This is a genomic window from Sphingopyxis sp. LC81 (genome assembly GCF_000756375.1).
Taxonomy (GTDB): domain Bacteria; phylum Pseudomonadota; class Alphaproteobacteria; order Sphingomonadales; family Sphingomonadaceae; genus Sphingopyxis.
The window spans coordinates 1-57,671 of the sequence record NZ_JNFD01000030.1 but is presented as its reverse complement, the minus strand read 5'-3'; the positions used below and the strand labels follow the sequence as shown (position 1 = coordinate 57,671).

Below are 57,671 nucleotides of genomic sequence, written 5' to 3'. Positions count from 1 at the left end.
CTATACCGCGCTGCTGGTGTTCGGCCATGGGCCGGAAGACGTGCAATCGCGCACGGGCGTGATGGGGCATATCCGCATGGCAATTGCGGCCGATCTGTTCGCGCGCGGTTTCGCCCCTTTCATCATCGTATCAGGGGGCAATGTGCACCCCAACCGCACGCCGTTCAACGAAGCGGTGGAGATGAAGCGCCTGCTGGTCACGCAATATGGCATTCCGGCCGACCGCATCCTGATGGAGCCGCATGCGCGCCATACCACCACCAACCTGCGCAACTGCGCGCGACTTCTGCTCGCCGCCGGCTTTCCAGAGGATCGGCCGGCGCTGATCGTCTCTGACCATCGCACGATCCAGTATATCGGCGGCGAGGAACTGGCGCTTCGCAACCTGAAGGAAATGGGGGTGCAGCCGGGTCGTCTGACACCAGGCCCCGATCGCTTCACGCTGCGCTTCGTACCCGACCCGGTCGCGTTCCATGTCGAACCGGCCGATCCGCTCGATCCCTGACTTCCTGTTCGGAGCAAAGTCCGTGCGTCATTTCCTATTCGCTTTCGCCGCGGCCGCGTGCGCCGCCGTTCCTGTCCCCGCCCTCGGCTGGGGCGAACGCGCCCACGCAGCCATCGACAGGGCGGCCATCGCAGCGCTGCCCGCCGACGGTCCTGTATTCCTTCACAAATATACCGACTATATCGCGGCGTCTTCGACCATGCCCGACAGCTGGCGCAACGCCTCCGAGCCCTTTTCAAAGATCGAGGAAGATCCCAATCATGGATGGTTCAAGGAGCAGTTCGCTTTTTTGAGCCCCATCCCGCGCTCGCGCTACGAGTTTATCCTAGCCGTGCATGACGAGTATCTGCGGATCAAGGACCGCGATCCGGAGCAGGCCAAGCGGACCAACGTGCGCTGGACCGGCACGCTGCCCTATGCGGCAATGGAAAGCTATGGGCGCCTTGTCGTTTGCATGCGGCAGATTCGCGCTGCGCAAACAGCGGGTGCTGACGCCAGTGTGCCGGAACAGAACTGCGCCTATCAGGTTGCGCGCCTTGGGCATTATATCGGCGACGGTTCGCAACCGCTCCACGCTTCGGTCAACAGCGATGGATGGCTGGGCGCCAATCCGAAAAACTATACGACCGACCGAAGCATCCATGGCCGTTTTGAGAGCCAGTTCGTCGATGCGATCGCGCTGGAGCCAGAGAATCTCGCCGACCGGATCAGCGCGCCGGGCCGGCAGCGAGGCGATTTGTTCGAAGCTGTCCTCTCCTTCCTCGACGAGGCGGGGAGCCATATGGAAGCCGTCTACATCCTCGAGAAGAGGGATGGCTTTACCAATCCGGAGGATCGGGACGCGCGGGCCCTGGTCTACAGCCGGGCGGCAGCAGGCGCTGAGATGCTGCGGGACATGATCTACCGCGCATGGACCGAGAGCGCCGAACCGTCCGCTCAGGTGGTTCCGTCCCCGCTTGATCCTGCAAATCCTCGCTACAATCGGGCAACTGGTTCTGCGCCAAGTCATTGAGCGCGGTCAGCCTGTGCGCGTCATAGGAGCAATTGATGCTCTAGTACTATTGGCCGGTGTCAGGGTCGGATGGGTCGGGATGGCCTGAAGCTTCGCGGCTTGAACGGCGCACCGCAAAACGAACGCCCGTCTGGCGCAGCGACGCATAACCGGCGATGGGGCGGCCAGTCAGGGTTTGATCTTGAAGAGTTCCGCGGGCCGGAAGGCACTCCCTTCCTCTCGTTCGCCGGTTCCTTCGATCCAACCCTTGTCGAGCATGCGGCGGCGAAAGGCCGGCTTGTTGAGCGTTGTGCCGAGGATCGCTTCATGGACGTCCTGCAATGCGCGCAGCGTGAAAAGCGGCGGGAGCAGTGCGAAGGCGACGGGCGCATAATCTAGCTTGCCGCGCAGGCGCTGGATGGCGTGACCGACGATGGCTGTGTGGTCGAACGCGAGATCGGGGAGTGCGTCGATCGGTGCCAGCGAGAGGTCGTCGCGGCGGTCGAGCGCGGCGGTGAGATTGGTGGCAGGGAGTAGCGCGAAATAGGCGATGGTGACGATACGCATGCGCGGGTCGCGGGCCGGGTCGCCGAAGCTGTAGAGTTGTTCGAGCCACGCATGCGAAAGGCCCGCTTTGTCTGCGAGGATGCGTTGCGCCGCCGCATCGAGGCTTTCGGCGACACCCACGAAGCCACCAGGAAGCGCCCAGTCGCCTTCATGTGGCGCCTGGCTGCGGCGCTGGAACAGGACCGCCAGACGGCCGCAGTGCACTGTCATCAGCACGAGATCGACCGTCACGGCGAGCGGCGGAAAGTCGGCGGGATCACATTTGCCGGGCATGGCGACAACTTATATCTTGACTAGATATATGTCAAATGAATATAAGTATCGCATTGCCAGCGAATCAGCAGGCGGATCGCGCCGGGGAGGCCGGGGCGAATAACGGATCGAGGGAGTCTCGAGCGATGAAACAGACAGATTTCGGCGTCTTCATCGGACGCTTCCAGCCGCTGCATATCGGGCATGAACATGTCATCCGGCAGGCGCTGACGCAGGTCGAGCGGCTGATCGTCCTCGTTGGTTCGGCAAATGTCGCGCGCGACCCGCGCAATCCCTTCACCTTCGACGAGCGCGCTGCGATGCTGCGCGCCGCCTTCCGCCACGAGATGGCCGAGGAGCGACTGATCGTCGAGCCTCTGGACGACCATCTCTATTCGGACACCGCCTGGGTGACCGAAGTGCAGCGGCGCGTAAACCGCATCGTCCTCGACGTCGGCAATGGGCACGGCTTTGGCAGCCACGGGCTTGCGGACTTCAAGGTCGCGCTGACGGGATACGGCAAGGATGCATCCTCCTATTATCTCCGCCTGTTTCCCGAGTGGGACAATATCCAGATCGACAGCCAGTACGGGACTTTCAGTTCGACTGACGTGCGGCGGCGATATTTTCAGCGCATCCCCGAAGTGCCGGCGTCGATCCTGACGGTGGACGTCGCGGCATGGCTCGATGCGTTCAAGCTCGGCGAAACGTTCCGCACCCTGCTCGAAGAAAGCGAATATCTCGCCGCCTATCCGACGCAATGGGGCAAGGGGCCGTTCGTTACCGCCGATGCGGTGGTCGTCCAGTCGGGGCACATCCTGCTCGTGGAGCGTGGACGGCTGCCCGGTATGGGGCTGCTCGCACTGCCCGGCGGTTTCGTCGATGCCGGCGAGCGGATCCGCGACGCCGCTATCCGCGAACTGCGCGAGGAAACGGGGATCAGCGACGGCAAGGGGCAGATCCCGCCCGCGATGCTCGGCAGCTTCATCGAAGATCACCGCACGCGGGTGTTCGATGCGCCGAACCGCTCCTTGCGCGGTCGCGTTATCACCCACGCCTTCCTGTTTCGTCTGCCCGAGCGACGGAAATTGTTCGCGGTCAAGGGCGGCGACGATGCCGCGCACGCGCGCTGGTATCGTCTCGGCGACCTCGGCCCCGAAATGTTCTTCGAGGACCATTGGTCGATCATCGAGGAAATGGCCGACCTGTAATCCCGGCGGGGGAGCCCCGCCGACAAACAAGAATGTGAGGAGTTCACATCATGAAAAACCCGATCCTGGCGACCGATAGCTACAAGCAGAGCCATTTCCTGCAATATCCGCCCGAGGCGCGCGTGATCAGCGCCTATGTCGAGGCGCGGCCGAACCCCTTTTCCGACGAGCTGGTGTTCCTTGGCCTCCAGCCCTTGCTGGTTGATTATTTCAGCCAGCCGATCGCGGGCGCCGATATCGACGAGGCCGAGGCGATTTGTCTTGCGCACGGCGTGCCGTTCAACCGCGCCGCGTGGGAAGCGATCGTAACCGATCATGGCGGCTATCTGCCGCTCGAGATCAAGGCGCTGCCCGAAGGCGCGATCGTGCCCGCCGGCGTGCCGCTGGTGCAGGTTCAGAATACCGACCCGCGCATGCCCTGGCTCACGACCTTCATCGAGACGGCGATGCTGCGCGCGATCTGGTATCCGACGACGGTCGCGACGCTGAGCTGGAAGTGCAAGCAGGTGATCCGTGCCGGGCTGGAGAAGACGTCCGACGACGTCGAGGGGCAATTGCCTTTCAAGCTCCACGACTTCGGCGCGCGCGGTGTGTCCTCGGCAGAGAGCGCGGGGCTTGGCGGGCTGGCCCATCTCGTCAATTTCCAGGGCACCGACACGATGGAGGCGCTCGTCGCGGCGCGGCGTTACTATGGCGCCGACATGGCGGGCTTTTCCATCCCCGCCGCCGAGCACAGCACGATGACGAGCTGGGGCCGCGACCGCGAGGAAGCCGCCTATCGCAACATGCTCGATCGGTTCGAGGGCGAGGGGCGGATCGTTGCGGTCGTTTCCGACAGCTACGACCTCGATGTGGCGGTCGCCGACATCTGGGGCGGCAGCCTGCGCGAGAAGGTGCTGGCGCGGCAAGGCACGCTCGTCGTGCGGCCCGACAGCGGCGACCCGATCGAGACGCCGCTGCGCACGGTCAAGACATTGTGGGAGAAGTTCGGCGGCCATGTGAACGGCAAAGGCTATCGCGTGCTCGACCCGCATGTCCGCGTGATCCAGGGCGACGGGATGACGCTCGACAGCATCGGCAGGCTCGTCGCGCGAATGATCGAGGAGGGGTTTGCGATCGACAATATCGCCTTCGGTATGGGCGGCGGCATGCTCCAGCATGTGAACCGCGACACGCTGCGCTTCGCAATGAAGGCGAATGCGATGCAGGACGATTGCGGCGAATGGCGCGACGTGTTCAAGATGCCGAGCACCGACCCCGGCAAGGCGAGCAAGGCCGGGCGGCAGGCAGTGGTGATGCGCGAAGGGCGCATGGTCGCGGCGAGGCTCGATGCCGTGGCGGCAGGCGAGGATCTGCTGGTGCCGGTGTGGCGCAACGGCGAACTGCTGGTGCGGCACGACTTCGATGCGGTGCGTGCGCGGTCGGAGGGCCGATAACGGCTGGTCGATCTTTTACTGGATGTCGGTTTTTGGCGCCTTGGTCCCGAAAGCCGACAGTCCGTAGTCGGCCATTCGCCCGGGATGGTGGCAGGGCTGATGCAATCGAGCCGGATTGCCCATTTGGGAAGCGGTTCAGAGCCGGGCTTGCCGCGCCGGCTCTGAACACATCTTATCTTCAGAAGCCTTGGCTTACGCCGATGTAGAGCACCCGCCCGCGCGGGTCGTGGACGATGGGGTCGAAGCCCAGGTTGAGCTGTGCGACCGGCGGCTTTTTATCGGCGAGGTTGATCGCGCCCAGCGTCAGCTTGGTCGGCGCGCCCAGCAGACCTTCGAGCGTCAGATTATATTGCAGATCGAAGGTCGTCTGTGCCTTGATCGAGCGGTCGGTGATCCCCGAGCGATCATTGGTGTAGCCGCTCACATAATGGCCGAATGCTTGGAGCTGGTGGTTCTCGAGCGTCCAGCCAAGGCCAAACTCGACGCGATTGCGCGGCAGTGAACGGCCGAGGTTGTTGAAGTTGACGCTGCCCGCACCGTTGATCACGGGCCCGCCGGGCGACAGGCGGACGCGATAATTGCGGATATGCGTCCAGGCGGCATTGGCCTCGAACGCGCCGATCCCCGTGTCGAAGCGATAACGACCCGACACGTCGATGCCTTCGGTCTTGACCGAGGAGGCGTTGATGAAGTCGAGCTTGACGAGCTGGAGGTTGCCGAGCACGTCGCGTTTCACCTTGAGCTGCGCGGGCGTACCGACAAGACCCGCCGCGGTGTCCGCCCGAGCCTGATCGATAATCGGTTGCGGGTTCTCCTTCACGATCAGGTTCGAATAGTCGAAGCCATAGAAATCGACGTTGAACTCGAGCCCCTGAAGCGGCCGGAGCGTCGCGCCGATATTGTAGCTGTCGGACTTTTCGGGCTTCAGATCGGGATTGCCGAAGGTCTGGGTATTGGCGAAGACAAAGATGCCGCCATCGCTCACCGAAGGCTGGCCCGCCTGCACCGCGACCAACTGGTAGATCGAAGGCGCACGGAACGCCTTGCCATAGGAGGCGCGGAGCGACAGCGCATCGAAGGGGCGGAAGAGCAGCGCCGCCTTGGGACTGAAGTTGCCGAAGCTGTCGATATATTTCTCGTAGCGTCCCGAAAGCTGGAGCTCGAGAATCTCGCCGAACGGCACCTTGACCTCACCGAAGACCGACACGGTTTCCTGATTGCCCGAAAAGTCGGGTGCCTGGCCGAGCGTGATCAGTTCCCCCGCATTGACATCGGCGCCCCAGTCGTGGCGGAAATGGTTGCGGCGATATTGTGCGCCGACGGCCGCCGCGACGGTGCCGCCCGCCCAGTCGAAAACGTCGCCAGTGGTCACGCCCTCGATCGTGACAAGCGAGGCCTTGCCATGCAGGTCGGTCAGGCCGATGAGGCTGTCGATCAGCGCCTGGCTGTTCGCGGTGCCCGTGCCCAGCTGCGCCGAACCGAACGGGTTATAATATTGGCAGGGGCCGACGCCGGGCGTACCAGTAGCAGGATTGCAGCCCGTGCCGCCAAGGCCATTGAGCGCATTCTGGAGCGCTGTCGCCCGCGTGTCGGGCTTGTCATATTGCACATTCTGCTGGCTGTAGCCGGCATCAATGTTCCAGTTCCAGCCGAAGGCAAATTTGCCCTCGAGCCCCGCTGCCACGCGGAACGTGTCATATTTGAAGGTCGAGATCGACGAGCCATAGTTGCTGCCAAGCAGGCGGCCACGGAAGCGGACGGCTTGGCCGAACGGATTGTCGGGATGCGTGGCCGGAACCAGCGGCGATACGGTCAGGATCGGGAAGGAGGGCGATGCGCGCACCTTGGAGTAGGTGTTGGTATAGGCGGCCTCGAGGTTGAGCTTTACCGCATCGGTCAGATCCACCTCATAGGATCCGTAGAATTGTGCACGCCGCTCGGTGGGCAGCAGATCGAAGGATTCCGAGAAGTCATAGCGGCAGAAAGTGTCGGCCGGCGAATTGCGATAGCTGTCCGGAAATGCCGCATTGGTGCAATTGGGGTCGGGTGCGAAGCGGCCGAGGCTCGGGACGAAATAGGAGCCAGGTTGACCAAAGCTTGAAACCGAATGCCAGGACGGGCGCCCGAAGGTGCTGGCACGCGAAAAGCTGCGCTCATTGGTGCCAAGGCGGCTGCTCGAAAAATAGGATGCTGCGAGTATGAGGTCGCCGCCCGCAAGCTCAAGACCGGCGATGCCCTGAAGCGTCAACTGATGGGCGCCATCCATGCTGAGGTAGCGTCCAGAGATTTCGGGACGCTCGACACGGCTGCGCGTGATGAAGTTGACGACGCCTGCCACCGCGTCCGAGCCATAGGTTGCCGCGGCACCGTCCTTGACGACTTCGACGCGCTGGAGCGCGATTAGCGGGACGAGCGAGTTGATGTCGACAAAGGTGCTGCCATCGGTCGCGGCCACTGCGCTGAGTGTTTGCCGGCGGCCATTGAGCAGCACCAGCGTCGAGCCCAGTCCAAGATTGCGCAGGTTGAACTGCGCGGTGCCCGACGTCAGCGGCTGATTGAGCTGATCGACCTGCGCTTCGGAACCCGCATTGGCGGGAAGCGCGCGTACCAGTTCGGCGGGGTTGGCAATGCCGCGCGTGGCGATCTGGCCCGCATCGACGATATCGACCGGCGAGGGGATCGAAGACTGGCGGATCAACGAGCCGGTGACGACAATCTCGCCGCCTTCGTCGGGTGCGGCCGCCTCGGGGGCAGCTGCTTCCGTCACGGCGGCATCCTGTGCAAGCACTGGGGCGGCATGCACCAGCGCCAGCGCGCATCCGCACAAGGCGGCACGGCGCAGATTATCAATTCTCATATTATTTCTCCCTGTTGAAATTGGTCGAGATCGGCGGGGAAGGCGGACGCCCTTCCGCGAAACTCAGGAGGTCGTCATGTTGTGGACGACGAGTGCGCGGTATGGCGTGAGCCCCCAGCACGCGAGCATCAGGCTCAGCGGGCAGACGGCGCCCGCGATGACCGCGAGCGCGGCGCCAAGATTATTCCCTCCAAAGAACAGATGATCGATCAGCGGCACGATCGCGGCGCCGAGCGACAGGCCGATGAGATTGTTGGCGAGAAGGAAGAGCGCGGCATTGGTCGCACGCATCTTGTTGGGCGTCGTCAACTGTATCGCCGCAGTCGACGCGCCGAAAAAGCCGCTTTGCAGGAAGGTCGCGGGCGCGAAGAACAGGAGCATCGCGGGCAGGCTGTCCATCAGCGGTGCTGCGACCGCGGGTAGAACCACTGCACCCGACACGATTGCGACGACGCGCAGGTTTGCGTCGTGTCGGCCGCGGGCTGCCAGCCTTTCGGCGAGCAGTCCGCCGGTGATCGAGCCCGCGCTGCCGAGAAGGAGGTAGATCAGCCCGACATAATGCCCCGCTTCACCCGGCGAGAGGCCAAAGGAACGGATGAGCAGCGTCGGGTACCAACTCATCATACTATAGCCGAGAATGCCGAGCAGCGACGAGGTGAAGTAGATCGGCGCGAAGGCGCGCCAGTTGGATGTCACATAGCGCAGCACCGTGGCGAGCGTCGGGCGATCGGGCCCGAGATCGGGCGCCAGCACCGCGCCGCGGCGGCGCGGCTCGGTGACCAGCATGACAAGCGGCGCGATCAGTAATCCAGGCAGCGCCACGATCAGAAAGGCGAGCTGCCAGGATTTGAGCGTACCGAGCAGCGGCAGCGTGGTCGCTCCACTGCGCGCGACCAGATCGATGACGCTTCCGCCGATCATGAACGCCGCCCCCCCGCCCAGCGTGATGCCAAGCGAATAGATCGCCATCGCCCGCGCGAGCCTGGCGGGAGGAAAGGCGTCGCTCAGAAAGGAATGCGCGGTCGGCGACAGGGCTGCCTCGCCAAGACCAACCCCCATGCGTGCGAGAAACAAGGTCGTATAGCTTCCGGCAAAGCCGCACAGCCCGGTGGCGACGCTCCAGAACGCCACGCCCAAGGCGATGATGCGCTTCCGAACCAGGCGATCGGCGAGCATCCCGATCGGCACCCCCAGCATGGCATAGAGCAGCGCAAAGGCTGCGCCCTGGAGCAGCCCGATCTGTAGATCGCTGATCCCCAGATCGCGGCGGATCGGATCGACCATCAGGCTCAGTATCTGGCGATCAACGAAGGACAGGACATAAGCGAGAAGGAACACCGCAAGCGCGAAATGCGCCTGTGCTCCCGTCAATGACGTGCCCGCGTCGTTACGCTGTTCGTGCATATGCCCCCCTGATTCCCGGGCATCGATGGTCCCGGGCCTCGCATTCCAGCGATCATTTAATGGGGCCGATGCGCCGCCCGGCATCATCCGGCCATTACCATTTGGGGGCCGCAGCTCAGTGTCGCGGCCATGTCACGCCCTGGCGTTGACGGTCATGATGTGGACGGCATTCAGGAAGTCCGCCTCTTTTCCTTTGGCTTCTCCAAAGCAGGCCGTTCGCAAGCGGCCAATGACGGAATGGGCGTTCACCTCACCGAGGTGAAGGCTTGCCCTTTGTGCGGCTCGTTAAGTGAAACCGCCGGCAGCGGTCGCAGCGGTATGTCCGGAGCTGCAATTCAGAGCGCCGAACGACAACAAGCGCCTCCTCCTCCGATCGATAAGAAAGCTTCTTTAAGCAAATGCTTAGTCTGGTGCGCATGTTGTCTCTTCGCCAAAGATTGCGGACGGCCGCTTTTCGCACAAAGGAGACTGAAAGCAGACCGTCCGCTTCCGGCCATACCAGCTAAAGATCAGTGGAATGTAGTGCTCTGGTGACATCGAGAAACGCGGAGATCATCCGCGATTGCAGTCGATCCTGGCGACACACGATGTGAGCATAGTTGAAGATTTCGGCATCGACGACCGGCAGGCTGCGGATGCGATCGTCGGCGATATATTCGGCGCTGGAGACGAAACCGAAGCCGACGCCGCTCGCTACCGCCTCGCGCACCGCTTCGCGGCTTCCGATCTCCATCACGATTTTCGGCCGCACATTCGCCTTCGCCATCGCCTCGTCGCTAGCGCGGCGGGTGTTCGAGCCATGCTCTCGCGCGACCATCGGCTGGCCGTCGAGTTCGGTGATGCTGATATGCTCGCGGTCCGGCGCGAAAAGCGGATGGTCGCGGCGCCCGAACGCGACGATCGGGCTTTCGCTATACTGCGAGAACCACAGCCGCTCGTCGTTCTCGACATAGGCGAGCACCGCGACGTCGGATTCGAACTCGAGAAGATTGCGCAGCACGATGTTGGAATTGCCGATCGACACCGAAATTTCGATTTCGGGATAGCGGGCGTGGAAGGCGACGAGCATCTCGGTGACGTGAAAAGGGCCGACCGCGCCGACGCGAAGGTGGCCGGTGCGCAATTCGCGGCTTTCAGTCAGGAAGTGCCGCGCATCAGCTTCGTCGGCGATCATGCGCCGCGTGATCTGCTGAAGCTCGCGCCCGGCGTCGGTCAGGCGCATCCGCCGCCCGGTGCGCACGAACAATTCGACCGCATATTCCTCCTCCAGCTGGCGGATTTGTGTGGTCAGCGTCGGCTGGCTGATGTTGAGCCGGTTCGCTGCGGCGGTGACACTCTCGGTTTCGGCGACCGCGTGAAAGGATCGGAGCTGCGTGTATCTCATAGATTTTTTATATAGATGAGACGAAAACTATCAATTGGATAATACGGTGCGCATCGGCTTCAAGGCTCCCCAACAATAGTAGAGGGGGGACGAAAGCGCCGATGTCGAATTCGTGGAAATATGGGAATCCCGTCGAGGTGACGTTTTGCGGGGACGCCGTGGCGGCGGTCGCCGACAAGGTCGCGGGCCGCGGCTATTGCCTAGTCACTTACAATGATCATCCCTATTTCGACGACATCGTTGCGGCGATTTCGGCGCGTGTCGGCACCCCTGCGGTCGTGGTGCGCGAGGTCGAACCGAACCCCAGCTTCAACGGGCTGCGCGGCCTGTGCCGTACCTTTGGTTCCGCCGCGACGCCGCCCGAAGTCATCGTCGCGTTCGGCGGCGGATCGGTGATCGATTCGGCCAAGGCGCTGGCCGTCTCGAACGGCGACTTCGCCAACGTCCAGGGCTTCCTCGAAGGCCGGAAGGGCGCCGAGGCGGTGAAGGCGATGCCGATCATCGCGGTGCCGACGACCTTCGGCACCGGCAGCGAGGTCACCTCGTGGGCGACGATCTGGGACACCGATGCGCGCAAGAAATATTCGCTGAACCGACCCGACCTCTATCCCGAACACGCGATCATCGACCCCTCGACCTCGCTGGGCGTGCCGCGCGGGCTGACACTGGCGACGGGCCTCGATACGCTGTCGCACGCGCTCGAAAGCATCTGGAACGTCAACGCCAACCCCGTCTCGGCGAACCACGCGATTTTCGCCGCGAGCGAGTTGATCGACGCACTGCCCAGATTGGTCGACGACCTCGGCAATCTCGAGCTGCGGACCCGCGTCGCGCGCGCCAGCCTGTTTGCCGGACTTGCCTTTTCGAACACCAAGACCGCGCTCGCGCATTCGCTGTCCTATTATCTGACGCTGCATCACGGCACCGTCCACGGGATCGCCTGTTCGTTCATGCTGCCCGCCGTGATGCGCAGCGTGATCGGGCAGAACGCGGCCTGCGACCAAGCACTGGCGCGAATCTTCGGCGACGATCTCGCTGCGGGTGCCGACCGGCTCGATGCCTTCCTGACCGGTCTCGGCGTGTCGACCGACGCAACCGATTACGGCGTCACGCGCGAGAATTGGCTCGCGGCGATCGACGATGCCCTCGACGGCGAGCGAGGGCGCAATTTTATCGGCACCCGCGATGCCTTTCTATCCAGCGCCGCCTGAGGAGGAATTTTGTGAACATGCCCACCAACCCCGCCGACCTTGTCGTCAACGGCCGCGCATACCAGCGCCCCGACCGGCCCGTCGTCGTCATCTGCCTCGACGGTTCCGAACCCGGCTATATCGAGGCCGCGATCGCGGCGGGGGTCGCGCCGAACCTCGACCGGATACTGAAGACCGGGACGAACCGGACCGCGCTGTCGGTGGTCCCGACCTTCACCAACCCGAACAATCTGTCGATCGTCACCGGTCGCCCGCCGTCGGTGCACGGCATTTCGGGCAATTTCTTCTACGACCGCGAGGCGGGCGTCGAGGTGATGATGAACGACGCCAAATTCCTGCGCGTGCCGACTATCTTCGCAACGGCCCAACAGGCTGGGTTGAAGATCGCGGTGGTGACGGCGAAGGACAAGCTGCGCACGCTGCTCGGCAAGGGGCTGGACTTCGCCAGCGGCACCGCGATCGCCTTCTCGTCGGAAAAGGCCGACCAGGCGACCAAGGCCGAGAATGGCATCGAGGACGTGCTCGATTTCGTCGGCCTGCCGCTCCCGAACGTTTACTCCGCCGACCTTTCGGAGTTCATCTTTGCGGCCGGCGTCAAGCTGCTGGACAGCTTCCGCCCCGACCTCATGTATCTTTCGACGACCGACTATGTGCAGCACAAGGCGGCACCAGGGGCCAAGGCGGCGAATGATTTCTACGCGATGTTCGACCGCTATGTCGGGCAGCTCGACGCCGCCGGCTGCACGATCGTCATCACCGCCGACCATGGCATGAACGACAAGCACGACAGCGAGCAGCAGCCGGACGTCATCTATCTGCAGGACGTGCTCGATGCCGAGCTCGGCGCAGGCACCGCGCGCGTGATCCTGCCGATCACCGATCCCTATGTCGCGCACCACGGCGCGCTCGGGTCGTTCGCGACGGTCTATGTCGACGCCGACAAGGTGCAGCCGGTGATCGACGCTGCCAGCGCGATCGAGGGCGTGACGGTCGCGATTGCGGCCGCGGAGGCGGGCGAGCGCTTCGAACTGCCGATCGACCGCATCGGCGACGTCGTCGTCATCTGCGATCGCCACAAGGTGCTCGGCACCACCGCCGCGCGACACGATTTTTCGGGGCTCACCGAACCGCTGCGCAGCCACGGCGGACTGACCGAACAGACCGTGCCGTTGATCTCGAACCGCCCGACCGAGGTGAGCTCCGATCGCGTCCTGCGCAATTTCGACGCGTTCGACATGGCGCTGAACCTGGTGCGCTGAGATGAACATCCACACCCGCCCCAGCCAGCCCGTTCGCCTCGAATCGATGCGCATTGCCGGCAAGCTCGTCCAGACCGACGACGTGATCGAGGTCCGCAATCCTTATGACAATACGCTGACCGGCACCGTCCCGGCGGCGCGGCCCGAGCATGTCCGCGAAGCGTTCCGCACCGCCAAGGCGTTCAAGCCGAAGCTGAGCCGGTACGAGCGCCAGCAGATATTGCAGCGCACCGCCGAACTGCTGCGCGATCGCAAGGAGAAGTTCGCGCGGCTGATCGTCGCCGAGACCGGGCTGTGCTGGAAGGACGGCCTGTACGAGGCCAGCCGCGCCTATGACGTCTGGTCGTTCGCGGCGCAGCTCACGATCAAGGACGATGGCGAAATCTATGCCTGCGACATCTCGCCGATGGGCAAGGAGCGCAAGATCTTCACGACACGGGTGCCGCTGCTCGGCGTGGTGTCCGCGATCACGCCGTTCAACCACCCGCTCAACATGGTCAGCCACAAGCTGGCGCCGGCGATCGCGACGAATAATCGCGTGGTGCTGAAACCGACCGAACTGACCCCGCTCACCGCGCTCGCGCTCGCCGACGTGCTGTATGAGGCCGGGCTGCCGCCCGAAATGCTGTCGGTGATCACCGGCAATCCGTCGACGATGGGCGACGCGATGATCACCGACCCCGATGCAGACCTCGTGACCTTCACCGGTTCGGTGCGCGTCGGAAAGCACATCGCCAACACCGCGGGCTACAAGCGCAAGGTGCTCGAACTCGGCGGCAACGATCCGCTGATCGTGATGGAAGACGCCGACCTCGACAAGGCGGCCGAGCTGGCGGTGGCCGGGGCGACGAAGAATTCGGGCCAGCGCTGCACCGCGGTAAAGCGGATTCTGGTGGTCGACAGCGTCGCCGACGATTTTTCCAGACTGGTCGCCGCGAAGGCGAAGCTGCTGAAGAGCGGCGACCCGATGGACCCGTCGACCGACGTCGGCACGGTGATCAACGAACGGTCGGCGATCCTGTTTGAAAACCGCGTCAACGATGCGGTAGAACGCGGTGCGGAAATCCTGCACGGCGCGCCGCGGCGCGGGGCGCTGTTCGCGCCGACCGTCGTCGACCATGTGCCCGCCGATTGCGAACTGGTGTTCGAGGAAACCTTCGGTCCGGTGATCCCGATCGTCCGCTGCCCCGACGATATTTCGGAGGTGATCCGGATATCGAACTCGACCGCCTACGGCCTGTCGTCGGGCGTCTGCACCAACCGCCTCGATTATGTCACGCGCTTCGTCGCCGAGCTCGAGGTCGGGACGGTGAACGTCTGGGAAGTCCCTGGCTACCGGATCGAAATGTCGCCCTTTGGCGGGATCAAGGATTCGGGTCTCGGCGACAAGGAGGGCGTCGTCGAGGCGATGAAAGGCTTTACCAACGTCAGGACATGGTCGCTTCCCTGGAATATTTAATAATTTGTCATAAAAATTGCACAAGAATCACTAAATAGAGAGCACATAAAGTGCCTATTCACGGGACAGATGCAAATGAACGTGGTTCAAAAAGGTGTTACGGAAATCTGTAACTTAACAGATAGTAGTATGTTATTTCGCAAGGCGCAGCATCGTATGCTTTTTGCGGCGATGTTCTGCTATCTGTTCTTTTACACAGGTCGTCAGACTTTCGGTTTTGCTATTCCGGGCATCCAGGCCGAATTCGGCGTGTCGAAAGAAACGCTGGGCTGGGTCAGCGCGGCGCTTCTGTGGTGCTACGCGATCGGACAGGCGATCAACGGCAACCTCGGCGACAAGTTCGGCGGCCGCCGCGTGATGAGCGCGGGTGCGATCCTCTCGTGCATGGCCAACTGGGCCGCGAGCTTCGCGACCGGCGTGCTCAGCCTCGGCGCGCTGTGGGGGCTCAACGGCTATTTCCAGGCGATGGGCTGGGCACCCGGCAGCCGGCTGTTGTCGAACTGGTTCGGCAAGCACGAGCGGGGCAAGGTGTTCGGATTCTATGTGTTCGCCGCCGGTATGGCGTCGGTGCTGTCCTTCGTCACCTCGATCATCGTCGTCCATGTGTTGCAGCTCGACTGGCGCTGGATCTTTCGCCTTCCCGTGCTGCTGATGCTGGTCGGGGGGATCGCATTCTACCTCGTCGCGCGCGAGCGCCCCGAAGACCTGGGGTTCCAGTCGCCGCACGACGATGTCGCCGATGAGGACGCCGCTCCCGATGTCGCCGACGACGAGAGTTCGTGGGCGCGTTACAAGGCGGTGCTTTCCAACTGGCGCCTGCTGCTCGGCGGCCTTGCCATCGGCTTCCAGAATTCGGCGCGTTACGGCTTGCTCGTGTGGGTGCCGGTGCATTTCCTCGGCGGTGCGGGGGAGGCGGCTCCATCAAACAGCTTCATCGATCCCCAGTGGATCAGCGTCGCGCTGCCCGTCGGGATGGCGATCGGCGCCGCGACCAACGGCTGGGTGTCGGACAATGTCTTCGGATCGAAGCGCTACCTGGCGATCGTCCTCTACATGGTGCTCGCCACCGTGACCTCGCTGTTCATGTACACGATCCCCGCCAGCGAGGTGTATCTCGGCCTCGCCACGCTCTTCCTGTGCGGCTTCTTCGTCTACGGCCCCCAGTCCTCTTTCTGGGCGCTGTGCCCCGATCTGGTCGGACACAAAAGGGCGGGGACGGCGATCGGGATCATGAACTTCTTTGCCTATCTTTTTGCGGGGCTCGGCGAACCGCTGATCGGCGGCTTCATGGATACCCACCACGACACGTCGCTGGTGTTCCTGATCGTCGCGGGGGCGAGTGCCGCCAGCGCAACGGTGGCGTTGTTCATCCGGCGATGAACCGCCCCTGCGGGGGCCACCTGGCAAAGTTCCACGTGCCAAGATTTTGCGGCCGCGCCGACCGGTGGCCGCCTGCCTACCCAGACTGCGATTTTTGCTTAATGCGGAGGGAAACATGAAAGCTCGTCATTCGATTCTATGCGGCACCGCGATGGTGTTCGCGCTCGCCACAGCAGCCGGTGCCCGCGCGCAGGATGCGGCTCCGTCCGCCGACGCGGCACCCGCCGAAGCGGACGCGCCGACGAAGGAAATCGTCGTGACCGGCACCAATATCCGGCGCGCCGAAACTGCACTGCCGGTCACGGTCATCGACCAGTCGGAAATCGATCTGCGCGGCGGATCGACCGGCGCCGATCTTTACGAGACGCTGCCGTCCGCGACTCCCCCCGAAATCAACGAAGGCACAATCGCGTCGCAAGGCGCGCGCGGCGACGTATCGTCCCCCGATTTACGCGGCATCGGTGCGGGAAGCACCCTGTTGCTCATCAACGGTCGCCGCATGGCACCGCATCCGATTTCAGGCACCGATCAGGGCGTGCCGTCGCTTTCGGCCAATGCCAACGTCATTCCGACCGCCCTGATCTCGCGCGTCGAAGTGCTGCGCGACGGCGCATCGGCAATCTACGGCGCCGACGCCGCGGCGGGGGTGATCAACAACATCATCTCGCCGACCAAGGACCGCGGGCGCATCTCGATGGAAAGCGCGATCACGCAGCATGGCGGCGCCGAAGAATTCCGCGTCACCGCGGCGAAGACCTTTCAGTTCGGCCAGACGTCGATCGGCATTTCGGCCGACTATTTCCGGCGCAACGACCTGCTCTTCGGCGACCGCAAATGGGGCTCGCAATCCGACCTCAGGCGCACGCGCAAGCTGCCCGCGCCGTGGAACGGCCTGCCGATCGTCAATCCGGCGACGGGTGCGAACTTCTCGCTCGACAACGACCTCGATAACGGCAGCACGATCACCCATTATGGCCAGTTCCGCCGCGGGTTCATCCAGTCGGACTTCCTGACCTTCAACGGCGGGCGCCCCGACGGCAACCGCGGGATTTCGACCTCGACCTCGCCGACCGGCGGCGTCGCGACGGTCGCGACCGACGGCACCTTCTTCCTTTATCCCGGCGCGGATGGCGCGGTGAATTTCAAGCAGACCGCGCCGTCGCGCAATCTCGGCAATCCCGAAGACGAATATTACGACAACCGCCTGCCGCACCGGACGCTCGTGCCCGGCCTGAAACGCCTCAATCTCGCGATGTTCGTCGAGCATGAGTTCAACGACAGCTTCACCCTTTTTGGCGACGTCCTCTTCTCGGGCTCGCACGCGAACAGCCAGCGCGAAGCGGCGAACATGCAGAACGTCAACGAACCGGGCCTCTATGTCCCGGCGTCGAACCCCTTTAACCCGTTCGGTTCGCGCTTCTATCATCCGCAGGGCCTGCCCAACGCCGACGGCACCGCGCGCATCGCCGGCACACCCGCCGACGTCACGATCGTGTCGGGGCTGATCCCGCCGGGCACCAAGGATCGCTATATCGAGGTTGATTCGACCTTCTATCGCGCGATGGCGGGTGCGCGCGGCAAGTTCGGCGACAGTTGGGCCTGGGAAAGCGGCCTGCTCGTCTCGGGCGCCTACAGCCATGAAACCGAGTCGAACATCTACCGCGAATCTTTGCTGCGCCGGGCGCTCGCGCGCACCGACGGCACCGCTTACAATCCGTTCCCCGTCACGTTCAAGGTGGTGAACAACCGGGTGGTCGTGGACCAGCCCTACGTCAATCCCGCCTCGGTCACCGAACCGATGTACGACACCGACAACCGCTACGGCAAAACGCGGATCATCGTGTGGGACGCGAAGATCGGCGGCGAGCTGTGGAAACTTCCCTTCGGCGGCGGGCCCATCCAGGTTGCCGCGGGCGCCGAGGCGCGCTGGGAGAGCTATCATGCGTGGAAGGCGCCCTTCGCGGGCCTCAATCCACCGGGATCGGGGAATGATTTTCCGTACCTGCGGGAGAATGACAACGACTTCATCGCGATGAGCCCCAACTCGGACATCGACGCCAAGCAAAATGTGCAGGCGGCCTATGCCGAAGTCGCGTTGCCGCTCGTCACCGAGGACAATCGCTTCTTCCTGTTCGACCGGCTCGAACTCGGCGCCGCGGTGCGTCACGAGCGTTTTTCGATTCACGGATCGAGCACGACGCCCAAATACAGCATTCTGTGGGGCCCGGCCCCGTGGCTGAAGTTGCGCGCATCCTACAATGAATCGTTCCGCGCGCCGAACCTTGCGCAGACCAACACCACGCCGCTGCTGCGCGTGAACTATACCGCCGATCCTTATCGCCGCGACGTCACCAACTCGGCGGCGGACGACAGCGCGCCGCGCCGGACGTTCCGTCAGGGCAACGACCGGCTCAATCCCGAAAGGGCCCGGAACTTCGGCGCGGGCATCGCGATGGAGGTGCCCGGCGTCCGCGGGCTTTCCTTCACGGTCGATTATTGGCGGCTGAACCAGCGCGACGCGATCACCGCGCTCGGCAACACCGAGGTGCTCGCGACCGACGAGCTGCTGCTCGACCTCGCGACCCAAGCGGGGCTCGCTTCCGGCAAATCCGCCGACCAGATCGACCTCGGTTCGGGGACGGCCGGCTATGCGGGCAACAGCCGCGTCACCCGCCGCGCCCCGACGGCGGCCGATATTGCTACCTTCAACGCGTACAACGCCGCCCAGCCGACCAACGCCACCAAACGCGCCGTCGTCGGGGAAATCACCAGCCTCGTGAACGACTATATCAACCTCGGTTCGCGCAAGCTCGCGGGTCTCGACCTCGCGCTGCAGTATCGCGTACCCGACTTTGGCCTCGGTCAATTCACATTGAAGGCCGAGGCGACGCATTATCTGAAGCGCAAGGAGGAACTTTCCGACGATGGTATCGTGACCGACGAACTCGGCAAGAACAAGCGCGCGAAATGGAAAGGCATTGCGTCGGTGAACTGGAAGAGCGACGGCTGGTCGCTGGGCTGGTTCACCAGCTATTACGGCCCCTACGCCGACACGTCGGCGTCGACCACCGAGGCGATCTATGAAGCGCTGGGCCGGCCCAAGAGCATCATGACCTTCGACGATAATGGCATCAAACGCTTCTATCTGCGCGTGAAGCCTGCGATCCTGCACAACGCCCGCGTCACTTATGCCTTCGGTCCCGGCAACGACACGCGCGTAACGTTCGGCGTCAACAATGTTTTCGACGCCGACCCGCCGGTCGCGGACGAGGATGAAGGCTATTTCGTGGGCACCGTCAATCCGCGCGGCCGCCAGTTCAAGCTGAAGCTCGAGCACCGCTTCTAGGGTCCCGCGCGGCGCTCGCCCGATCCATCATTCATTTGTGGAGCCAGTCATGAAACTTTGGCGGACAATCCAGTTTTCGGTCGCACTCGTGCTGGCAGCAAGCCTGCCGGTGGGTCAGGCCGGGGCCCAGACTGGGGCGGCGACACCGGACGCCGCCGACGTGTCCGGCCGTCACCCGGTGCTGATGATCTCGATCGACGGGCTGAGGCCCGACGCGGTGCTCGACGCCGACAAACATGGACTGAAGATTCCGGTGCTCCGCAGCTTCCTGACCGGCGGCAGCTATGCACAGGCGGTGATCAACGTGAACCCTACCGTGACCAACCCGAACCATACGACGTTGGTCACGGGCGTGCTGCCCGCCGAGCACGGCATCTATAACAATCGGCCCTTCGCGCCGACCGCGAAGCTGCCGAAAAGCTACAGCAGTTATGCGCAGATCAAGGCGTCTACGCTGTGGGGCGCGGCGAAAGGAGCGGGCCTCAAAACCGGCAGCATCTTCTGGCCGGTGACCAAAAAAGCCACCGACATCGATTTCAACCTCGTCGAGGGCAATGACGAGGACGATGCGAAGATCGCCGACGATGCGATCGCGCTGATCGAGCAGAAAAATCCCGAATTGCTGACGGTCCATTTCGTCAATTTCGACCATCAGCAGCATGAGTTCGGTCCGTTCAGCGCCGAGGGCAACGCGGCGCTCGAACGGATCGACACCGCGATCGGCCGCGTCGTTACCGCATATCGGAGGACGCATCCCGGCGGCGTCGTCGCGGTCGTGTCCGATCACGGCTTCGACACAGTATCGCATCAGGTCAATCTGAACGCGGCATTCGTCGACGCGGGGTTTATCAAGCTCAGCGGCAAGGGCGACGAGCAGGAAGTCGCCTCGTGGAAGGCGTTCGTCTGGTATGTCGGCGGGTCGGCGATGATCGTGCTTCAGGACCGCAAGGACGAGAAGACGAAAGCGCGCGTCGGCGAATATCTGCAAAAGCTGGCGGCCGACCCGGCGAACGGGATCGAGCGCATCTATGCTCGCGACGAATATGCCAACCGCGGGCTTCCCCCGGCGGCCGAATATGTCGTGGCGTTCAAGCCGGGATACCGGATGGCCAACGCGATGACAGGGCCGATTGTGAAGCCGTCCAAAGGCGGCGCGCATGGCGCCTTTTCGACACGGACGGTGCGTCCCGACATGCATTCGTCCTTCTTCATCACGGGACCGGGGATCGCCGCGGGCCATAACCTGGGCGTGATCGACATGCGGCAGATCGCGCCGACGCTTGCCGCGGAACTCAAGGTTTCGCTTCCCGCCGCCCGCGCACCCGTGCTTCCGATCCGCGGCCAATGACGGAGGAAAAGCGCGTGTCCGACGTGTATCCGGTTCCGGCGGCGTGGACAGAGCGGGCGCTCGGCGAAGCCGCCTACGCCGCAATGTACGAAACCTCGCTCGCAGAGCCGGAGGCGTTCTGGCTGGAGCAGGCGAAGCGGCTCGACTGGATGAAGGCGCCGGGCAAGGCGGGCGACTGGTCGTTCGATGAAGGCGATTTCCGTATTGAGTGGTTCGCCGACGGCACGCTCAACGTCGCGGCGAATTGCATCGACCGGCATCTGTTGAAACGCGGGGATGATGTCGCGATCATCTGGGAACCCGACGATCCCGCCGAAGACCCGCGCCGTATCACCTGGCGCGAGTTGCACCGCGAGGTCTGCCGCTTCGCCAACGTCCTGAAAGCGCAGGATGTCCACAAGGGCGACCGCGTCACCATCTATATGCCGATGATCCCCGAAGCGGCGTTTGCGATGCTCGCCTGCGCGCGGATCGGAGCGATCCATTCGGTGGTGTTCGGCGGCTTCTCGCCCGAGGCGCTGGCGGGCCGCATCACCGATTGCGACAGCCGCGTTGTGATCACCGCCGACGAAGGACGCCGCGGCGGCAAGCGCATCGCGCTCAAGGCCAATGTCGACGAGGCGGCCTGGCGCGCACCGGCGCTGGAGAAAGTGGTCGTCGTGCGGGCAACCGGCGGCGCGGTTGCGATGACCGAAGGCCGCGACATTTGGTATCACGATGCCGCGATGGGTGTCTCCGCCGACTGCCCGCCCGAGGAAATGAACGCTGAGGATCCGCTGTTCATCCTCTATACCTCCGGTTCAACCGGCAAGCCCAAAGGTGTTTTGCACAGCAGCGCGGGCTATCTGCTCTGGGCAAGCCTGACGCACGAACTCTGCTTCGACTATTGCCCCGGCGATGTGTGGTGGTGCGCCGCCGACATCGGCTGGGTCACCGGCCACAGCTACATCCTCTATGGCCCGCTCGCCAATGGCGCGACGACCTTGATGTACGAAGGGCTGCCCAACTGGCCTGACGCGAGCCGCATCTGGCAGGTGGTCGACCGGCACCAGGTCCACACCCTCTTCACCGCCCCCACCGCGCTACGCGCGTTGATGAAGGACGGCGACGCCTTCGTGGCAAGGACGAGCCGCAAATCGCTCAAACTGCTCGGCACGGTCGGCGAGCCGATCAATCCCGAGGCGTGGCGCTGGTATCATGCGGTGGTGGGCGAAGGCCGCTGCCCGATCGTCGACACATGGTGGCAGACCGAGACCGGCGGCGCGATGATCGCGCCGCTGCCGGGAGCGACCGCGCTCAAGCCGGGCAGCGCGACGAAGCCGCTGCCGGGCGTCGATCCGCAACTCGTCGATGGCGAGGGGCATATCCTGCCCGGCGCCGCCGAGGGCAATCTCGTCATCGTGCGGAGCTGGCCGGGGCAGATGCGAACCGTCTGGGGCGATCACGAGCGCTTCATTCAGACCTATTTTACGGCTTACCCCGGCACATATTTCACCGGCGACGGGTGCCGCCGCGACGAGGATGGCTACTACTGGATCACCGGCCGGGTCGACGATGTGATCAACGTCAGCGGGCACCGCATGGGCACCGCTGAGGTCGAGAGCGCGCTGGTGCTCCATCCGAAAGTCGCCGAGGCCGCGGTGGTCGGCATGCCGCACGATGTGAAAGGGCAGGGCATTTACGCCTATGTCACGCTCAATGCCGGTTGCGCCGCCGACGACGCGCTACGCGGCGAGCTCGTGAAATGGGTGCGGAGCGAGATCGGTCCGATCGCGACGCCCGATGCGGTGCAGTTCGCGCCGGGCCTGCCGAAAACCCGCTCGGGCAAGATCATGCGCCGCATCCTACGCAAGATCGCCGAGGGCGACACCGCAGCGCTCGGCGACACGTCGACGCTAGCGGATCCGGCGGTCGTAGACGATTTGGTGGCCAATCGGGCCGGGTAGGCCCAAGCGGACCGGCATAATGGGCCGTGGGACCAGACTCGGCTCCCAACGGCATTTGGGAAGGGATATGTTCGTTTCATTCGGATTCCCGACAAAAGCGGACAGTCCGAAATCGGCCAAAAGCAGATCGTCGTTCGTCGGCTTGTTGGCGCAGAGACGCTACGCTAGAGTAACCGGAAGGCGCCAAGGCGACGCTGCTGTGTCCGCAGGAGCGCTAGGCGGCACTATGGCTTGTATTTCTTCGCTAGCCTACGCGAAGTCGATTCCCTCGTTGCAGTGTCTGGGCGACCTACGATATTCTGCTCTGCGATAAGAGTTTAGGCTCTTTTCATCGCTGCCCTGGAGTACGGGGGAGTGCCGTCGGCAAACGTCGCGCAAAGCTAGGGTGCTTTGGCGTAGGCTTTCGTATGTCTTGGAAGAAATGGCTCCCCGGGTAGGATTCGAACCTACGACCGATCGATTAACAGTCGATTGCTCTACCGCTGAGCTACCGAGGAACACGCCGCCGAAGCGGACAAGGCGGCCCCTTTGCCGCCAACCGACAACTTTATCAAGGGGCTTTTATGGCCTTTTGTGACTCTCAGACGATAAATTGTTCCATCGCGATGCGTTCGTCGAGGCCCTGGTCAGGATCGAACAGCAAAGTCAGTGGCCGGCTGCGGTCGGTGGTGACCAAAACGGTCTTCACATCGCGGATCTCGCGCTGGTCGGCGACCGCGCTCACCGGGCGCTTCGCGGCCTCGCGGACGTTGAAGCGGATGCTCGTCGATTCGGGAACAAGCGCGCCGCGCCAGCGGCGGGGGCGGAAGGGGCTGATTGGCGTCAGCGCCAGCATCTCGGATTCGAGCGGCAGGATAGGGCCGTTGGCGCTGAGGTTGTACGCGGTCGATCCCGCCGGGGTCGACACGAGCACGCCGTCGCACGCCAGTTCCTCGAGCATCGTCTTTTCGTTGATCATCACCTCGAGCTTCGCCGCCTGGCGCGTTTCGCGCAGCAGCGAAATCTCGTTGATCGCAGGCAATATGTGGCGCTCGCCGCTGATCGTCGTGATGTCGCCCGACAAAGGATGGATCAGGAAGGGACGCGCGGCGGCGAGCCGGTCGACCAGCCCCTCGATCCTAAACTCGTTCATCAGGAACCCGATGGTGCCGCGATTCATGCCGAAGACGGGCAGGCTGCGGCGCTGGTCGAGCAACTGGTGCAGCATGTGGAGCAGGAAGCCGTCGCCGCCGAGCGCGATCAGCAGGTCGGCCTCCCCCAATTCCACGAAGTCATAGAGCGGGCGGAGTTCGGCTTCCGCCTCCATGGCCGCGGGCGCGTTCGATGCGACGAGCGCAATCTTGCGATGCATATTGGTCCGGTTCCCCTAGCGGGCGGCCCCTCAGCCGCCCGTTGCACTCATATGACGCGCGACCGCCGGTTGGGACTTTCCATCGATATGAAAGTCATGCGCGCGGGGTTTGCCAGCCAATGCCGCATCAATCAACCCATCGACGTCGCCGCCGTCGCGCAGCGCGGCGCGCAGGTCGACATGATCGTCCTGGCCAAGGCACATATAGACGCGCCCCTCGACGGTCAGGCGGATGCGGTTGCACGTCGCGCAGAAATTGTCGCTGAGCGGGGTGATCAGCCCGAGCGTCACGGGGCTGTTCTCGACCGCGAAATAGCGCGCCGGGCCGCCGGTGCGCTTGTCGACCGGATAAATGGCGCGGGTTTCGCGAAGCGGCGCGATGAAATGGTGGAGCGGGATATAATGATCGCTGCGGTCGTCCGCGACTTCGCCGAGCGGCATCGTTTCGATCAGCGTCAGGTCGCAGCCGGTCGCGGCGCAATAATCGAGCATCGGGAGAAGTTGGTCTTCGTTGAGCCCGGCGAGCGCGACCATGTTGATCTTGATCGCCAGTCCGGCGGCGCGCGCGGCATCGATGCCGCGCAGTGCGACATCAAGGTCGCCGACGCGGGTGATGTGACGAAAGGCCCCGGGGTCGAGCGTGTCGAGGCTGACGTTGATGCGGCGCACCCCCGCCGCGGCGAGCATCGGCGCATGCTCGGCCAGCCGCATCGCGTTGGTGGTGAGCGTCAGTTCGTCGAGGCCGCGGCCGATCATCGCCCCCAATCGCGTCGCGAGCGTATCGATCCCGCGCCGGACCAGCGGTTCGCCGCCGGTCAGGCGGATGCGGCGGATCCCGCGCGCAACGAAGCGCTCGGCAATTTTGCCCATTTCCTCGATGCTGAGCACCGCCGATTTGGGCAGGAAGGTCATGTCCTCGGCCATGCAATAGCGGCAGCGCAGGTCGCAGCGATCGGTGACCGAAAGGCGTAAATAGCTGATCCGACGGCCATGTCCGTCGATGAGCGGCGCCGCGGGTAGGGCGCTATGGGAAAATGTGGCAGCCACGCGCCTATATTGATGCAAAAGGCAGGAACTTGGCAAGCAAAGCCTGCTAGAGGAATGCGATGAATCGCCTGTCCGAATCTCTTTCCGCCTGCGCCCGCAAACTCGAAGCCCTGCACGCGCGCCATGATGCCGACGCCGGCGTCATCCTGGTCCAGGTCGACCAGATGGCGCGCATCAACAACAGCGCGGGGACGGCAACGGGCGATTCGGTGCTCGAAGAGATCGGGCGGCGGCTCGAAAATTTCGCGAGCGACGAATTCGGGCAAGGATCGTGCGTCGACCGGCTCGACGGTCCGCGTTTCCTGATCGTTCCGTCGACACCGATGTCGCTCGGTGCGCTTCGCGCGCAGGAGCGCGCGCTCCACGTCGCGCTGGCCGAACCGATCGTCGGCGATCCGAACGGCCGCCTGTCGATCCGCATCGCCGCGGCGCTGATCACGCGCGATGAGTCGGTCGCCGAGCAATTGCGTGCTGCGGGCGACCAGCTGGCGCGGCCGGCGTCGGCGCGCGACGGGGTGATGGTCCATGCCGCGCTGTCGCAGAACGAGGTCGTGATCCATTACCAGCCGCAATATGACGTCGCGACCGGCGAGATGACCGGCGTCGAGGCGCTGCTGCGCTGGCAGCATCCCGAGCTTGGCCTGCTCGGCGCGGGGCCGCTGGTTACCGCGGCGCGCGCCGCACGGCTTGAATGCGAGCTCACCGAACATGCGCACCGCGTCGCGCTCGCCGAAATGGCGAGCTGGCCCAAAGCGCTGGCGAAGCTGCGCGTATCGCTCAACATCACCGCCGCCGACCTGGGCGATCCCGAATTTGCCGGCCGCTTCGCCGCGATGGCGAAGGCGGCAAAGGTCGACCCCGACCGGTTGACGCTCGAGCTGACCGAGCAGGCGATGCTCAGCGACCCGGCGAGCGCCGCCGACCAGCTGGCGCAGATTCGCGCGCTCGGCGTCGCGGTCGCGATCGACGATTTCGGCACCGGCTATTCCAGCCTGTCGCTGCTCGCGCGGCTGCCGATCGATTATCTCAAGATCGATAGCGGCTTTACCCGCACGATCGACGGCAGCGACCGCGACCGCATCGTCGTGCGCGCGATCGTCGACCTCGCGCGCGCGCTGGGGCTGCTCGTGGTCGCCGAGGGGATCGAGAATGAGCGCCAGCTTGCCCGATTGACCGAGCTGGGGGTTGCGACCTGGCAGGGGTTTTTGAAGTCGGGGCCGGTGCCGGCGGATCAGTTGCTGGGATTGCTTACCGCTCAGAAATAGCTGTGCCCCGGACTTGATCCGGGGTCCATCACCTGGGCGTGGTTCTTGCCGCAGCGGCGGGAGATGGGCCCCGGCTTTCGCCGGGGTACGACATTTTCCTAGGCGACCTGCTTCGCCAGTTTCCCCAAACCCTTCGATAGCTGCAGCGCGCCGTTCAATCGTGCGCCGGTGCTCATCCAGTCGCCGCTGATCGACAGTCTGTTGTCGGGGCGAATGCGCGCACGGCCCTTCAGCCGTTCGACATAGGCGATCAGCCCCGGGACGTTGGCAAACGCGTCGCCATGGAAGCTGACGAGCGCGCCCTTGGTGCCGACGTCGAGCTTGGCGATGCCCGCGAGCTTGGCGTTCGCCTTGATCTCCATCAACTGGACGAGGTTCGCGGTTTCGGGCGGCAATGGGCCGAAGCGGTCGATCATCTCGGCCGCAAAGGCGTCGAGCGCCGGGCGATCCTGTGCATCGTTGAGGCGGCGATAGAGCGCCATGCGCAGCGGCAGGTCGGGAACATAATCCTCGGGGATCAGGATCGGCGCGTCGACGGTGATGACCGGAGACAGCGCCTCGCGCGGCGGCAGCTTTCCGGCGCCCTCGGCCTTGGCGACCAGAATCGCCTCTTCGAGCATCGACTGGTACAGTTCGAAGCCGACTTCGCGGATATGCCCCGACTGCTCGTCGCCGACGAGGTTGCCCGCGCCGCGAATGTCGAGGTCGTGGCTCGCGAGCTGGAAGCCCGCGCCGAGCGTATCGAGATCGCCGAGCAGCTTGAGCCGCTTTTCGGCGGTGTCGGTGATCGCGCCGCCTTCGAGCGTCGTGAGATAGGCGTAAGCGCGCGTCTTCGAGCGCCCGACGCGGCCGCGGAGCTGGTAAAGCTGCGCGAGGCCGAAGCGGTCGGCGCGGTGGACGATCAGCGTATTCGCGCTCGGGATATCGAGCCCGCTTTCGACGATCGTCGTCGAGACGAGTACGTCATATTTGCGGTCGTAAAAGGCGCTCATCCGCTCCTCGACCTCGCCCGGCGCCATCTGGCCGTGCGCGACGACATATTTGATCTCGGGCACCCGCGTCCGCAGGAACGCCTCGATATCGGGCAGATCCTTGATCCGCGGGGTGACGAAGAAGCTTTGCCCGCCGCGGTCATGTTCGCGGAGCAGCGCTTCGCGGATCACCACAGGATCCCATGGCGCCACATAGGTGCGGACCGCGAGGCGGTCGACCGGCGGCGTCTGGATGACGCTGAGTTCGCGCAGCCCCGACATCGCCATTTGCAGCGTGCGCGGAATCGGCGTCGCGGTGAGGGTGAGGACATGGACGTCGGTCTTGAGCTGCTTCAGCCGCTCCTTGTGGACGACGCCGAAGCGCTGTTCCTCGTCGACGATGACGAGGCCGAGATTCTTGAATTCGACCGATTTCGCGATCACCGCATGCGTGCCGACGACGATGTCGATGTGTCCGCTCGACAGGCCATCGCGCGTCTTTTGTGCTTCACCCGCCGGGACGAGGCGCGACAGGCGGCCGATGTTGACCGGGAAGCCTTTGAAACGCTCGGCGAAGTTCGTGTAATGCTGGCGCGCGAGCAGGGTGGTGGGCACGACCACCGCGACCTGTACCCCCGCCATCGCGGCGACAAAGGCGGCGCGCAGCGCGACCTCTGTCTTGCCGAAGCCGACGTCGCCGCAGACGAGCCGATCCATCGGGCGCCCCGATGCCATATCGGCGAGGACATCGCCGATCGCGCGGTCCTGATCGTCGGTTTCCTGATAGGGGAAGCGGTCGGCGAAGGCCGGATAGGCGGCATCCTGCGCGAGCAATTCGCCCGAACGCAGTGCGCGCTGCGCCGCGGTCGCGAGCAGTTCGCCCGCGATCTCGCGGATGCGCTCCTTCATCCGCGCCTTGCGGCGCTGCCATGCTTCGCCGCCCAATTTGTCGAGGCCGACGCCCTCGCTCTCGCCGCCGTAGCGCGAGAGGACGTCGAGATTTTCGACCGGGACGTAAAGCTTGTCGCCGCCCGAATAAGTGAGCGCGACGCAATCGTGCGGGCTGCTCCCGACGGGGATCTGGGTCAGCCCCTCATAGCGCCCGATGCCGTGGTCGAGGTGGACGACGAGGTCGCCGACGCTGAGTGTCGCGAGTTCGGCGAGGAAGGCGTCGGCGCTCTTGCGGCGCTTCTGACGGCGGACGAGGCGTTCGCCGAGGATATCCTGTTCGGTGAGCAGGCTGATCGCGTCGCTCGCAAAGCCATGATCGAGCGGAAGGACGACCATCGCGGTCGCGCCGCCGCTTTCGGACGACGCGGTGCCGAGGGCATCTTGCCAGCTTTCGGCCGGGGCGAGCGAGGTGACGCCATGGTCGCGCAGCAGCCCCGACAGGCGCTCGCGCGCGCCGCCCGAATAGCTGGCGATGATCGTGCGGCGGCCCTTGCGGCGTTCGTCGGACAGATGGTCGGCGACCTTGTCATAGACGTTGAGATCGGCCGTGCGTTCGGGGGTGAAATCGCGCGCGGCGAAGGTTTCGAGGTCGACGACCGTCGCGGCGGGCGGGACGTCGAACGGTGTGACGATATGGATCGGTCGATCCGCCGAGGCTCCGGCCCATTCCTCTTCGGTCAGATAGAGCGTCTCGGGTGCGAGCGGGCGATAGCTGCCGGGCGACTCGCGTTCGGCGGCGACGCGGTTCGCATGATAATCGGCGATCGCGGCGAAGCGTGTCTCGGCGGTTGCCTCGGTGCGGTGGCCGCGCAGCACCGGGGTCGCGGGATCGATATGGTCGAACAAGGTCGCCAGCCGTTCCTCGAACAGCGGCAGCCAATGGTCCATGCCTGCTTGGCGACGCCCGTCGCTCACAGCCTGATAGAGCGGATCGCCGGTCGACTGTCCGCCGAACAGGTCGCGATAGGCCGACCGGAAGCGCTTGATCGTCGCTTCGTCGAGCAAAGTTTCGGACGCCGGGAGAAGCTGCAATGCCTTCGCGGGGCCAAGGCTGCGCTGGTCGGCGGGGTCGAAACGGCGGATGCTTTCGATCTCGTCGCCGAAGAAATCGACGCGCAGGCCCGTTTCCTCGCCCGCGGGGAAGAGATCGAGGATACCGCCGCGCACCGCGAACTCGCCCTGGTCGGCGACGGTATCGACGCGGCTGAAGCCATTCGACACCAGCAATTCGGCGAGCGCATCGCGGTCGATCCGCTGCCCCGCTGCGAGCGTCGTCGCGAGCTGGCGGATGCGGAACGGCGTCAGCGTGCGCTGGGTGATCGCGGCGACGGTGGTGAGGATCAGCTCGCCGCGTTTCGGCGGGAGTTGCAGCGCGGAGAGGGTCGCGAGCCGATCGGCGCTGACGCGCATCGACGGCCCCGCGCGGTCGTAGGGCAGGCAGTCCCACGCCGGGAAGCGGTGGACGATGAGGTCGGGCGCGAAGAAGGGCGCGGCGTCGGCGATCGCCTGCATCGCGCTATCGTCGGTCGCGACATAGACGAGACGCTTGTCGCTCGCCCGCGCGAGGTCGGCGAGCAACAGCGGCAGGAAGCCGTCGGCGGCGCGCGCCAGCGTCAGCGGCGCCGACGCCGATCCGATCGCGGCAAAAATGTCGGCGGCGGGCATCGTCATGGCAGCGGGATATAGTCCAGGCGGCGCATCGCGGCGATCATCTCCGGCCGGTCGAGATGCGCGGGCGGCTGACCGGTGCCGAGCGCCCACGCCATGATGTCGACGTCGTCTTCCTCGACAACGGCTTCGTACCAGGCGAGTTCCTCGTCTCCCCAATCGGCGGAATAGCGGTCGAAGAAGCCGCCGATCATATAATCGGCCTCGCGCGTGCCGCGGTGCCAGGCGCGGAATTTCAGGCGTTTGAGGCGGTCTTGCATGGCGGGCCTTGTCTTCTTCTCTCGAACTTCTTCAACGGCCATCCCGAAATCCGTTCGCATCGAGCGAAGTCGAGATGCCCGTCGGTCCGGCGCAAACGCGGGGTGTCTCGACTTCGCTCGACACGAACGGAATGTGGGGGCTAGACACGCCCTAGCCATGCGACCCGAGATACTCAATCCGCTCTTTGCCGCGCTCACCGACCTGAAAGGCGTCGGGCCGCAGCTTGCCAAGCCGCTGACGCGGCTGGGGCTGGAGCGCGTCGTCGATATACTGTTTCATTTGCCGACGGGGCTGATCTCGCGCTTTCCGGTCGACCGGCTCGATCAGGCGCAGGTCGGACAGGCGATCATCGTCGAGCTGACCGCGCAGGATTATCGCCCCGGCCGATCCCCGCGAGCGCCCTTCGGCGTCGAGGCGTTCGACAGCGCCGGCGACCATGTCCGGCTCGTCTATTTCGGGCGCGCGTCGGGGCTGGCGCGAAAACTTTTTCCCTTGGGCGAGACGCGGCGCGTGTCGGGTCGGCTCGATATGTACGGCGACATGCGCCAGATCGTGCACCCCGACCATGTCGCCGAGCCGGGCGACGAGGACGGCATCGCGGTGCACGAACCCGTCTATCCGCTGACCGAAGGCCTCACCAACGCGCGGTTGTCGCAGCTTGGCGCGGTGGCACTCGAACGGCGGCCCGAGCTCGCCGAATGGATCGACGCGCCCTTGCTGGCCAGCCGCGGCTGGCCCGCGTGGAGCGAGGCGATGGAGCGTGCCCATGCCAGCCCGCGCGACGAAGCCGCGCGCGACCGGCTCGCCTACGACGAGATTTTCGCGAGCCAGGTCGCGCTGATGCTGATCCGTCAGGGGCTTCGGACACGCAAGGGCAGGGCGATCCGTGGCGATGGCCGGCTGACCGACGCGCTGAAGCTGCCATTCGGGCTGACCGGCGCGCAGGAACGCGTCGGGCGCGAGATTGCGGGCGATATGACAGAGGACACGCCGATGCTGCGCATGCTGCAGGGCGACGTCGGGTCGGGCAAGACGCTCGTCGCCTTGCGCGCGATGCTCGCGGCGGTCGAGGCGGGGACGCAGGCGGCGCTGCTCGCCCCGACCGAGATTCTGGCGCGCCAGCATTTTGCGACGTTGCAGCGCATGCTCGGCGGCCTGCCGGTGAACCTTGCGATCCTCACCGGGCGCGACAAGGGCAAGGCGCGCGAATCGACGTTGATGGGCCTCGCCGACGGCAGCATCGATATCCTCGTCGGCACCCACGCGATCTTCCAGCAGGCGGTGACGTACAAGGATCTCGCGCTCGTCGTCGTCGACGAGCAGCATCGCTTCGGCGTCGCGCAGCGGTTGATGCTCACGCAAAAGGCGGCGCGCCCGCCGCACCTGCTCGTGATGACCGCGACGCCGATCCCGCGCACGCTGCAGCTTGCCAATCATGGCGAGATGGACGTGTCGCAGATCGACGAGATGCCGCCGGGGCGCACCCCGGTCGATACGCGCGTCATTTCGCTCGACCGGCTCGACGACGTCGTCGACAGCCTCGACCGCCATCTCGCGAGCGGCGCGCAGGCCTATTGGGTATGTCCGCTCGTCGCCGAGAGCGAAGGGAGCGAGTTGGCTGCGGCTGAGGACCGTGCGGCATTGCTCCGCGCGCGGCTGGGGGATGCGCGCGTCGGGCTGGTCCACGGGCGGATGAAAGGCCCCGAAAAAGACGACGTCATGGCGCGTTTCCAGGCGGGTGAAATCGGTGTCCTCGTAGCGACCACGGTGATCGAGGTCGGGGTCGATGTGCCTGCCGCCAGCCTGATGATCATCGAACATGCCGAGAATTTTGGGCTTGCGCAGCTCCATCAACTCCGCGGCCGTGTCGGGCGCGGGGCGGCGAAATCGGTGTGCCTCTTGCTGCGCTCACAAAATCTGTCTGAAACCGCGCGTGAGCGGCTCGCGTTGATGCGCGATACGAACGACGGTTTCGTGATTGCCGAAAAGGATCTCGAGCTGCGCGGCGGTGGCGAACTGCTCGGGCTCAAGCAGTCGGGAGATGCCGACTACCGGCTCGCTACCCCCGAACAGCTGGTGCGGCTGCTGCCGGTCGCGCATGACGATGCGCGGCTGTTCGTCGAGCGGGATGGCGGGATGGACGGCGTCCGTGCCGATGCGGTGCGGCACTGCCTCTATCTGTTCGAGCGGGATGCCGCGGTGCCGCTATTGAGGAGTGGATGATAGTCCCCCTCCCGCAAGCGGGAGGGGAGAAGAAGCCGATCTCTGCTAAGTGTTTAGTTGACATCCCCGCGTGCGCCCATGGCGCGGATCATCGGCAGATAATCTTCGACCGAAATCGATTTTTCGAACTGCAAACCCGTCTTGCCGGCGAGCGACCAGACGACCTTCGCCGAGGTGCGGCCGATGATGGGCATGCGGAGCACGACAAGGTCGCCGATCTCCAGCCCGCGTTCGAAGCGCATCAGCATACCGTCGGCGCTGATGTTGACGCAGGTGCACATTTCCTGCCGTCCGTCGGGCATGACGAAGGGCAGGCGGCAATAGACGTCGCTACGCGGAGCGATCCGCTGGTCGAGGCCGACATAATGGGCCTTGCTCGTGTCGATCTTGCGCATATTCGTGGACCTTGTTGATTTGGCCATGACGATCCATCCGATTGCTGAAGAAGTCGTAAACGTTCCCTGCGCGCTAGCGCGTCACAAGGCCATGTTTTTTTGACCCGAAGCTAAGCGGAACGGGGTCCGCGCCAGGCTGGATCAGGTGTTGCGGGTCGCGAATGACGACGCCGTCGACCTTCACCGCGCCCTCGTCGAGCTTGCGGCGCGCCTCCTTGTTCGAGCCCGCGAAGCCGAGTTCGCGCAGCGCATCGACGACGCTGATCCCCTCGGCGGGCGCGACGGCCTGCGGAAGATCGCCACCGATTTGTCCCTTTTCAAAGGTTTGCGTCGCGGTCTTGGCGGCCGCCTTTGCGGCGTCCGCGCCGCGGCACATCGCGGTCGCTTCGTTCGCAAGGATCTTCTTCGCCTCGTTGATCTCCGCGCCTTCGAGCGCTTCGAGCCGTGCGATCTCCTCGAGCGGCAGATCGGTGAAGAGCTTCAGGAACTTGCCGACGTCGCGGTCGTCGGTGTTGCGCCAGAACTGCCAATAGTCAAAATGGGACAGTTGTTCGGGATTAAGCCACACCGCGCCGGCGGCGGTTTTGCCCATTTTGGTTCCCGCAGCGGTGGTCAGCAGCGGAGTCGTGAGGCCGTAAAGGTCGGCGCCGTCCATCCGGCGGCCGAGTTCCATCCCGTTGACGATATTACCCCACTGGTCGGACCCGCCCATTTGCAACCGCATGTCCATCGTCTTCGACAGATGGCGGAAATCATAGCCCTGCAGGATCATGTAGTTGAATTCGAGGAAGGTCATCGGCTGTTCGCGTTCGAGCCGCAGCTTGACCGAATCGAAGGTCATCATGCGGTTGATCGTGAAATGCGTGCCGACTTCCTGCAGCAGCTCGATATAACCGAGCTGGCCGAGCCAGTCCTGGTTGTCGACCATCACCGCGTCGGTCGGGCCGTCGCCGAAGGTCAGATATTGCTGGAAGATGCTGAAGATCGACGCGATGTTCGCGGCGATCGTTTCGTCCGACAGCATCTTGCGGCTTTCGTCGCGGCCGGTCGGGTCGCCGATGCGCGTCGTCCCGCCGCCCATCAGCACGACGGGCTTGTGCCCCGTCTGTTGCAGGCGGCGCAGCATCATAATCTGAACGAGGCTGCCGACGTGCAGCGACGGTGCGGTTGCGTCGAAGCCGATATATCCGGGGACGACCTGTTTGGCGGCGAGCGCATCGAGCCCTTCCGCGTCGGTCGTCTGATGGATATAGCCTCGCTCGTCGAGGAGGCGCAGCAGGTCGGATTTATAGTTCGTCATAACGCGCGGGCGCTTAGCATGGGGTTTGATATTTGGATAGCATGCGCAGGGAATTGATCTGTCACCCCGGCACGCCGGGCAAGGCCGTGCGCGCCGTCGCGGTCGAAGTGTCGCTGTCGTTCGACGACGGTTTCGCGTTGCGCTTCATCGTCGATGGCGCGACCGCGGCGCTGGTGCTGCCCGATGGTCAGGGCGAGCTCGTGATCGCCGACAGTGCGACCGATGGCCTTTGGGAAAGCACCTGCTTCGAGGCGTTCCTGACCGAGGACGGCGAGCCCGATTACACCGAGTTCAATTACTCGCCCGATGGCCGCTGGGCCTGTTACCAGTTCGACGATTATCGATCGCTCTTGCGCGCGGACGACCTCGCCCCATGGGAAATGGCGGCAGAGAAGGGCGATCAAAGCTATGCGCTGCGCGTCGAGCCCGGGATTTTTCCCGACAATGGCGCAAAATTGGCACTGTCCGCGGTAATCGAAGAGCTCGACGGCACCAAAAGCTATTGGGCGCTCGCGCACCCGCCGGGCAAACCCGACTTCCATCATCCCGATTGCTTTGCGCTCACGCTTGGGGCACCCGACGCGGCATGACTGTTCACTTCGGCATCGACCGCCTGCTCGCCGACCCGGCGCTTCGCAAACCGCTCGAAGGAAAGCGCGTCGCGCTGCTCGCGCACCCCGCCTCGGTCACCGCCGACCTGACGCACAGCCTCGATGCGCTCGTCGCTTCGGGGCTCGACATCACCGCGGTGTTCGGACCGCAGCATGGCGTGCGCGGTGACCTTCAGGACAATATGATGGAGTCGCCCGACTTCACCGATCCGACCTACGGCATGCCAGTGTTCAGCCTCTATGGCGAGGTGCGCCGCCCCTCGGGCCAGTCGATGCACACTTTCGACGTGATCCTGGTCGACCTGCAGGACCTCGGCTGCCGCATCTACACCTATGTCACGACCTTGCTCTACATCCTCGAAGCCGCGGCGCAGCATGGCAAGGCGGTGTGGGTGCTCGACCGGCCGAACCCCGCGGGGCGCCCGGTCGAGGGCACGCGGCTTCTGCCCGGCTGGGAAAGTTTCGTCGGCGCCGGGCCGATGGTGATGCGTCATGGCCTCTCGATGGGCGAGATCGGGCACTGGTTCATCCGCCACTTCGGGCTCGACGTCGACTATCGCGTCATCGCGATGGACGGCTGGGACCCGAAGGGCCCCGGCTTCGGCTGGCCCACGGACCGCGTGTGGATCAATCCCAGCCCCAACGCCGCCAACGTGAATATGGCGCGCGCTTATGCCGGAACGGTGATGGTCGAGGGCGCGACCTTGAGCGAGGGCAGGGGGACGACACGCCCGCTCGAACTGTTCGGCGCGCCCGATATCGACGCCAAGGCGGTGATCGCCGAAATGCAGCGGCTGGCGCCGCAATGGCTCGGCGGATGCAAGCTCCGCGACATCTGGTTCCAGCCGACCTTTCACAAGCATGTCGGCCAGCTCAACAGCGGCGTGCATATCCATGCCGACGGGCCGTGGTACGACGATAATGCGTTCCAGCCATGGCGCGTGCAGGCGCTCGGCTTCAAGGCGATCCGCAGCCTCTATCCGGACTATCCGATCTGGCGCGGCAAGGATTTCAAATATGAATATACCGACGATGTGCTCGCGATCGACGTGATCAACGGCGGCCCCGGCCTGCGCCAGTGGGTCGACGATGCGGGCGCGGTGGCGGGCGATCTCGATGCGCTGGCGCTGCCCGATGAGGCTGCGTGGCGCGACGAAATCGCCGATCTGCTAATCTACTGACGAAGGGGATGATAATGCACCGACGGCAATTCCTCGGCACCGCGGCAATTGGCGGGCTGGCAGCGGCTTTGCCCGCGCCGGTGTTCGCCGCCGATACCGCCGGCCTTCCCAATCTCGCCGCGAAGGCTGTCCCGATTGGCAAGGCCGAACGCATGGCGCGGATCGCCAAGGCGAAGGAACTGATGCGCGCGAACGATATCGGGGCGCTGCTGATCGAGCCCGGGTCGAGCCTCATCTATTTCACCGGCGTCGAATGGTGGCGCAGCGAACGGCTGACCGCCGCGGTGCTGACGCGCGAGGGCGAGTTCGCGGTCGTCACGCCCTTCTTCGAGGAACCGTCGGTGCGCGAGAGTCTGGGCGTCGACGCCGAGGTGCTGACCTGGAACGAGGATGAGAATCCGCTCGCAGCGGTCGCCGCCTGGCTCGGCAAGCGCGGGCTGGCGAAGGGCCGGATCGGGGTCGAGGAGACGGTCCGCTATTTCGCGGTCGACGGCCTCGAAAAAGCGATGCCGGAGGCAACGGTCGTCAACGGCGCTCCTGTGGTGCGCGGGTGCCGGATGCACAAGTCGCCCGCCGAAATCGCGCTGATGCAGATCGCTGCCGACATCACGCTCGCCGCCTATCGCCACACCGCGCCGCGGGTCGAGGCGGGAATGCCCCCCGCCGACATCGGGGCGATTATGAAGGCCGCGACCATCGCGCTCGGCGGCAAGAGCGAGTTCGAGCTGATCCTGCTCGGCGAGGCGAGTGCCTATCCGCACGGCAGCGGTAAGCCGCAGGCGGTCAAGAGCGGCGAGGTCGTGCTCATGGACTGCGGCGCGACGGTGCATGGCTATCAATCCGATATTTCGCGCAGCTTTGTTTATGGCAAGGCGACGGCGCGCCAGCGGCAAGTGTGGGACCAGATGCGCAAGGGACAGGATGTCGCTTTCGCCGCGGCAAAGCTCGGCACCCCCGCGGGCAAGGTCGATGACGCGGTGCGCGCCTATTATGAGAGCCTCGGTTGGGGGCCCGGCTACAAGCTGCCCGGCACCTCGCACCGTACCGGCCATGGCATCGGGCTCGACGGGCACGAGCCGGTCAACCTCGTGCGCGGTGAAACGACGAAGCTTGCGCCCGGCATGTGTTTCTCGAACGAACCCGGTATCTATATCCCCGGCGAGTTCGGTATCCGGCTCGAGGACTGCTTCCATATGACCGACAGCGGGCCGAAGTGGTTCAGCGAACCGCCGCCGTCGATCGACAAGCCGTTCGGTTAATCCGGTGTCTTCGGCCGCTGGACGAGGCTGACAAGCACGAACGAGATGATCATCAGCAGATACCAGCTGCCGAGCTTCTCCACGCCGACCATGTGCCAGCCGTCGTTCTGGCTCGGATAGGTCCAGGCGCGCGCGAAGGTGCCGATATTTTCGGCGAACCAGATGAACAAAGCGACGAGGCCCCAGCCGACGAGCAACGGCATGCGGCGGTGGACGTGCAGCGGGCGGAACCACACCTGACAGCGCCAGAAGAGCAGCGCGGTCGCGGCGAAGAGGAACCAGCGGATGTCGTATAGCCAGTGGTGCGCGAAAAAATTGACGTAGATCGCCGCCGCCAGCGCGTAGCTCGTCCACGCGGGCGGGTAGCCCGAATAGCGGAAGTCGAAGATGCGCCAGACACGCGCGATATAGCTGCCGACGGCGGCGTACATGAAGCCCGAGAAGAGCGGCACCGCGCCGATGTGGAGCAGGCTCGCCTCGGGATATTGCCATGACCCCGCGGCGGTCTTGAACAGCTCCATCACGGTGCCGACGATATGGAACATCAGGATGACGAGCGCTTCTTTCGGGGTCTCGAGCCGGAGGGCGAGCATGCCGAGCTGGATCATCACCGCGCCGATCGTGATCGCGTCATAGCGGTGGAGCGGCGCGTCGTCGGGCCAGAAGAGATGGGTGCCGAGCAAGAGCGCGAGCATCAGCGCGCCGAACAGGCACGCCCATCCCTGTTTGAAGCCGAAGACGAGGAATTCGAGAAACCAGCCGCGCGGCCCGGGTGTTACCGCCATCGCCTCCAGCCGCGCTCGGACGGCATGGAAGCGGCTGTGGCCGCGCTGCGTGTCAGACATGCACGGCGACCCACGCGATCAGCAGCGCGGCGGGCAGCAGCAGCGCCTGCGCCAGGACTGTGCCCGCGAGGCGGCTCAGCGAGATCAGCGTGATCGCGCGGCGGAAATCGGCCTCGTCGACTTTGCCCTCGACCGCATCGTCGGTCATCACCGACAATTGCGGGTCGATGAAGGCGAACAGGAGGATCGTCGCGAAGCCGTTGATCAGCGCCGAGAGCTGCGACGCGGTGACGCGAAATTCGGGGGCGAGATAGCCGGCATAGAGCGACGCGACGACGCCCACCGCGAGCAAGGATTGCGCGAGGCAGTTCGCGATGAGCACGCCCCAGCCGATGCCCTTGGGCATCTTCCAGCTCCGGAGGTGCGACAGGCTGGGGAAGGTCAGCGATCGGCCCAATGTGCGCAGGCCGCTTGGGCTCGCGGCCTTCAGTGCGAGCTTCGTCGTCGAGCGGTTGTCCTGATACCAGCCGATCGCAGCCGCGAACATGCGCTGCCCCGTGGGCACGAGCAGGATGCCGATCAGTGTCGCGACGCTCGCCGCGGCGAGCACGAACTGCATGTCGATGAAGAGCTGGGCGCCGCTGCCGTCGTGGATGCGCGTCTCGATGCGCTTGGCGAGGAAGGGGCCGAGGAAGCTGTTCGAGGTGCGCGAAAAGAGCACGAGGATGTTGAACAGCGCGAACGACATCGCGATGCGCCGTGTGCGGACGCCGGCAATGCGCGCGGCATAGGCAAGCGCGCCGATGAGGTTGATGAAGCCGGTGAGGAGCAGGATGGTGACGAGGGGGAGGTCGATCATCTTCGGGGATTAGCCGGAGGGGCTGGTGATTTCGAGCGATTTCACTCGGAGTCGTCGATCGGCATTTCGGCCGGGACGAACTGGCCCGTGCCCGGGTCGCGCTCGAAGGCATTGCCGACCGGTTCGTCGATCAGGTGCAGCCAGCTATCGTCGCGGTTCAGCACCGCGCCGAGCGCAACATAGCTGAAAGGCGGACTGCTGCTCTCAATGTCGGACAACTCGGGCGGGTCACTCTCGATCCGCCAGCCGCTGTCGGGAAACTTATCACCCTCGCGCGGCGGTTCGGGTTCTTCGCGATACAGAAACTCGACCTTTCGCCGGCCGTCAAGGATCGCATTGTCGACGAAACAGCGGTCCCAATAGTCGCGGCTGCGGGGGGAGGGCGGCGGCGGTGTGACGCGATCATCGTCCCATATGATATCGATGATGTGGTCGCGACAGAAATTTATGCGGTCGCCGGCCTTGAGCTGCGGCATGTCGCTTGGTTCATTGTCGAGCGTCCCGGCCATATTCGCGCCATCGGCGTCGGTCACGATGACCCACATGCGCTCGGTTTCCCATTCACCGGCCGGAATCGACCGGAACAACAGCTTGACGAGGTCGCCAGGCGCGACCGCGAGCAGCTCATTCTCCGACGGAAGTTCGAAAGTATAGGGTGATCCCGCGGCAATCGGCCGCGGATCCTTGATTTGGTAACGGCCGAACCAGCGCTGATATTGCCGGCGAAGCGTCATGCGCCGCGTCAATGCTTTCGCGTCAGCTCGCGCATCGCATCGTCCAGCCCGGCGAGGCTGAGCGGATACATGCGGTCGCTCATCAGCTGTTTGATCAGCTTCACCGACTGGGTGTAGCCCCAATGCGCCTCGGGCACGGGGTTGAGCCACACCGCGGCGGGATAGACATGGGTGATCCGCTGGAGCCAGACCGCGCCCGATTCCTCGTTGAAATGCTCGACGCTGCCGCCCGGATGGGTGATTTCATAGGCCGACATCGACGCGTCGCCGACGAAGATCACTTTATAATCATGGCCATATTTGTGGAGGATATCCCACATCTGGTGCCGTTCGGACCAGCGGCGCTTATTGTCCTTCCACACGCCTTCGTAGGGGCAGTTGTGGAAATAGAAGAATTCGAGATTCTTGAATTCGGTCGTCGCCGCGCTGAAGAGTTCCTCGCAGAGCTTGATGAACGGGTCCATCGATCCGCCGACGTCGAGGAACAGCAGCAATTTCACCGCGTTGCGCCGTTCGGGGCGCATCTTGATGTCGAGCCAGCCCTGCCGCGCGGTGCCGTCGATCGTCCCCGGAATGTCGAGCTCGTCGGCCGCGCCCTCGCGCGCGAATTTGCGCAGCCGGCGAAGCGCGATCTTGATGTTGCGGGTGCCGAGTTCCTTGGTGTTGTCGAGATTCTGGAACTCGCGCTTTTCCCAGACCTTGAGCGCGCGCTTATGCTTGCTCTCGCCGCCAATCCGCACGCCCTCGGGATTATAGCCCGAATTGCCGAAGGGCGAGGTGCCGCCGGTGCCGATCCACTTGCTGCCGCCCTCGTGGCGCTTCTGCTGTTCCTCGAGCCGCTCTTTCAGCGTCTCCATGATCTTATCCCAGTCGCCGAGCGACTCGATAGCCGCCATTTCCTCGGGCGTCAGGAATTTCTCGGCGACCGCCTTCAACCAGTCGGCGGGCACGTCGACCGGGTTCTGGCCATAGTCGGAGATGATCCCCTTGAAGACCTTGTTGAACACCTGGTCGAAACGGTCGAGCAGACCCTCGTCCTTCACATAGATCGCGCGGCTGAGGTAATAGAATTGCTCGGGGCTGCGGTCGATCACCTCGCGGTCGAGCGCCTCCAGCAGCATCAGATGCTCTTTCAGGCTGGCGGGAATGCCCGCGGCGCGAAGCTCGTCGAGAAAGCCGAAAAACATGGCGCAGGCGTATCGCGTTCGGGCGCGGCGCGCAACTTACTTTACGTTCGCGTAAAGCGCCGCGGGTTGACCCCGCGTTAACCATTGTCGGGCATAGCATCGCGATCAATTTGATGTGGGTGGCGCAATGAAATTCGATCCGATCAATCCGGCGGCGCAGATACTCGACCAGTCGGTCGCGAGCGACTGCGGCGAGCTCGCCGTTGGGTGCAGCGACGCCGCGGGGCGGATCAAGCTGGCGACCGACCAGATGGACCGGCAGATCGGCGAGCTCGGGCGGCTCGAAGAATATGTCGTCAGCCTCGAGGCCGATCAGCGCCAGATCGCCGATTCCACTGACGAGGCGAAATTGCTCTCGGCGCGGGCGTGCGAACAGCTCGACACCGGCGCCGAGCGTGTCAATGCCGCGGTCAGTGAATTCCGCTCGGTGATCGACCTCGTCGCGCGGCTCGGCACGCATGTCACCAATTTCGCCGCGGTGATGGAGCAGGTGCAGCAGGTCAGCCAGTCGATCGAACAGATCGCCAAGACCACGAACATGCTCGCTTTGAACGCCGCGATCGAGGCCGAGCGCGCCGGCGATGCCGGCCGCACCTTCGCGGTCGTTGCCGCCGAGGTGAAGAAGCTGGCGCAGAACACGCGCGGCGCGACCGACGAGATCCGCCGCAGCATCGGCAGCCTCGCCGCCGAGGCGAGCGGGCTCGTGACCGAAATCCAGTCGGGGGTCGAACAGTCGAGCCGCGCCGAAGCGCAGTTCGAAACGATCACCGACGCGTTGCACGATGCGACGCACCTCGTCGCGCTGCTCGACGACCAGAGCGACCGCATCGCGCAATCGAGCGCGATGGTGCATGCGAATGGGGCAAAGGTGCGCGAGGCGCTCGACGGTGTCGTCACCTCGGTGCGCGACAATAGTTCCACTTTGGTTGGTACGCGCGATTCGATCCTGTCGATGGAGCATGTGTCGAACCGCATGTTCAACGCGGTGATCTCGGCGGGGGTCAGCCCGCAGGATTCGGCGATCGTCGCCCTGGCGGCGAAAGTGCGTGATGAATTCGTCGGGCTGGCTGAACGCGCGGTCGCGCACGGCGAGCTGTCGATGGAGCAGCTCTTCGACACCGATTATGTCCGCGTCCCGAATTCGAACCCCGAACGTTTTCGCACGACGCTCAGCGACTGGGCCGACGCGCACTGGCGTCCGCTGTTCGACCGCATCGTCGCGCAGCATCCCGAGATCAAGATGTCGTCGGCGGGCGACATGAACGGCTTTCTGCCGACGCATATCACCGAATGTTCGCGCGCGCCGACCGGCGACCTCGAGCATGACACCGCGCATTGCCGCAACGGCCGCATCCTGTACGACGCGACCGACGCTGCGGCGAAGCGCAGCACCGCGCCCCTTTTCATGACGGTCTATCGGCAGGAAGGCGACGGCATCAATTATGTGACCGTGCGCAACGTCTATATGCCCGCGATCATCAACGGCCGCCGCTGGGGCGACGTTGAGGTGGCGTATCAGCTCTGAGCCGGGAGCGGATCGAGCACCCGCGCGATCAGATCGGTATCAGTATATTCGGTGATTTCCGCCACTTTTCCTGCAACGAAGCGGAACGTCCAGCTGTAGCGATTGGCATAGGCGTCGCCGCGCTTGGTCACGCTATGATTGCGTCCCTCAACGACCACCAAATCGCCCTCGGCAATGAAGCGCTCGGCGGTGACGATATTGGATCCGTCGAAATTGGCAGCGAGCGGAGTCAGCAAGTCGCGGACCACTGACTGCTTGCCGGAATAGCTGCGCGACCAGCTCGTGGTGCCGATAATGGTCCATACGACGTCATCGGCCATCATCTCGAGAAATGGTCTGCCATTGCCCTTCGCGGTTTCCACGAAAGCGTGGCTTAGTACCGCCTTGTTTTCGGCAAGCCCCAAGGCTTAGCTGCCCTGACGGCGCGCCATAAACGCCAGCTTTTCGAACAGCATCACGTCCTGCTCATTCTTGAGCAGCGCACCGTGGAGCGGGGGGATTGCCTTGCCGACGTCGCGGTTCTGCAGGACTTCGAGCGGCATGTCTTCGTTGAGCAGCAGCTTCAGCCAGTCGATGAGTTCGCTGGTCGAGGGCTTCTTCTTGAGTCCCGGCACGTCGCGAACCTCGTAGAAGATGTCCATCGCGCGGCTGACCAGCGTCTTCTGGATGCCCGGGAAATGGACTTCGACGATTTCGGCCATCGTGTCGCGGTCGGGGAATTTGATATAGTGGAAGAAACAGCGGCGCAGAAAGGCGTCGGGCAGTTCCTTTTCATTGTTCGAGGTGATGACGACGATCGGGCGTTCCTTCGCGGTCACCGTCTCGTCGGTCTCATAGACATGGAACGCCATGCGATCGAGTTCCTGGAGCAGGTCGTTCGGGAATTCGATGTCGGCCTTGTCGATCTCGTCGATCAGCAGCACGGGTAGCTTGGGCGAAGTGAACGCCTCCCACAATTTGCCCTTGCGGATATAGTTGCGGATGTCGTGGACGCGCTCTTCGCCGAGCTGGCCATCGCGCAGGCGCGCGACGGCGTCATATTCGTAGAGGCCCTGCTGCGCCTTGGTGGTCGATTTGATGTTCCAGGTGATCAGCGGCGCGTCGAACGCTTTCGCGATTTCCTCGGCGAGCACGGTCTTGCCGGTGCCGGGTTCGCCCTTCACGAGCAGGGGGCGGCGCAGCAAGGTCGCGGCGTTGACCGCGACCTTCAGGTCGTCGGTGGCGATATAGGCGCTGGTGCCTTCGAAACGCATCGGCTCTTTCCCTTAACGTGAACGTCAAGCTGGCATAGCCGGGCGAGGGGGAGGGTGCAAGCCAACAGGCATCGCCCCTGCGAAGGCAGGGGCCGGTGGCGGTTCCAACCGCTCTATCAGTTCCAGGATGCCAGCGGTCCCTGCCTTCGCAGGGGCGACGAGTTGTTACGGATGCAGGCGGCTCGCGGCGCGCGCGGCCATCAGGTCCCACAGGCCACTGTGCTGGGTGATCAGCTGCTGGGCGCCGAACACCATCGCGCGTTCCACCGCAGGCGTTCCGGCGACGGTTGCGGCGAGCCGCGCGGTTTCGCGGAGGTCGGGGAGGGTGCAGGTCGGTGGGCTGAGGTCGAGCCGCAGCGCGCTGATGTCGAGCAGGACGCGGATCGTCCGCCAGTCGAGCGTCAGCGCGATCGCGGCGCCGAGCGCGCAGCCGTGCCGGTCCGATTCGGCGAGCATGTCGATCGCCTTGCGCTGCGCGGCGACCGCGGCCTCGCATTGTGCCTGGCCCTGCGTGCTCGGCACCGGGCCGACCGCCGAGGCGATCTTGGTCAGAAAGGCGCGTTCCTGGACGAAGGCGTCGGCGGCCTGGGCCATCCACTGGCGCGACGCGGGGTCGACCGCCTTGCGCGCGGCATTGTCGATCACGCCCGGATAACGGCCGTGGAGCAGGCAGAGAAAATGCACCGCGTCGGCAAGGTTGCGCATCGCCTCGGGCCCGCTCGACAGGGCGCCCGAGCGGACGTGCGGATGCGCGCCGGTGCCGTCGCTGGCGACCAGCGCATCGAGCAATTCGGCGACGCCGCGCGTCTGTGCTTTGGGCTGGGGCGACTGGCTCAAGGCTTGATCCTCGCTGTGGCGGGGCGCCGGAGCCCAAGCCAATGGAATTACAGCGATCGGTCATAGATCAACGTCGTAAACGACGCGTTTATAAGCGGCGCTTTGATTTGCCGCGGGGCTGTTCCAGTCAGGGACAACAGGAACAAGGAAACCAAAGAGACCGGCAAGCCCCGGGGAGAAGCTTGCCGGTCCCATCGATATGGCGCCGGGGGGACGCCATTGGAGCGGGGTGGCCGGACTCAAGGGAGAGAGTGTCCAGCCAGCCCTGCTCAAGCTGCGAGTGCGAGTTCCTCGGTCTTTTCAGCCTGCGGCGCGGCGACGTCGATCGCGTTCGGCGCGGGCTGGGCCGCCGCCTTGGCGGGGAAGATCAGGCGCGATGCGAGGACGACCAGGCCAAGGGCGAAATAGCCGATGAAGGTCTGGACCGGGAAGAAGAAGAGCGGCGCGACGAAGGCGAGGCGCAACCACAACGGGTTGAAGCCAAAATCCTGGCCAACGGCCTCGCAGATACCGAAGAAGGTATCGCGGCGGCGGAAGAGGTTGGTGGTTTCGTTTTCCATCTTTTTTGTCTTTCCCTTTGGCTGCAGGCACTGCCCCGCGCCGATGCCGAATGCATCGCAAAGGTCGTGCCAATTTTCGCGAGCCCCAGATTTCCGAGCTTTTTTGTATCAGCCGCGTTGGGCGGCCTGCTCTGGATCGTGAATCTATCCCCACCTTGTGGGAATGATTGCCATTTGATGGGTGGCGCCTGAACCCTTCATGAAGCGCTCTGCATCGCGTGACGAGCGCTATCTGGTGGACAAATATGAAGAATAAAAGACCATCGGGCAAAAAAATTGTGCAGCGCAGCATCCGGGCAACGCTTCGATCGGAGCCGCAAAACAAAACACCCCGCCGGTGAGGGCGGGGTGTTGATGTCCGAAAGACCCGAAGGGCTTACTGGTCGAGGAAGCTGCGCATCTTGCGGCTGCGCGACGGGTGCTTCAGCTTGCGGAGCGCCTTCGCCTCGATCTGGCGAATACGTTCGCGCGTCACGCTGAACTGCTGGCCGACTTCTTCGAGCGTGTGATCGGTGTTCATCCCGATGCCGAAGCGCATGCGCAGCACGCGCTCTTCGCGCGGGGTGAGCGACGCCAGGACGCGGGTGACCGTTTCCTTGAGGTTCGACTGCACCGCGGCATCGACCGGGATCACGGCATTCTTGTCCTCGATGAAATCGCCGAGGTGGCTGTCTTCCTCGTCGCCGATCGGCGTTTCGAGGGAGATCGGCTCCTTGGCGATCTTCATCACCTTGCGAACCTTTTCGAGCGGCATCGACAGACGCTCGGCCATTTCCTCCGGCGTCGGCTCGCGGCCGCTTTCGTGGAGGAATTGGCGGCTGCAACGGACCAGCTTGTTGATCGTCTCGATCATATGGACCGGGATGCGGATCGTGCGCGCCTGATCGGCGATCGAGCGGGTGATCGCCTGACGGATCCACCAGGTCGCATAGGTGCTGAACTTGTAACCGCGGCGATACTCGAACTTGTCGACCGCTTTCATCAGGCCGATATTGCCTTCCTGAATGAGGTCGAGGAATTGCAATCCGCGGTTCGTATATTTCTTGGCGATCGAGATCACGAGGCGCAGGTTCGCCTCGACCATTTCCTTCTTAGCGATACGCGCTTCGCGCTCGCCCTTCTGGACCATGTTCACGACGCGCCGGAATTCGGTCAGGCTCATGCCCGCGGCTTGCGCGATTTCGCTGATCTCGATGCGAATGCGGTCGACCGCGCCGGCTTCATTCTCGGCGAAGGCGGCCCATTTCTTGTCGAGCCCGCTGACGCTCTCGATCCAATTTTCTTCGAGCTCGCGCCCGACATAATTGTCGAGGAACGACTTGCGCGGCACCTTGTGGCGTTCGGCGAGGCGCAGCATCTGGCCGCCGAGAGCCGTCAGGCGGCGGTTGTAGCTGTAGAGCTGGTCGACCAGATATTCGATCTTGGTGCCGTGGAACTGCACGCTTTCGACCTGCGCGGTGAGTTCCTCGCGCAGCTTGTGGTACTTCTTTTCCGACGCCGACGGAAATTCCTCGCCGCCCGAGAGCGCTTCGAGGCGTGCTTCCTGCAGCCTCGAGAAGGCCTTGAAGCTCTTGGTGATGTTCGCGAACTTTTCGAGCGCGTCGGGCTTCAGCAGCTCTTCCATCGCCGCGAGGCTGAGGGTGTTGTCTTCCTCATCCTCTTCGAAGCTTTCGCGCTTGCCCGACGAGCCTTCGCCATCCTCGTCGTCGCCGTCGGCCGCGGGTTCTTCCTCGACCTCGTCCTCGTCCTTGAACGAAACGCCGGCGGTCTTCTCGCTGATTTCGCCGTTGTCGTCGGCGCCTTCTTCCTCAAGATTTTCGGGCGCCGGGTCCTTCGACAGCATCGCTTCGAGATCGACGATCTCGCGCAGCTGCATGTCGCCATTGTTCAGCGCGGTCGACCAGTCGATGATCGCGTTGAAGGTCAGCGGGCTTTCGCAAAGCCCCAGGATCATCGTGTCGCGGCCCGCCTCGATGCGCTTCGCGATCGCGATTTCGCCTTCGCGGCTGAGCAGCTCGACCGCGCCCATTTCGCGCAGGTACATGCGAACGGGATCGTCGGTGCGATCGACCGTTTCCTTCTTCTTTTCGATCGCGGGGTTCGAAACCGAACCGGTGCCGGCGCTGACATCGACTTCGTCGTCGGGCTCCTGGTCGGCCTCTTCCTGCACATCCTCGTCGCTTTCGACGATGTTGATGCCCATGTCGGAAATCGCCGACATGATGTCCTCGATCTGCTCGGACGACATCTCGTCCTGCGGCAGCGCCGCATTCAGCTCGTCATAGGTCAGGTAACCGCGCTTCTTGCCGCGCGCGATCAGCTTTTTGACGTCGGCCTCGTTGAGGTCGATCAGCGGGCTGTCGGTGTCGGTATCGGTGTCGGCGGTGCTTTTGGTGGCCATTCGTGGTTCCTGCCTAAGGGCGTAATCGTTCAGCTCTGGTTGCTGTCTTCGGACAGCGCAGCCAGGCGGCGGGTCAATTCTTTATCCATGGCGGACAGCTTTTGCTGCCGCGCGAATCCTTCGTCGTCCATCGTGCGCTGGAAATCCGCGGTGGCTTCGGCAAGCCGCTCCCGGATTTCGGGCTGGGTCACCAGCACGCCGATATATTCGTCAAGGTCGCGAAGCGCCGTTTCCCGCGCCGCTGCGGCCTCTTCCTTGCTTTCCAGCCTGCGATTGAACGAGAAGTGCATTCCGTCGGCTCTGAGCAATGTCATCGCCCTATTATACACTTTCATTGGCTCCAATATGGCAAGCAACCCCTCGCAATCAAGCCCTTCCTGACGCATCGCGCTGTCAAGCATTACGCCGAGCAGTTCGGCGTCGCTTGAATCGCTCACCGGCAGCCGCGTCAGCGCCTCCTCGTTGCGCCGGAGCGCCTCGGGGTAACGCAGCAATCCGCCGATCAGCGCCGCGACATAAGGCGCCGAAATCCCGGCCTGCCCGATGGAACGCGTCTCGTCGGCCGGAGGTTGCAATCGCGGGTCGGGGCCGAAGCGGCGATTGCCGCCTCCACGCGGCGGGTTCGGTGTCCACGGCTGGCGCTGAGGGCGCTCGGGTTGCTTGCGCGCGAACAGCATATCGAGCCGCTCGCGGAAAGCCTCGCGATAATGGTGGCGGACGTCGGCGTCCTCGATCGCGTCGGCGTGGGCGAGCAGACGGGTCTTGAGCGCGGCGCGTTCCTCGGGGGTCGCGGGCGGTCCCGCCGCGACCTCGTGCGCCCAGAGGCGCTCGACGAGCGGCTGCGTTTCGCCCAGGATCGCGTTGAACCCCTCGGCACCGCGCGCACGGACGATATCGTCGGGATCCTGCCCCGCGGGCAGCGTCGCGAAGGCAAGGCTGAAGCCCGGACGCAGCAACGGCAACGCGCGCATCGCGGCGCGCATTGCCGCCTTTTGTCCCGCGGCATCGCCGTCGAAGCACAGCACCGGCACGGGCACCATCCGCCAGATCAGGCCAAGCTGCGCCTCGGTCAGCGCGGTGCCGAGCGGTGCGACGGCGTCGGCGATCCCCGCCTCGGCGAGCGCAATCACGTCCATATAACCTTCGACGACGATGATCCGGTTCGTCTGCCGCGACGCCGGCGACGCCTTGTCGAGATTATAGAGGACGCGGCCCTTGTCGAAGAGCGGCGTGTCGGGCGAGTTCAGATATTTGGGCTCGCCATCGCCCAAAATGCGCCCGCCGAACGCGATCACGCGCCCGCGCGCGTCGCGGATCGGGATCATCAGGCGGCCGCGGAAACGGTCGTAGGGTTCCTTGTCGTCGACCGCGATCAGCATCCCCGATTCGACGAGCATCGCGGTCGGAAATTTCTTGAGCGCCTCTTTCAGCGCGCTGCGGCTCTCGGGCGCAAGGCCGAAGCCGAACGCCTTGCGCGTCGCCTCCGAAATGCCGCGTTTGGCGAGATATTCGCGCGCCGGGGCGCCGTTGCTGCTGCCGAGCTGCTGCGTGAACCACTCGGCCGCGCCCTGCACGACATCGCGCAGGCTCGCCGCCTCCTCGGCCTTTTTCGCGGCGCGCGGGTCGGCGGCGGGAACCTCCATCCCGGCTTCGGCGGCGAGTTCCTTCACCGCGTCCATGAACGACAGCCCGCGCTGGTCGGTCATCCAGCGGATCGCATCGCCATGCGCCGAGCAGCCGAAACAGTGGTAGAAGCCCTTTTCGTCGTTGATCGTGAAGCTGGGCGTCTTTTCGTTATGGAAGGGGCAGCAGGCCTTATACTCGCGCCCCGCGCGCGTGACCTTCACCGTCCGCCCGATAAGCGTCGACAGCGTGATCCGCGATCGCAGTTCGTCCAGCCATTGCGGGGTGAGGGTCATTCTTCTCCCCTCCCGCTTTTAGCGGGCGTCCCATGTCCGTTCGTGTCGAGCGAAGTCGAGACACCCATCGTGGGCGCACGCCCTATCGGCATCTCGACTTCGCTCGATGCGAACGGAGAGGGAGGGCGTTCGTGTGGCGGCTTCGCGAAATGGTTCATCGCTTGCCAATCTCCGCGGATTAGCGCTTCTTTCTTCGCTCGCGACCATTTCTTGATCCGCATTTCGGCATCCAAAGCTTCGAAGCGGGTTGGAAAATCCTGCGACCACATCAAGCGGACGGGTAAGCGCGACGAGGTGAAGCCTTCGATCTGGCCCGACTGATGCTGGCCAATCCGATACTCAAGATTGTCCGTATGCCCGGTGTAGTAGAGCCCATCGGCACAAAGCAGGATGTAGGTCCAGAACGCCATCCCACCTCTCTACCCGTTCGCATCGAGCGAAGTCGAGATGCCCGTCGATATGGCGCGAGGCCGATGGGTGTCTCGACTTCGCTCGACACGAGCGGGAAAAGAGAGAGCGTTTTCGGCCGAACCGTCAGCTCAACGCCGCCTTCACCCAACCACTCGCCTTGCTCATATCGAGCTGTGAACCCAGCCGGTCCTTCACCGCGGCCATCACCTTGCCCATATCCTTGAGGCTCTCGGCGCCGAGCTCCACCACGATCGCCTTGATCGCCGCCGTCGCTTCATCGTCGCTCAGCTGCGCGGGCAGGAAATCCTCGATCACGACAACTTCGGCCGCCTCGATGTCGGCAAGCTCCTGACGGCCGCCCTGTTCGTACATGGTGATCGATTCGCGGCGCTGCTTCACCATTTTCTGGAGCACGTCGGTGACGAGCACATCGTCGTCGGCCGGCGCGGTGCCGGTGCGCAGTTCGATGTCCTTGTCCTTGATCTTGGCCAGCATCAGCCGGATGGTGCCGAGCCGCGCCTTGTCGCCGGCTTTCATCGCGGCGACCTGCGCAGCCTTGATGTCGTCACGAATCATACGTGTCCCCATGCGCTGCAAATTTCGGAAAGGCCCTCTCTAGCGAGAAGTTTCCTAATCCGATAGCTTGTGAATCACTTTTTTGGCGCCTACTTGGTCGGCCGTTTAGCCCCCCGTCCGGAGCATATTGAATGGCACCTGCCAACCCCTCTGCCGCGCCCAAAAGCCAGCCATCTGGCGCGACTGGCGTCCTTGTCCTTGCCGATGGCACGATCCTGTGGGGCGTCGGCTATGGCGCAAGCGGTGCCGCTGTGGGCGAGATTTGTTTCAATACGTCGATGACGGGCTATCAGGAAATCCTGACCGACCCCTCTTATGCGGGTCAGATCGTGACCTTCACCTTCCCGCATATCGGCAATGTCGGCGCGAACCCCGAGGATATGGAGCGCGGCGTGCATGGCGCGCTTGGCGCCATCACGCGCGAACTGCCGACGCAGCCGAGCAACTTCCGTAGCGTCCAGACCTTGCCCGAATGGATGACCGAACAGGGCGTGATCGGGCTCGCGGGAATCGACACGCGCGCGCTCACCCGCCGCATCCGCGACGCGGGCGCGCCGAACGGTGTGATCGCGCACAGCCCCGACGGCAAGTTCGACATCGACGAGCTGCTCGCGATGGCGCGGAACTGGGCTGGGCTTGAGGGCATGGACCTCGCGAAGGCGGTCAGCCGCACCGACACGGGCGACTGGACCGGCGGGGCGTGGACGCTGGGGCATGGCTATGCGAGCGAAGAGGGCGGCGAGCGGCCGCATGTCGTCGCGATCGACTATGGCGCAAAGGACAATATTTTCCGCAACCTCGTAAAGGCCGGCGCGCGCGTCACCGTGGTGCCCGCGACCGCGAGCCTCGACGAGGTGCTGGGGCACAAGCCCGCGGGCGTGTTCCTCTCGAACGGCCCCGGCGATCCCGCGGCGACCGGCGACTATGCGGTGCCGGTGATCCAGGGGCTGCTCGAACGCAACGTGCCGATCTTCGGCATCTGCCTCGGCCACCAGATGCTGGGCATCGCGGCGGGTGCCAAGACGGTGAAGATGCATCAGGGCCACCGCGGCGCGAACCATCCGGTTCAGCGCGCCGAGGATGGCGTGGTCGAGATCACCAGCATGAACCACGGCTTCGCGGTCGACGCCGCGACGCTGCCCGCGGGCGTGGTCGAGACGCACAAGAGCCTGTTCGACGGATCGAACTGCGGCATCGCGATCACGGGCAAGAACGCGTTCAGCGTGCAATATCACCCCGAGGCGAGCCCGGGGCCGCAGGACAGTTTCTATCTGTTCGAGAAGTTTGTGGGGCAACTGGGGAAGGACTAAGCGATGGCGACCGTCAGGAAGTTTACCGTTGTACCACTCGACGATGCGCGCCCACATGAAGACGTTGAAGCCATCGTTCGCCTTGTTGATTGTGGACGAGAGCGCCTAATACAAATCGATACTTATGGCCGGCCAACGCGCGAAAAGCCGGGCAAACTTTCACAAACCATCCGTCTGGATAAGGCTGCTTTTGAAAAGCTGGTCGAAATTGGAAGCAAGCACTTTTAATGCCCAAAAGAACCGACATTAAATCCATCCTCGTCATCGGCGCCGGCCCGATCGTTATCGGTCAGGCGTGCGAGTTCGACTATTCGGGAACGCAGGCGATCAAGGCGTTGAAGGAGGAGGGCTATCGCATCGTCCTCGTCAACTCCAACCCCGCGACGATCATGACCGATCCCGACCTCGCCGACGCGACCTATGTCGAGCCGATCACGCCCGAGATCGTCGCGAAGATCATCGCGAAGGAGCGCCCCGACGCGGTGCTGCCGACGATGGGCGGGCAGACCGCGCTCAACACCGCGCTGGCGCTTGCGCAGGACGGCACGCTGGCGAAATATGGCGTCGAGATGATCGGCGCCGATGCCGAGGCGATCGACAAGGCCGAGGACCGGCAGAAGTTCCGCGACGCGATGGACAAGATCGGGCTCGAAAGCGCACGCAGCGGCGTCGCGCACACGCTCGACGAAGCCTTTGCGATCCTCGAACGCACCGGCCTGCCCTCGATCATCCGTCCGTCCTTCACACTCGGCGGCACCGGCGGCGGCATCGCGTACAACCGCGAGGAATTCGAGCATATCGTCCGCGGCGGCCTGATCGCCTCGCCCACCACCGAAGTCCTGATCGAGGAATCGCTCCTCGGCTGGAAGGAGTTCGAGATGGAGGTGGTGCGCGACCGCAAGGACAATTGCATCATCATCTGTTCGATCGAAAATGTCGATCCGATGGGCGTGCATACCGGCGACAGCATCACCGTCGCGCCGGCGCTGACGCTGACCGACAAGGAATATCAGATCATGCGCAACGCGAGCATCGCGGTGCTGCGTGAGATCGGGGTCGAAACGGGCGGGTCGAACGTCCAGTTCGCGGTCAATCCCAAGGACGGCCGCCTGATCGTGATCGAGATGAACCCGCGCGTGTCGCGTTCGTCGGCGCTCGCGTCGAAGGCCACGGGTTTCCCGATCGCCAAGGTCGCGGCAAAGCTCGCGGTCGGCTACACGCTCGACGAGATCATGAACGACATCACCGGGGTGACCCCGGCGTCGTTCGAGCCGACGATCGACTATGTCGTCACCAAAATCCCGCGCTTCGCCTTCGAAAAGTTCAAGGGCGCCGAGGCGACGCTGTCGACCGCGATGAAGTCGGTCGGCGAGGTGATGGCGATCGGCCGCACGATCCACGAGAGCTTGCAAAAGGCGCTGCGCGGGCTGGAGACGGGGCTGAGCGGCTTCAACTTCGTCGACCGCCTCAAGGGCGCGACGCACGATCAGCTTCGCAGCGAGCTGGCGAAGCGCACCCCCGACCGGCTGCTCAACGCCGCGCAGGCGATCCGCGAGGGGCTGCCGCTCGCCGAGATCAACCGCGTCGCGGGTTACGACATGTGGTTCCTCGAACGCATCGCCGAAATCGTCGCGGCCGAGGTGGACGTGTGCACCAATGGCCTGCCGCGCGATGCCGAAGCGCTGCGCAAACTGAAGGCCATGGGCTTTTCGGACAAGCGCCTCGCCTATCTCGCGCTCCAGTCGGCGAACCTCCACCCCGGCACGCGCCGCGCGACCGCGCGCGGCAGCGGGCTGATCCACGACGCGGTGAAGGCGATGACCGGCGGCGTGACCGAGGCCGAAGTGCGCGCGCTGCGCCACAAGCTGGGCGTGCGTCCGGTGTTCAAGATGATCGACACCTGCGCCGCCGAGTTCCAGGCGCAGACGCCGTACCTCTATTCGACCTATGAAGCCCCGACCTTCGGGGAGCCCGAGAATGAGGCGAACCCGTCGGACCGCAAGAAAATCGTCATCCTTGGCGGCGGCCCGAACCGGATCGGGCAGGGGATCGAGTTCGACTATTGCTGCTGCCACGCCTGCTTCGCGCTTGAAGAGGCGGGCTATGAAACGATCATGATCAACTGCAACCCGGAGACGGTTTCGACCGATTATGACACGTCGGACCGCCTCTATTTCGAGCCGCTGACCGCCGAGGATGTGCTCGAGATCCTGCACGTCGAAATGTCGAAGGGCGAACTCGTCGGGGTGATCGTCCAGTTCGGCGGGCAGACGCCGCTGAAGCTGGCGCAGGCGCTGGCCGAGGCGGGCATCCCGATCCTCGGCACCTCGCCCGACGCGATCGACCTTGCCGAAGATCGCGAGCGCTTTGCCGCGCTCGTCAACAAGCTCGGCCTCAAGCAGCCCGAAAACGGCATCGCGCGCAGCCGCGAGGAAGCCGTCGCGGTCGCGGCGCGCATCGGTTACCCGGTGCTCACGCGCCCGAGCTATGTGCTTGGCGGCCGCGCGATGGAGATCGTCGACGATCAGGCGCAGCTCGAAAATTATATCGAGACCGCGGTGCAGGTGTCGGGCGATTCCCCGGTGCTGATTGACCGTTACCTCCGCGACGCGATCGAGGTCGATGTCGATGCCTTGTGCGACGGGACCGACGTGGTCGTTGCGGGCGTGCTCCAGCATATCGAGGAAGCCGGGGTCCATTCGGGCGACAGCGCCTGTTCGATCCCGCCGTACAGCCTGTCGGCCGACATCGTCGCCGAAATCGAGCGCCAGACCGAGGCGCTCGCGCGCGCGCTCGAAGTCCGCGGCCTCATGAACATCCAGTTCGCGGTCAAGGGCGACGAGGTTTATCTGATCGAGGTCAACCCGCGCGCCAGCCGTACCGTGCCCTTCGTCGCCAAGGCGGTGGGCTCGCCGATCGCCAAGATCGCGGCGCGGGTGATGGCGGGCGAAAAGCTCGCCGACCTGCCGAAGATCAACCGCGACATCGCGCATGTCGCGGTGAAGGAAGCGGTCTTCCCCTTCGCGCGCTTCCCCGGCACCGATCCCGTGCTTAGCCCCGAGATGAAGTCCACCGGCGAAGTCATGGGAATCGACAGCAATTTCAACCTTGCTTTTGCCAAGGCGCAGCTCGGTGCGGGCGACCGTCTGCCGACCGAGGGGCGCGTCTTCGTGTCGGTCAAGGACAGCGACAAGCCGCGCATCATCGGCGCGGTGCGCCAGCTGACCGATTGGGGCTGGAAGGTGATCGCGACCGGCGGCACCGCCGACTATCTGATCGAGCAGGGCATCGAGGTCGAGCGCGTCAACAAGGTCGCCGAAGGCCGCCCGCATATCGTCGACCGGATCAAGGATGGCGACGTGCAGCTGATCTTCAACACGACCGAGGGATGGCAGTCGTTGCAGGACTCGCAATCGATCCGCGCGTCGGCGCTCGCGGCCGATATCGCCTATTATACGACGGCTGCTGCGAGCGACGCTTCGACGCAGGCGATCGGCGCGCTCCGCTCGCACTCTCTTGAAGTAAAGCCGCTTCAGGACTATTATTGAACCACCGCTCCACCCCCCGACATTGACGGATCAGCGGCGCAGCCGCCCGGCGAAACTTCGCTGGCGCTGGATTATTGACGAAGGACAACAGGATAATGGCAAGCGTTGAAAAGGTGCCGATGCTGGCAGAAGGCTATGAGAAGCTGAGCACGCAGCTCACGGCACTCAAGGCCGAGCGACCGCTGATCGTCGATGCGATCGAGGAAGCGCGCGCGCATGGCGACCTTTCGGAAAATGCCGAATATCACGCCGCGAAGGAACGTCAGGGCCAGGTCGAAGCGACGATCGGCGACCTCGAAGATCGTCTGTCGCGCGCGCAGGTCATCGACCCGACGACGCTGTCGGGCGACCGCATCGTGTTCGGCGCGACCGTCACCCTCGCCGACGAGGACGACAAGCCGGTGAAGTATCAGATCGTCGGTCAGGCCGAGGCGGACGCCAAGGACGGCAAGATCAGCTATAATTCGCCGCTCGGCCGCGCGCTGATCGGCCGCCGCGTCGAGGACGAGATCGAAGTCACCGTGCCCGCGGGCGATAAATATTATCTGGTGAAGAAAATCGAATTCATCTGATGGGTTTTTGACGATGAAGCCGCACGACGCGCCGCTGGTCACGGGCTATGCGCTCGTCTGCGTCATCGTCTTTGTCCTGCTGTCGATCACCGGATTTCAGGTCGACGCGATCGTGCGCGCGGGGTTTATCCCTGCGCGTTTCGGCAGCGAGCTGATCCTGCCTCCGGGGACGATGGTGCCCTTCATCCTGACCCCGCTGACATCGGCCCTGCTGCACGGCGGGGTGCTGCACATCGTCTTCAACGTCATCGTGCTGCTGTTCATCGGGCGCCAGCTTGAGGCACCGCTCGGACCCAAGGCGATGGCGGTGGTGCTGCTCGCCGGCGCTTATGGCGGCGCGCTCGCGCAATTTCTTTCCGACCCGCAATCGGCGGTGCCGATGATCGGCGCCAGCGGCGCGATCTCGGCGCTGATCGCGGTGTACGCGCTGATCTTCAGCCGCTCGCAGGCCCCCGCTATCGGCCCGATCCCGGGGCATTGGGTGCGCGCTTTATGGCTCGCCGCGGCGTGGATCGGGCTTCAACTGCTGCTTGGTTTCGCCGGCGGCGGCGGTTTTGGTGCGGTGGCGATCTGGGCGCATGTCGGCGGCTTCCTTGCCGGATTGCTGCTCGCGCGGCCGCTGCTCCGCTGGCGCTTCGGGGCGCGGTAGTCCGCCCCAAAAGATTCCGTTCGCATCGAGCGAAGTCGAGATGCCCGTCGGGGTAGCGCAAGGCTGAGGGGTGTCTCGACTTCGCTCGACACGAACGGGGTTAGAGGTTGTTCAAGAGCCCGCCCGCCAGCAGCATAGCGACACGCACATCGATCCCGCAGCCTTCGGCGCGCTTTGCCGCGACGAAATCGGCGATGCCGTCCAGCGGTACACGGTGGACGATGATGTCCTCGCCATCGACCCCGCCGCCTTCGCCGACCTTGGTCAGCCCGGTCGCGATCAGCAATGTGAAACTTTCACTGACCATGCCCGGCGAGCTGTAGAATTCACCGACGGTGCGCCAGCTGGCGGCGTGATAACCCGTTTCCTCCTCCAGCTCGCGCTGCGCCGCGATCTCCGATGCCTCGCCGGCGGTGTCGTCGCCGACCAGCCCCGCAGGCAGTTCGAGGCAATTGACCTTCAGCGGCACGCGATATTGTTCGACCAAAATGACGTGACGCCCGTCGCTATCCTCGTCGATTGCGAGGATCACCGCGGCGTGGATGCCGCGGGCGCGCGAGACATATTCCCAATTTCCCTGCTGCTTGACGGAGATGAAGCGGCCTTCCCATCGCGTCTCGATGGGGGCGTCGGGGGAGGGGCGGGTCATGCTTTTCCTTCGATAGAAAACGGATTCAAGAGCCTGCTGTCACCCGCTTAGATCTCGATCAGGCGGTCGGGAAGTTCGTTGGGATTTTCGTCGCCCTTGGGGAAATGTTCGGCGAGCACGATGCCCATCTGGCGCACCGCCTCGGCCATGCCTTCGCCGGGCTTGCCGGCGCGCACGCGCTCGATCAGCGCGGCCATCGCATTGCCCCAGATTTCGGGGGTGACCTTTGCCGCGATCGCTTCGTCGGCGACGATGTCGGCGCGATGCTCTTTTAGGCTGAGGTAGAGGAGGACGCCGGTGCGGCCGAGCGTCTTGGCCTCGGTCCCGACCTTGAACAGGTCGATCGCGCGCGCGCGGACCCGCTGCGCCTTGATCGCGCGTGGGGTCAGCGCCATCCGTAGCGGCCGCCACAGCAGAATCAGCCACATGCCGATCCATTTGAGCACGCCGACGGCAATCACCGTTCCAAGCCATTGATTGGCGGTGAGATCGTGCCCCCAGCCACCCGTGAGTCGGTCGTACAGGCCGCGGTAGAATTCGGGGAAGAGCGCGATCGCCGACATCGCAATAAAGGCGATGACGCTCGCCCAGACGAGCGCGACATCGTCATAATCGTTCGATTTCGCCGCGACGACGGTGACGATCTCGCCGCTGGTGTGCGCCTCGGCCGCGGCGACCGCCGCGGTCACGATATCGTGATCGGCTTCGCTCACATGATTGACTTTATGTGGCATGTCCTGCGTCCCCTACCAGCCGCCGGAGGCGCCGCCGCCCCCGAAGGAGCCGCCGCCGCCCGAAAAGCCGCCAAAGCCGCCGCCACCGCCGCCCCATGACGAACCGCCGCCACCGCCCCAGCC

At 64.2% G+C, this 57,671-nt stretch carries 46 protein-coding genes and 1 tRNA gene (1 of these 47 running past the window's edge); 22 read left to right on the top strand and 25 right to left on the bottom strand.

Annotated features, from left to right (window positions below; all coding sequences use genetic code 11):
* On the top strand, positions 1 to 505 hold the end of the coding sequence (locus FG91_RS14925) for a YdcF family protein (protein WP_235212059.1). The gene continues 734 nt to the left of window position 1, outside the view; only the last 505 of its 1,239 coding nucleotides appear in the window; the start codon falls outside the window, past its left edge; it ends in the stop codon at positions 503 to 505.
* Positions 474 to 1,517 (top strand): nuclease, encoded by a 1,044-nt coding sequence (locus FG91_RS14920; RefSeq protein ID WP_235212058.1) that lies wholly within the window; start codon positions 474 to 476, stop codon positions 1,515 to 1,517. Before FG91_RS14925 ends, FG91_RS14920 begins: the two co-directional genes overlap by 32 nt.
* A gap of 168 nt (positions 1,518 to 1,685) precedes the next feature.
* On the opposite strand, the gene FG91_RS14915 is transcribed toward FG91_RS14920, so the two are convergent.
* A complete protein-coding gene (locus FG91_RS14915) occupies positions 1,686 to 2,294 on the bottom strand; it encodes an NUDIX hydrolase (RefSeq protein ID WP_235212057.1) in 609 nt (202 codons plus the stop codon).
* A gap of 167 nt (positions 2,295 to 2,461) precedes the next feature.
* Here FG91_RS14915 and FG91_RS14910 point away from each other — a divergent pair, with 167 nt between their 5' ends.
* Positions 2,462 to 3,526, top strand: a complete 1,065-nt coding sequence (locus FG91_RS14910; RefSeq protein ID WP_037516352.1) for a bifunctional nicotinamide-nucleotide adenylyltransferase/Nudix hydroxylase — start codon at positions 2,462 to 2,464, stop codon at positions 3,524 to 3,526.
* A 50-nt stretch (positions 3,527 to 3,576) separates the two neighbouring features.
* The gene (locus FG91_RS14905) at positions 3,577 to 4,962 is read left to right on the top strand and encodes a nicotinate phosphoribosyltransferase (RefSeq protein ID WP_037516351.1); all 1,386 of its coding nucleotides are present in this window, start codon (positions 3,577 to 3,579) and stop codon (positions 4,960 to 4,962) included.
* Between the two features lie 178 nt (positions 4,963 to 5,140).
* Here FG91_RS14905 and FG91_RS14900 read toward each other — a convergent pair whose 3' ends face one another.
* The 3 genes from FG91_RS14900 to FG91_RS14890 all read right to left on the bottom strand — a co-directional run bounded on the left by FG91_RS14900 (position 5,141) and on the right by FG91_RS14890 (position 10,607).
* Positions 5,141 to 7,819 (bottom strand): TonB-dependent receptor, encoded by a 2,679-nt coding sequence (locus tag FG91_RS14900; RefSeq protein WP_081940619.1) that lies wholly within the window; start codon positions 7,817 to 7,819, stop codon positions 5,141 to 5,143.
* A 63-nt stretch (positions 7,820 to 7,882) separates the two neighbouring features.
* Positions 7,883 to 9,223, bottom strand: a complete 1,341-nt coding sequence (locus FG91_RS14895) for a spinster family MFS transporter (RefSeq protein WP_052187650.1) — start codon at positions 9,221 to 9,223, stop codon at positions 7,883 to 7,885.
* A gap of 502 nt (positions 9,224 to 9,725) precedes the next feature.
* Positions 9,726 to 10,607 carry a LysR substrate-binding domain-containing protein gene (locus FG91_RS14890; RefSeq protein ID WP_037516349.1) on the bottom strand — a complete coding sequence of 294 codons (882 nt, stop codon included), beginning with the start codon at positions 10,605 to 10,607 and terminating at the stop codon, positions 9,726 to 9,728.
* A gap of 101 nt (positions 10,608 to 10,708) precedes the next feature.
* On the opposite strand from FG91_RS14890, the gene psrA reads away from it, so the two are divergent.
* The 7 genes from psrA (at position 10,709) to acs (ending at position 22,556) form a co-directional block, all read left to right on the top strand.
* A complete protein-coding gene (gene psrA / locus FG91_RS14885; RefSeq protein ID WP_037516347.1) occupies positions 10,709 to 11,818 on the top strand; it encodes an iron-containing alcohol dehydrogenase PsrA in 1,110 nt (369 codons plus the stop codon).
* A gap of 17 nt (positions 11,819 to 11,835) precedes the next feature.
* Complete coding sequence (gene phnA, locus FG91_RS14880; protein WP_037516345.1) at positions 11,836 to 13,077, top strand: phosphonoacetate hydrolase; 1,242 nt, start codon at positions 11,836 to 11,838, stop codon at positions 13,075 to 13,077.
* Position 13,078: 1 nt separating this feature from the next.
* Entirely contained in the window at positions 13,079 to 14,536 is a 1,458-nt protein-coding gene (gene phnY, locus FG91_RS14875) for a phosphonoacetaldehyde dehydrogenase (protein WP_037516343.1), read from the top strand.
* A gap of 156 nt (positions 14,537 to 14,692) precedes the next feature.
* Positions 14,693 to 15,916, top strand: coding sequence for an MFS transporter (locus tag FG91_RS14870; protein ID WP_235212056.1), 1,224 nt, complete (start codon positions 14,693 to 14,695; stop codon positions 15,914 to 15,916).
* Positions 15,917 to 16,031: 115 nt separating this feature from the next.
* Entirely contained in the window at positions 16,032 to 19,262 is a 3,231-nt protein-coding gene (locus FG91_RS14865; RefSeq protein WP_037516341.1) for a TonB-dependent receptor domain-containing protein, read from the top strand.
* A gap of 49 nt (positions 19,263 to 19,311) precedes the next feature.
* A complete protein-coding gene (locus tag FG91_RS14860) occupies positions 19,312 to 20,610 on the top strand; it encodes an alkaline phosphatase family protein (RefSeq protein WP_052187647.1) in 1,299 nt (432 codons plus the stop codon).
* A gap of 14 nt (positions 20,611 to 20,624) precedes the next feature.
* Positions 20,625 to 22,556, top strand: coding sequence for an acetate--CoA ligase (gene acs / locus FG91_RS14855; RefSeq protein WP_443027747.1), 1,932 nt, complete (start codon positions 20,625 to 20,627; stop codon positions 22,554 to 22,556).
* Positions 22,557 to 22,978: 422 nt separating this feature from the next.
* Here the strand turns inward: acs and FG91_RS14850 are convergent.
* From FG91_RS14850 to moaA, 3 genes are all read right to left on the bottom strand, one after another.
* Positions 22,979 to 23,053, bottom strand: a tRNA-Asn gene (locus FG91_RS14850).
* 83 nt (positions 23,054 to 23,136) lie between these two features.
* A complete protein-coding gene (locus tag FG91_RS14845) occupies positions 23,137 to 23,907 on the bottom strand; it encodes an NAD kinase (RefSeq protein WP_037516338.1) in 771 nt (256 codons plus the stop codon).
* 30 nt (positions 23,908 to 23,937) lie between these two features.
* Positions 23,938 to 24,954: a GTP 3',8-cyclase MoaA gene (gene moaA, locus FG91_RS14840; protein WP_052187646.1), complete on the bottom strand. Its 1,017-nt coding sequence runs from the start codon at positions 24,952 to 24,954 to the stop codon at positions 23,938 to 23,940.
* Between the two features lie 59 nt (positions 24,955 to 25,013).
* Here moaA and FG91_RS14835 point away from each other — a divergent pair, with 59 nt between their 5' ends.
* Positions 25,014 to 26,219 carry a GGDEF domain-containing phosphodiesterase gene (locus tag FG91_RS14835; protein ID WP_037516337.1) on the top strand — a complete coding sequence of 402 codons (1,206 nt, stop codon included), beginning with the start codon at positions 25,014 to 25,016 and terminating at the stop codon, positions 26,217 to 26,219.
* Positions 26,220 to 26,317: 98 nt separating this feature from the next.
* On the opposite strand, the gene mfd is transcribed toward FG91_RS14835, so the two are convergent.
* Positions 26,318 to 29,812, bottom strand: a complete 3,495-nt coding sequence (mfd, locus tag FG91_RS14830; protein ID WP_052187644.1) for a transcription-repair coupling factor — start codon at positions 29,810 to 29,812, stop codon at positions 26,318 to 26,320.
* Positions 29,809 to 30,069 carry a succinate dehydrogenase assembly factor 2 gene (locus FG91_RS14825; RefSeq protein WP_037516336.1) on the bottom strand — a complete coding sequence of 87 codons (261 nt, stop codon included), beginning with the start codon at positions 30,067 to 30,069 and terminating at the stop codon, positions 29,809 to 29,811. The genes mfd and FG91_RS14825 overlap by 4 nt, the downstream gene beginning before the upstream one ends.
* Before the next feature lie 157 nt (positions 30,070 to 30,226).
* Here FG91_RS14825 and recG point away from each other — a divergent pair, with 157 nt between their 5' ends.
* A complete protein-coding gene (gene recG / locus FG91_RS14820) occupies positions 30,227 to 32,293 on the top strand; it encodes an ATP-dependent DNA helicase RecG (protein WP_037516335.1) in 2,067 nt (688 codons plus the stop codon).
* 53 nt (positions 32,294 to 32,346) lie between these two features.
* Here recG and FG91_RS14815 read toward each other — a convergent pair whose 3' ends face one another.
* Positions 32,347 to 32,688 (bottom strand): PilZ domain-containing protein, encoded by a 342-nt coding sequence (locus tag FG91_RS14815; RefSeq protein ID WP_037516333.1) that lies wholly within the window; start codon positions 32,686 to 32,688, stop codon positions 32,347 to 32,349.
* A gap of 73 nt (positions 32,689 to 32,761) precedes the next feature.
* Complete coding sequence (gene tyrS / locus FG91_RS14810; RefSeq protein ID WP_037516332.1) at positions 32,762 to 33,988, bottom strand: tyrosine--tRNA ligase; 1,227 nt, start codon at positions 33,986 to 33,988, stop codon at positions 32,762 to 32,764.
* Positions 33,989 to 34,029: 41 nt separating this feature from the next.
* Here tyrS and FG91_RS14805 point away from each other — a divergent pair, with 41 nt between their 5' ends.
* From FG91_RS14805 to FG91_RS14795, 3 genes are read left to right on the top strand one after another with little or no spacing between them, the layout of a single operon-like run.
* Entirely contained in the window at positions 34,030 to 34,578 is a 549-nt protein-coding gene (locus FG91_RS14805; RefSeq protein WP_037516330.1) for a DOMON-like domain-containing protein, read from the top strand.
* Positions 34,575 to 35,780, top strand: a complete 1,206-nt coding sequence (locus tag FG91_RS14800) for an exo-beta-N-acetylmuramidase NamZ family protein (RefSeq protein WP_037516329.1) — start codon at positions 34,575 to 34,577, stop codon at positions 35,778 to 35,780. Before FG91_RS14805 ends, FG91_RS14800 begins: the two co-directional genes overlap by 4 nt.
* Before the next feature lie 8 nt (positions 35,781 to 35,788).
* A complete protein-coding gene (locus FG91_RS14795; RefSeq protein ID WP_200878466.1) occupies positions 35,789 to 37,039 on the top strand; it encodes a M24 family metallopeptidase in 1,251 nt (416 codons plus the stop codon).
* On the opposite strand, the gene FG91_RS14790 is transcribed toward FG91_RS14795, so the two are convergent.
* Genes FG91_RS14790 through FG91_RS14775 form a run of 4 tightly spaced genes read right to left on the bottom strand, consistent with a single transcriptional unit; the run spans position 37,036 to position 40,604 of the window.
* Positions 37,036 to 37,884: a DUF817 domain-containing protein gene (locus FG91_RS14790; protein ID WP_037516327.1), complete on the bottom strand. Its 849-nt coding sequence runs from the start codon at positions 37,882 to 37,884 to the stop codon at positions 37,036 to 37,038. The genes FG91_RS14795 and FG91_RS14790 overlap by 4 nt on opposite strands.
* Positions 37,877 to 38,683 carry a lipid II flippase Amj family protein gene (locus FG91_RS14785; RefSeq protein ID WP_081940617.1) on the bottom strand — a complete coding sequence of 269 codons (807 nt, stop codon included), beginning with the start codon at positions 38,681 to 38,683 and terminating at the stop codon, positions 37,877 to 37,879. The genes FG91_RS14790 and FG91_RS14785 overlap by 8 nt, the downstream gene beginning before the upstream one ends.
* A gap of 41 nt (positions 38,684 to 38,724) precedes the next feature.
* Positions 38,725 to 39,417, bottom strand: a complete 693-nt coding sequence (locus FG91_RS14780) for an immunity protein Imm33 domain-containing protein (protein WP_052187642.1) — start codon at positions 39,415 to 39,417, stop codon at positions 38,725 to 38,727.
* Positions 39,418 to 39,425: 8 nt separating this feature from the next.
* Positions 39,426 to 40,604, bottom strand: a complete 1,179-nt coding sequence (locus FG91_RS14775; RefSeq protein WP_037516326.1) for a vWA domain-containing protein — start codon at positions 40,602 to 40,604, stop codon at positions 39,426 to 39,428.
* 127 nt (positions 40,605 to 40,731) lie between these two features.
* Between FG91_RS14775 and FG91_RS14770 the strand changes: the two genes are divergently transcribed.
* Positions 40,732 to 42,129, top strand: a complete 1,398-nt coding sequence (locus tag FG91_RS14770) for a methyl-accepting chemotaxis protein (RefSeq protein WP_037516325.1) — start codon at positions 40,732 to 40,734, stop codon at positions 42,127 to 42,129.
* On the opposite strand, the gene FG91_RS14765 is transcribed toward FG91_RS14770, so the two are convergent.
* From FG91_RS14765 to FG91_RS14730, 8 genes are all read right to left on the bottom strand, one after another.
* Positions 42,120 to 42,533 carry a nuclear transport factor 2 family protein gene (locus FG91_RS14765; RefSeq protein ID WP_037516323.1) on the bottom strand — a complete coding sequence of 138 codons (414 nt, stop codon included), beginning with the start codon at positions 42,531 to 42,533 and terminating at the stop codon, positions 42,120 to 42,122. The two genes, FG91_RS14770 and FG91_RS14765, sit on opposite strands and share 10 nt — an antisense overlap.
* A gap of 3 nt (positions 42,534 to 42,536) precedes the next feature.
* Positions 42,537 to 43,382 carry an AAA family ATPase gene (locus tag FG91_RS14760; RefSeq protein ID WP_037516322.1) on the bottom strand — a complete coding sequence of 282 codons (846 nt, stop codon included), beginning with the start codon at positions 43,380 to 43,382 and terminating at the stop codon, positions 42,537 to 42,539.
* 165 nt (positions 43,383 to 43,547) lie between these two features.
* Positions 43,548 to 44,219 carry a DUF6975 family protein gene (locus FG91_RS14755; protein WP_037516320.1) on the bottom strand — a complete coding sequence of 224 codons (672 nt, stop codon included), beginning with the start codon at positions 44,217 to 44,219 and terminating at the stop codon, positions 43,548 to 43,550.
* 269 nt (positions 44,220 to 44,488) lie between these two features.
* On the bottom strand, positions 44,489 to 44,779 hold the full coding sequence (locus tag FG91_RS14750) for a PspC domain-containing protein (RefSeq protein WP_037516319.1): 291 nt from the start codon (positions 44,777 to 44,779) through the stop codon (positions 44,489 to 44,491).
* A 376-nt stretch (positions 44,780 to 45,155) separates the two neighbouring features.
* Positions 45,156 to 47,180, bottom strand: a complete 2,025-nt coding sequence (gene rpoD, locus FG91_RS14745) for an RNA polymerase sigma factor RpoD (protein ID WP_037516318.1) — start codon at positions 47,178 to 47,180, stop codon at positions 45,156 to 45,158.
* Between the two features lie 29 nt (positions 47,181 to 47,209).
* Positions 47,210 to 49,099, bottom strand: a complete 1,890-nt coding sequence (dnaG, locus tag FG91_RS14740) for a DNA primase (RefSeq protein ID WP_037516316.1) — start codon at positions 49,097 to 49,099, stop codon at positions 47,210 to 47,212.
* Positions 49,096 to 49,509, bottom strand: coding sequence for a GIY-YIG nuclease family protein (locus tag FG91_RS14735; RefSeq protein ID WP_037516315.1), 414 nt, complete (start codon positions 49,507 to 49,509; stop codon positions 49,096 to 49,098). The genes dnaG and FG91_RS14735 overlap by 4 nt, the downstream gene beginning before the upstream one ends.
* Positions 49,510 to 49,633: 124 nt before the next feature.
* Positions 49,634 to 50,086: a GatB/YqeY domain-containing protein gene (locus FG91_RS14730; RefSeq protein ID WP_037516313.1), complete on the bottom strand. Its 453-nt coding sequence runs from the start codon at positions 50,084 to 50,086 to the stop codon at positions 49,634 to 49,636.
* Positions 50,087 to 50,217: 131 nt separating this feature from the next.
* Here FG91_RS14730 and carA point away from each other — a divergent pair, with 131 nt between their 5' ends.
* The 5 genes from carA (at position 50,218) to FG91_RS14710 (ending at position 56,165) form a co-directional block, all read left to right on the top strand.
* On the top strand, positions 50,218 to 51,396 hold the full coding sequence (gene carA, locus FG91_RS14725; RefSeq protein ID WP_037516311.1) for a glutamine-hydrolyzing carbamoyl-phosphate synthase small subunit: 1,179 nt from the start codon (positions 50,218 to 50,220) through the stop codon (positions 51,394 to 51,396).
* Positions 51,397 to 51,399: 3 nt separating this feature from the next.
* Positions 51,400 to 51,624, top strand: coding sequence for a methionyl-tRNA formyltransferase (locus FG91_RS21815; protein WP_152568123.1), 225 nt, complete (start codon positions 51,400 to 51,402; stop codon positions 51,622 to 51,624).
* On the top strand, positions 51,624 to 54,944 hold the full coding sequence (gene carB / locus FG91_RS14720; RefSeq protein ID WP_037516309.1) for a carbamoyl-phosphate synthase large subunit: 3,321 nt from the start codon (positions 51,624 to 51,626) through the stop codon (positions 54,942 to 54,944). Before FG91_RS21815 ends, carB begins: the two co-directional genes overlap by 1 nt.
* A gap of 95 nt (positions 54,945 to 55,039) precedes the next feature.
* Entirely contained in the window at positions 55,040 to 55,516 is a 477-nt protein-coding gene (gene greA / locus FG91_RS14715; RefSeq protein ID WP_037516308.1) for a transcription elongation factor GreA, read from the top strand.
* Positions 55,517 to 55,529: 13 nt separating this feature from the next.
* Positions 55,530 to 56,165, top strand: a complete 636-nt coding sequence (locus FG91_RS14710; protein ID WP_037516305.1) for a rhomboid family intramembrane serine protease — start codon at positions 55,530 to 55,532, stop codon at positions 56,163 to 56,165.
* A gap of 100 nt (positions 56,166 to 56,265) precedes the next feature.
* Here FG91_RS14710 and FG91_RS14705 read toward each other — a convergent pair whose 3' ends face one another.
* Together FG91_RS14705 and FG91_RS14700 are read right to left on the bottom strand one after the other, a co-directional pair.
* On the bottom strand, positions 56,266 to 56,814 hold the full coding sequence (locus FG91_RS14705) for an NUDIX hydrolase (protein WP_037516303.1): 549 nt from the start codon (positions 56,812 to 56,814) through the stop codon (positions 56,266 to 56,268).
* A gap of 47 nt (positions 56,815 to 56,861) precedes the next feature.
* Complete coding sequence (locus FG91_RS14700; RefSeq protein ID WP_037516300.1) at positions 56,862 to 57,548, bottom strand: TPM domain-containing protein; 687 nt, start codon at positions 57,546 to 57,548, stop codon at positions 56,862 to 56,864.
* Positions 57,549 to 57,671: the final 123 nt, after the last annotated feature.

Excerpts from the sequence above, each read along its gene's own strand:
- FG91_RS14815 (WP_037516333.1), bottom strand. The coding sequence starts at position 32,688 with ATGCGCAAGATCGACACGAGCAAGGCCCATTATGTCGGCCTCGACCAG.
- FG91_RS14890 (WP_037516349.1), bottom strand. The coding sequence starts at position 10,607 with ATGAGATACACGCAGCTCCGATCCTTTCACGCGGTCGCCGAAACCGAG.
- FG91_RS14760 (WP_037516322.1), bottom strand. The coding sequence starts at position 43,382 with ATGCGTTTCGAAGGCACCAGCGCCTATATCGCCACCGACGACCTGAAG.
- FG91_RS14780 (WP_052187642.1), bottom strand. The coding sequence starts at position 39,417 with ATGACGCTTCGCCGGCAATATCAGCGCTGGTTCGGCCGTTACCAAATC.
- FG91_RS14775 (WP_037516326.1), bottom strand. The coding sequence starts at position 40,604 with ATGTTTTTCGGCTTTCTCGACGAGCTTCGCGCCGCGGGCATTCCCGCC.
- FG91_RS14800 (WP_037516329.1), top strand. The coding sequence starts at position 34,575 with ATGACTGTTCACTTCGGCATCGACCGCCTGCTCGCCGACCCGGCGCTT.
- FG91_RS14700 (WP_037516300.1), bottom strand. The coding sequence starts at position 57,548 with ATGCCACATAAAGTCAATCATGTGAGCGAAGCCGATCACGATATCGTG.
- FG91_RS14750 (WP_037516319.1), bottom strand. The coding sequence starts at position 44,779 with ATGGAAAACGAAACCACCAACCTCTTCCGCCGCCGCGATACCTTCTTC.
- FG91_RS14910 (WP_037516352.1), top strand. The coding sequence starts at position 2,462 with ATGAAACAGACAGATTTCGGCGTCTTCATCGGACGCTTCCAGCCGCTG.
- FG91_RS14845 (WP_037516338.1), bottom strand. The coding sequence starts at position 23,907 with ATGCATCGCAAGATTGCGCTCGTCGCATCGAACGCGCCCGCGGCCATG.
- FG91_RS14705 (WP_037516303.1), bottom strand. The coding sequence starts at position 56,814 with ATGACCCGCCCCTCCCCCGACGCCCCCATCGAGACGCGATGGGAAGGC.
- FG91_RS14905 (WP_037516351.1), top strand. The coding sequence starts at position 3,577 with ATGAAAAACCCGATCCTGGCGACCGATAGCTACAAGCAGAGCCATTTC.
- greA (WP_037516308.1), top strand. The coding sequence starts at position 55,040 with ATGGCAAGCGTTGAAAAGGTGCCGATGCTGGCAGAAGGCTATGAGAAG.
- carB (WP_037516309.1), top strand. The coding sequence starts at position 51,624 with ATGCCCAAAAGAACCGACATTAAATCCATCCTCGTCATCGGCGCCGGC.
- FG91_RS14785 (WP_081940617.1), bottom strand. The coding sequence starts at position 38,683 with ATGATCGACCTCCCCCTCGTCACCATCCTGCTCCTCACCGGCTTCATC.
- FG91_RS14795 (WP_200878466.1), top strand. The coding sequence starts at position 35,789 with ATGATAATGCACCGACGGCAATTCCTCGGCACCGCGGCAATTGGCGGG.
- FG91_RS14895 (WP_052187650.1), bottom strand. The coding sequence starts at position 9,223 with ATGCACGAACAGCGTAACGACGCGGGCACGTCATTGACGGGAGCACAG.
- FG91_RS14735 (WP_037516315.1), bottom strand. The coding sequence starts at position 49,509 with ATGGCGTTCTGGACCTACATCCTGCTTTGTGCCGATGGGCTCTACTAC.
- psrA (WP_037516347.1), top strand. The coding sequence starts at position 10,709 with ATGTCGAATTCGTGGAAATATGGGAATCCCGTCGAGGTGACGTTTTGC.
- recG (WP_037516335.1), top strand. The coding sequence starts at position 30,227 with ATGCGACCCGAGATACTCAATCCGCTCTTTGCCGCGCTCACCGACCTG.
- FG91_RS14860 (WP_052187647.1), top strand. The coding sequence starts at position 19,312 with ATGAAACTTTGGCGGACAATCCAGTTTTCGGTCGCACTCGTGCTGGCA.
- FG91_RS14790 (WP_037516327.1), bottom strand. The coding sequence starts at position 37,884 with ATGTCTGACACGCAGCGCGGCCACAGCCGCTTCCATGCCGTCCGAGCG.
- FG91_RS14770 (WP_037516325.1), top strand. The coding sequence starts at position 40,732 with ATGAAATTCGATCCGATCAATCCGGCGGCGCAGATACTCGACCAGTCG.
- FG91_RS14710 (WP_037516305.1), top strand. The coding sequence starts at position 55,530 with ATGAAGCCGCACGACGCGCCGCTGGTCACGGGCTATGCGCTCGTCTGC.
- FG91_RS14865 (WP_037516341.1), top strand. The coding sequence starts at position 16,032 with ATGAAAGCTCGTCATTCGATTCTATGCGGCACCGCGATGGTGTTCGCG.
- FG91_RS14870 (WP_235212056.1), top strand. The coding sequence starts at position 14,693 with ATGCTTTTTGCGGCGATGTTCTGCTATCTGTTCTTTTACACAGGTCGT.
- FG91_RS14825 (WP_037516336.1), bottom strand. The coding sequence starts at position 30,069 with ATGCAAGACCGCCTCAAACGCCTGAAATTCCGCGCCTGGCACCGCGGC.
- tyrS (WP_037516332.1), bottom strand. The coding sequence starts at position 33,988 with ATGACGAACTATAAATCCGACCTGCTGCGCCTCCTCGACGAGCGAGGC.
- FG91_RS14805 (WP_037516330.1), top strand. The coding sequence starts at position 34,030 with ATGCGCAGGGAATTGATCTGTCACCCCGGCACGCCGGGCAAGGCCGTG.
- rpoD (WP_037516318.1), bottom strand. The coding sequence starts at position 47,180 with ATGGCCACCAAAAGCACCGCCGACACCGATACCGACACCGACAGCCCG.
- FG91_RS14730 (WP_037516313.1), bottom strand. The coding sequence starts at position 50,086 with ATGATTCGTGACGACATCAAGGCTGCGCAGGTCGCCGCGATGAAAGCC.
- FG91_RS14835 (WP_037516337.1), top strand. The coding sequence starts at position 25,014 with ATGAATCGCCTGTCCGAATCTCTTTCCGCCTGCGCCCGCAAACTCGAA.
- FG91_RS14900 (WP_081940619.1), bottom strand. The coding sequence starts at position 7,819 with ATGAGAATTGATAATCTGCGCCGTGCCGCCTTGTGCGGATGCGCGCTG.
- FG91_RS14920 (WP_235212058.1), top strand. The coding sequence starts at position 474 with ATGTCGAACCGGCCGATCCGCTCGATCCCTGACTTCCTGTTCGGAGCA.
- mfd (WP_052187644.1), bottom strand. The coding sequence starts at position 29,812 with ATGACGATGCCCGCCGCCGACATTTTTGCCGCGATCGGATCGGCGTCG.
- FG91_RS21815 (WP_152568123.1), top strand. The coding sequence starts at position 51,400 with ATGGCGACCGTCAGGAAGTTTACCGTTGTACCACTCGACGATGCGCGC.
- phnY (WP_037516343.1), top strand. The coding sequence starts at position 13,079 with ATGAACATCCACACCCGCCCCAGCCAGCCCGTTCGCCTCGAATCGATG.
- carA (WP_037516311.1), top strand. The coding sequence starts at position 50,218 with ATGGCACCTGCCAACCCCTCTGCCGCGCCCAAAAGCCAGCCATCTGGC.
- dnaG (WP_037516316.1), bottom strand. The coding sequence starts at position 49,099 with ATGACCCTCACCCCGCAATGGCTGGACGAACTGCGATCGCGGATCACG.
- phnA (WP_037516345.1), top strand. The coding sequence starts at position 11,836 with ATGCCCACCAACCCCGCCGACCTTGTCGTCAACGGCCGCGCATACCAG.